Raw genomic sequence first — 45,949 nt, 5'->3', positions numbered from 1 at the left:
TAAATTAAACATGCGCCCACGCAAAAGGCTTGGGTATAGAATGCCAATGGAGTATATTCATGCCCACCTGTAGAAAGTGTCGCACTTCAAACTTGATACTAAGTAAAATAATAATAAAAATAAAAGCTTAAGTGTTAGCTAAGATGTAACATCATATTTCATCCATTATAAGTCTATGAGCTTATGAGGAAAATAAAAGAGAGGCACTTAGCATGCCTCCCTTAAGTTTTACCGCCTGCAACAGGTTTAGTGGTGCAATATTTGACTTAAGAAATTTTGAGTTCGATCAGACTGAGGATTTTCGAAGAAATCGACAGGGTTATTTTCTTCAATAATTTCTCCGGCATCCATGAATATTACTCGATCTGCCACCTCTTTCGCGAAACCCATTTCGTGAGTAACACAGAGCATTGTCATACCTTCATCTGCTAGTTCAACCATAACATCCAATACTTCACGAACCATTTCAGGGTCGAGTGCAGAGGTAGGTTCATCAAAAAGCATAACTTGAGGGCTCATACAGAGAGAACGAGCAATAGCCACACGTTGTTGCTGACCACCAGAAAGTTGTCCTGGGAACTTGTCGGCTTGATCTGGGATCTTTACACGCTCTAAATACTTCATTGCAATTGCTTCTGCTTCCTTTTTAGGCATTTTCTTAACCCAAATAGGCGCAAGAGTGCAATTTTCAAGTACTGTTAAGTGTGGGAATAAATTGAAGTGCTGGAAGCACATCCCAACTTCTTTTCGTACGGCTTCGATATTTTTTAAATCTTCGGTTAATTCATTACCTGATACAAAAATATGCCCTTTTTGATGCTCTTCAAGTCGGTTAATACAACGAATCATCGTTGATTTACCAGAGCCAGAAGGGCCACAGATAACGATTTTTTCGCCTTTACGAACTTCAAGATTAATATTCTTTAGTACGTGAAATTCGCCATACCACTTGTTCATATCCTTGAGTTCAATCATCAACTCTTGACTATCATTTGTATTCGATTGTTGCTGCGTCATAATACGTCCTTGATCTTTTTAATTATCGTTTGTGGCCGGTGTGAAGTTTGTTTTCAAGCCATATCGAATATCTCGACATGCTAAAACAGAACACCCAGAACACTAACGCGACAAATACATAACTTTCGGTGGAAAACCCTAACCATTCAGGGTCAGTGTTTGCGGCTTGACCAATACCAAGTACATCAAACATACCGATGATGAGTACGAGACTGGTATCTTTAAACAAGCCAATAAAGGTATTAACAATAGATGGAATCGTGATTTTAAGCGCCTGAGGGAGAATGATTAATCCCGTTTTTTTCCAGTAGCTTAAACCTAATGCATCTGCAGCTTCATATTGGCCTTTTGGAATGGCTTGTAGACCACCACGAATTACTTCCGCCATATAGGCTGCACTAAATAGAACTACCCCGATTAATGCTCGAATCAACTTATCTGTTTCAGAACCTTCAGACAAAAATAGTGGCAGCATTACTGAAGCCATAAAGAGCACTGTAATTAACGGAACGCCACGCCACACCTCGATATAGATGGTACACATGCTTCGTATAATTGGCATCTCAGAACGACGGCCCAGTGCCAAAGCGACACCGATAGGCAAGGAAACCACGATGCCCACTAAAGCAATGATAAGTGTAACCAGTAAGCCACCCCATTTATGGGTTTCAACGACTTCAAGGCCAAACACGCCACCATAAAGTAGACCAGCAACAACAAATGGGTATATGTTAACGAAAACTAGCCAGATCCAAAGTCGTTTTGGCGTTTTCTCGTAGGCGAGTAGGCCAACGAAAATAGCTAACGTTGCATAGAAAAGTTGAGGTCGCCACAGTTCAGCTTCTGGGTAGAAACCGAACATAAATTGATCCCAACGAACGCTGATAAACACCCAACATGCGCCATCACTGGTACAGGCATCTCTTGTGCTTCCAAGCCAATCGGCATTGAGAATTGCCCAGTCAAATATTGCCCAAAATAAAGAGAATCCTAAATAGGCTAAAACAATAGTCACTACTGAGTTAACAGGGCTATTAAAAAGATTTTTTCGAAGCCAACCTACCGCACCGACAGTGTTTGCAGGTGGTGGAAGGCTTGGTTGAAATTCATGTATGCTCATCTTATCTCTCCACCAACGCAACTTTGCGGTTATAGATATTCATCAAGGCAGATGTCAAAATACTCAATGTGAGATAAACACCCATTGTCATTGCAATGATTTCAATCGCTTGCCCAGTTTGGTTGAGGGTTGTCCCTGCAAAAACCGAAACTAAATCTGGATAACCAATCGCCATCGCTAGGGATGAGTTTTTGGTTAAATTCAAATATTGACTGGTCAATGGTGGAATGATGATCCTCAGAGCTTGCGGAATAACAACTAACTTTAAGGTTCGAGAACGAGGTAAACCTAATGACATGGCAGCTTCAGTTTGCCCATGGCTAACAGCGTTAATCCCTGATCGTACAATTTCGGCAATAAACGAAGCGGTATAGATACTTAGTGCGAGCATTAAGGCCGCAAGTTCAGGAATAATGCTGATACCACCACGGAAATTGAACCCTTTTAATTCAGGATATTCAGCCGTGATAGGTTGTCCCATAACAAAAAATATGATCGTCGGAATGACAATACATAAACCAAAAGCGATCCGTAATAACGGCGTTTGTTGACCCGTTAGTTTTTGCTTGTTTTTGGCCCAAATGCTAATGAATAATGTCGCAATGATGCCGGCGATAAAAGCAGCGATTACAAAAGCACTACCTTGTTCAAAAACAGGAGCGGGGAAATATAACCCACGAACATTAAGGAATATTGCTTCACCTAAACTCATACTTTGACGAGCAGATGGTAGCGCTTGAAGTACAGCAAAGTACCAAAAGAATATTTGCAATAAAAGTGGAATATTACGGAAAATTTCAATGTAAATTGCTGCGAAACGGCTAACCAACCAGTTATTCGATAACCGAGCAATCCCGACAGAAAAACCAATGGCCGTCGCTAGGATAATACCAAGAACTGAAACTAAAGCCGTGTTCAGGAGGCCGATAACAAATGTTCTTCCATAAGAAAATGTTTCATCGTACTCAACAAGTGTTAAGCCAATACCAAATCCAGCTTCTTCAGATAAGAAACCAAAGCCAGTCGCGATACCTCTAGCATCAAGATTGGTTAAAGCATTATTTACAATGGTGTATCCGAAAAAAAGCAGTGCAGCAACCGCAAGTATTTGGAAGATGACTGAGCGAAAGGTGGGGTTATAAAATAGGTTTGCACTCTTAGCAGTTGGTTTTGCCTGCATACTTGGTACATTATTATTAGGTTTCATACAACATTAACCTCAAATCCATTTAGGAAAGGGCGGCATTCCACCGCCCTTCAATAACATATCCAAACTGAATTAGCGGATAGGTGGAGCGTACATGAAGCCACCAGCATTCCATAGGGCGTTTACGCCACGTGAAATAGCTAGAGGAGAACCTGTACCAACGGTGCGTTCAAAGCTTTCACCATAGTTACCCACTTGTTTGATTACTTGGTAGCCCCAATCATCACGAATGCCAAGACCTTTACCTTTAGGACCATCAACACCAAGAATACGTTTGATGTTTGGATCTTTAGATTTCAGCATTTGATCTGCGTTTTTAGACGAAATACCATACTCTTCGGCATTAATCATTGCAGAGAGTGTCCATTTTGCCACGTTAAACCATTTGTCATCATCTTGACGAACAACCGGTCCAAGAGGCTCTTTAGAGATGATTTCAGGTAAAACTTGCGCTGAACTTGGATCTTTAAGGTTCAAGCGAAGGGCGTAAAGACCTGATTGGTCTGTCGTAAGTACATCACAACGACCGGCATCAAAACCTTTAGATGTTTGCGCGGCCGTATCAAATACAACCGGTTTGTATGACATTCCGCTGTTACGGAAATAATCGGCTAGGTTAAGTTCTGTAGTGGTACCAGATTGAACACATACAGAAGCACCATCCAGTTCTTTAGCACTGGTTAAGCCAAGATCTTTTTTGACCATGAAACCTTGACCATCGTAGTAGTTTACGCCAACGAAGTTTAAACCAAGAGCTGTATCACGGTGAAGAGTCCATGTGGTGTTACGCGACAATACATCGATTTCACCAGACTGGAGAGCGGTGAAGCGTTCTTTTGCCGTTAAAGGAACATACTTAACTTTTGTTTTATCGCCAAGAACAGCAGCTGCCAGTGCTTGACAATATTCAACATCGATTCCTTCCCATTCACCTTTTGAGTTTGGGTTAGAGAACCCTGGAAGACCAGTACTTACACCACAAGTTAGATAACCTTGTGATTTAACTTTTTCCAGAGTGCTATCTGCTGCTGATGCTGATGTTGCCATCATGGCAGAAGAAGCAGCGACGACTGTAGCAAGAAGAGTGAGTTTATTTGTCATTTGTATCCATCCTGTATGATCCATGTTAAACCAGGTAATACCTGATACAACTTACTTATCATGATTACGTTATATCCTTTACGATTGATTTCGGCTTTTTGAGCACGATTGAAAATCAATCACTTATAAGCGTAGGTAAGGAATTATGTTTTCTCAAACATTTAATTTAAAAAGATTTTTGAGAGAAATCACAAAACCGAACAGATGTTAGGATGACTAAATGTTAACTGAATGTAAATAGTGCAACTGAGCACATCATTAGTGCATTAGAATAATTGTACTCATATTGAATGTTTAAATGGTGTTACAGGTTATTTGACAGTCGTATACTAGTGAGACAATCTAAGAACTAATGAAAATTTAGTCTTAAATAGTTTATTAAGAGACAATGGGCTGCTCAGAATGCACTGTTTTTGGTAGCATAAGTGAATAGTTATTTAGAAAGCTTAGGAGTAGCAATGCGATATTTTCCACTATTTTTGGATGTAGTTAACAAACCTGTTTTGGTTGTGGGTGGGGGAGAGGTTGCATGCAGAAAAGTCGATTCACTTTTAAGGGCAGGAGCATCGGTTACTGTCGTATCACCCAAGTTAGAGCCTTACTTGAGGTCCCTTGTGGATGCAGAGCGTTGTTCATGGATTCAAAATTTTTATTCCAGTGAAATTATGACCAAGCAGTATATACAAGTATGGGCAACAACCGATAATCCATCCTTAAATCATCAGGTTCATAAAGATGCAAAAAAAATGGGTATTCTTGTAAACGTGGTTGACGATTTACCCTTCTGCGATTTCATTACTCCGTCTATGGTGAACCGTGGGCGAATCCAAATTGCGATATCGAGTGGTGGCGCTTCTCCAATTTTAGTGAGAAACATTCGTGAAAAATTAGAATCAGTACTGCCACAGAATTTATCTCTACTCGCAGAGTTTGGCGCATCAAAACGTAATTCTATTAAGAAAGAGTTTCCTAGTGTGACAGAAAGACGAAAATTCTGGGAAGCGTTTTTATCTGACTCTCGCGTTGAATCATCAGTGAGCAGAGAACAGCTAGAATCACTATACCAAATCGCTATTAAGCAAGAATTAGACAGAGCAGGTAGCAGCACATGGATAGAGTTTGGTGATGATGTAGAGCTTTTGACGATAAAAGCGTTGCGACTAATGCAACAAGCGGAACTGATTCTATACCCTAAAGCGTGTCCCTATGATTTTATTGATTTATCACGGAGAGATGCTGAACGCGAGCAATATGCAACTGCTGCTGATTTGTCCGAGAGAATAGCCAAAGCGAAACAAGACAACTTGCGAATCTGCGTTTTTGTACCGAAGAAGAACGAGTGTTCATTGCTAATTGGAAGTGATAGCTTGCTCTCTTTGGGCCGATGTTGACCGTAAACCAGTTTTGAAGTCACTTTTACTTAAGTGTTGCTCACGTGGAATAGAAAAACAAAGAAGGAGGCACAATCGAGTGTCTCCCTCTTTAATTATAACCAGTACCAAGCTCTTTTTCTAAAGGCTAGGTGCCAACTTATTGCAAACCACCATTACAAAAGTAATTAGTCGCGGAAGTTGTCAAATTGGAACGGTTGGCCGAAATCACCACCGCGAACCAGAGCCATAACTTCTTGTAGATCGTCACGTTTTTTACCTGTTACGCGCATCTTCTCGCCCTGAATAGCAACTTGAACTTTGATTTTTGCATCTTTTACGGCTTTGATTATTTTCTTAGCAATATCAGTTTCAACACCTTGTTTGAAAATGACATCTTGGTGCCAATTTCTACCCGTTTGGTCCGCTTTTTTTGCTTCCATCGCTTTAGCATCCACACCGCGCTTGGTTAGGTTGCTGCGTAGAATGTCGCGCATCTGCTTAAGTTGGAAGTCATCTTGCGAAGAAAGGGTAACAACGTCGCTCTTATATTCGAATGACGCCTCAACATTTCTAAAATCAAAACGAGTAGCAAGTTCACGGTTAGCGTTATCAACAGCATTACGAAGTTCTGTGCTTTCAACTTCAGAAATAATATCAAAAGAAGGCATAAAAATTATCCTCAGTTTTATTTACGGGTTTTAATTGCAGTAGAGAGCATATCAAGCATTTGAACAGTGTCATTCCAACCAATACAAGGGTCGGTAATTGATTTGCCATATTCAAGATTGTTGATATCGGTCATTGGTTGATTGCCTTCTTCAATAAAGCTTTCAGCCATGATCCCTGCAACAAAAGTGCTTCCAGATGTGATTTGATCACAAATATCTTGCGTGACTTCGAGCTGTTTACGGTGCTGTTTTTCACAGTTTGCGTGGCTAAAGTCAACAATTAGACGCGCAGGTAAATCAAACTCTGCAAGCTTGTTGCATGCGGCTTCAACCGATTGAGCATCGAAATTCGGCCCAGTGTCACCACCGCGAAGAATAATGTGCCCATACGGGTTACCACTGGTGCGATAAACCGTCATACGACCATTCTTATCTGGAGAGTAGAAGTAGTGAGATGCATGCGACGCGCGAATAGCGTCAATGGCAATTTTTACGTTGCCGTTGGTACCATTTTTAAAACCAACAGGACAAGATAGCGCAGATGCCATCTCACGGTGGATTTGCGATTCAGTTGTGCGTGCACCAATAGCACCCCAAGTAATTAAATCAGCAATGTATTGACCAGTGATCATGTCAAGGAATTCAGTCGCTGTCGCAAGCCCCAGCGTATTAATATCGAGCAAGAGTTTACGTGCTTTGTGCAGCCCAGCTTCAAGTGCATAAGAACCATCTAGGTTTGGATCAGTAATCAGACCTTTCCAACCTACCACTGTGCGTGGTTTTTCAAAGTAGGTTCTCATGACGATAAAGAGCTCTTTTGAATATTGTTCTTGGATAGAACTTAGACGCTGAGCGTAGTCTAGAGCGGCATCGGTATCGTGAACAGAGCATGGTCCAACGATAACCAAAAGTCGATTATCTCGACCTGTAAGAATATCTTCAATTTGTCTGCGAGACTGAGCAATACGTTCAGCAACATCGTCAGTGATAGGGTAAGCACTTCCAAGCTCGGCTGGAGTCGGCATAGGCCCAAGTGCTTGGGTTCTCAATTCATCAGTTTTTAATGGCATGTGATTGCTTGTCTTTTATTGCGAAGCGGTAAAGATAACGGAATTATTCTTAGGAATAAACTCTTTAGAGGTAATCTTATTGGTCATTCGTGGATTAATCGGTGCTTTATTGTTGAGTTAGAGCTAAATCATGGTGTTTTGCTTGAATTCACTTGGCGCTATCGGTATTTTCCTTCAGGTAATAAATCAAATATCGGAGCCATAATGAAGCAAGTCGATCAAGGTACTATTCACCCAGACTTTAAACTTGGGGATGTGTTGCCTTCATATGCAGACAGCCAAAATTCGGATTATTTATATGTCTCTCTATCAGAGCTAATGATGGAGAAAGTTTTTTATCACCCATCAATCACTCAGGTTAAAGGTGATTTAACGGATATAGAAGTTGGTGCTCTTGAAGCGATTTTGTTTGGCATGAGTGTTGACGAGCATTTTGTGGAGACCTTGTCATCTGAGATCCTAATGGCTAAAACGGACAAACATGATGTAGTGAAAGTCTGTTTAAGCAGCAATGATAGCTACGCATTTCGAACACTACTTGGTGGGCAAGTGGAAGAAGATGAAATCAACCCTTCACTTGGCCTAAGAGGTGTGTCTCGGTTTGTCTCTGATGCGTATTCACATGCATTTTCATTAGAGTGCAACGTGATTAAATCTCTCGTTGAGAAAGGGGTGAATGTTGATGCTGTCATTCCATTTGTTCGCACTCTTGATGAAGCGCAACAGATCATAGAACAGCTGAAAAGCTTAGATATTTCGAGTCAGAACGAGGCAATAAACCTCTGTTTTTCGTGCGATGTTCCGTCTTCGGTAATGCTTGCTCCTCGGTTATTAGAGCTATTTGATAGTGTTATAGTGAATGTTGAACATTTGACTCAATTTACCTTGGGTGTAGATAAAGCCAATGAGACTAATGAACATCTGTTTGATCCACAGAATGATGCGGTGTTAGATATGTTGTCATTGGTAATTGAGGCGGCCCAAAAGGTTGGCAAACCAGTGCAAGTTGTAACGCAAGCATTATCAGAGTATCCCGAACTTCAAAGGCATCTACTCAAATATCAAGGCTTGAATGTAGTGGTGACAATGTAACGGTTTTGGCTAATGCCTAGTTCGTCATGATAGTTTATAAACTCTTTGATTGATGAATAAATGGGCTATCACTACCATCAAGTTTAAAAAGAGAAGGAGATATGAACTGCTGTTTATATCTCCTTTTTTTAACATTTCTTTGACAATATCGTTTTTCTTCGCTTAACTGGTCTGACAACTTATTCTAATAGTGAGTCGATATGTTATCCCCGTTGCAAAAAGCGAATATGTACTTAAATCTCTTTGGTTTCTTTAAGGTGCCAATGATTTGGTTGTGCCACCCGAAACTATTGGTTCTGAATGAACGCAGTGTCGAAGTAAGGATCCCATTAAAGCGACGGACTAAAAATCATCTTAGTAGTATGTATTTTGGTGTGTTGGCCGTTGGTGCTGACGTAGCTGGCGGGTTCCTCGCAATGGAGAAAGCCCAGCAGCGAGGAGAAAAAATCTCTCTTGCTTTCAAAGGGGTTGAAGCGAAATTTTTAAAGCGCCCAGAAGCTGATGTTCACTTTTATTGTGAGGATGGCGATTTGATTGACCAAATGCTAGATGAAACCATAGGTAGCGGAGAGAGGGTAAACCAAGATGTAAAAATCACTGCCACTTGTCCAAGTTTGCATGGTGATGAACCCATGGCAGAATTTTTATTGACCCTCTCTTTGAAGAAAGTGTCCAGTTAACTCAAAACTAGCGAGCTAAGAAAATAACAAGCTCAAAGAAAGCGCTTAGTTTACAAAGCACAAAGCATTTAGTTTACAAAGCACAAAGCATTTAGTTTACAAAGTACTTAGTTTACAAAGCACTTAGCTTACTTTGACTTGTTCAATATCGACGATTTTTGAGCGATTCATGATGATTTTCCAGCGATAATAATTCGGTTCACCATCATGGTTGTTCTCTTTAATGATTAAGTTGAGCAAGTGTCTTTTTTCGACGGACTCTTTACTGACTTGACCTTCATTGAGTTGATAGATTTTGTTTGAACCCTTATCCATGAGTCGAGTTAACTCTCTAAGACTGACTTGGATCGTTTCGCGTGTTTCTTCGTAACCACTCATAAATCTTGATGTCGACATCTCTGTCTGTGAACGATAGTGCAATATCTGCTCTTCACGTTGGACGACACGTTTTCTTCTGATCTGCTGGATACGGTCTGCCAATTTTGAAAAGCTGGTGTAATCAAGCCATTCTAGCTTCTGTCCTACCGCTTTGTTTGTTGTCGGGTCGTAGTATCGGCGTTTCCATTTAGGTTTTCCCTTACGCATCCAGCGCCAAAGAATATCACGCAAATCATCTTTGAATATTTCACGTAACGCATAGATAAACGACATCGCAACGATGAACGATGCGGTGATTTCACCGAGGAAGTCTCGCGCAACGATGGCGATGGTGGTAACAAAAACCATCACCAAACCTGTCGCCACACCTTTCACCGCACGTTTAACATTCTTACCCATAGAGATGGTTTTTTCTTTTAAGATGATTGGGTGTTCTATCAACCTGCGCAATAGACGCATCTTATTACTTAATCGCGTCACATCTTCACGAACTTTTTTCGAGTTGTAATCGTTTAATTTACGGTGAACGGTCTCTTTTTCGCATAGAACAATGAGACGTTCCTTGATAGTTGAGTACTCATTACCCCTAGGCATATGAGCGACTAAGGAGAGAAAGCGTTGTTCTGTATACCAAGAAAGGTAGTTATCGACATTGGCATAATAACGTTTCAAATTCTCTTCAAATGGAATACCACGGCGTAAACGTTTTAATATGTCTAAAGCAAGTTCGATTACTTCATCTACTTCTTCAGCCGAGACATCTTCTCGTTCGGTTTTGTTTAAGCTATTTACCGCCTTATCGAGGGCAATCACATATTGATAAGCGAATAAGCTCAAGCTGACACGGTACTGTGTGGTAGATAAGCGCCCACGTTTTGCAAGTCGGCTATGAACAAGCGGCAACAGCGTTTTATCACTATAGTAGGCGCGTTTCTGAGTCATGGCATTGAAGTAAAAGCCACTCTCAGACAGAACTTCAGGAGTTAAACCCAATTCACCAGGGACAAAAAGATACATATCCATGTCTAATTTTTTAGTTTTAGCCATCGCATGGTTAATTTTGAGAGTAATAGCGTCATGTTTGTCGACGGTGATCAACGATAACTCCTTACAGATATGAAATTTATGAGTGAAACTAGCGAAAGGATACCAGAGATCACGTATAATCACCGCAAATTTGAAAAGAGACAATTTTGATGATTAATGTTGGTCAAATAAACAGCTTAAAAGTGGTAAAACTGGCAGATTTTGGGATTTTCCTGGATGCTGACGATTACGGAACGGTATTACTGCCTAAAAAGTTTGCTCCTGAAAATGCTGAAATTGGTCACATGCTTGACGTATTTCTGTTCATTGATTCTGATAGCCAGTTGGCTGCGACTACAGAAACACCTATCGCGCAGGTTGGTCAATGGGGATTAATGACGGTCGAAGGTGTAAACAGCACGGGCGCATTTGTTAGTTGGGGTGTGAAAAGTAAAGATCTTCTGATCCCATTCAGTGAGCAGCGTGGGCCGTTACGCGAAGGCCAAACCATTTTGGTTTATGTGTATATTGATAAAGCATCAAGCCGTATTGTTGGTACAACAAAGTTTAACAAGTGGTTGGATAATACGCCTGCTAGCTATGAACGTAATCAGCAAGTTGATTTATTAGTCGCTGAGCGCAGTGAGCTTGGCTACAAGATGATTATTAATGGCGAACACTGGGGAATGATCTTCCCTTCAGAAGTGATCGGTAAGCTGTTTATTGGTAAAAAACTGAAAGGCTACATCAAAGATGTGCGTGAAGATGGCAAGATCGATCTTTCTTTGCAGAAAATTGGTGTTGCTAAGATGGACGACTTGAGCTTAAAAGTTATAGATTTACTAGCGAAACGCGATGGGTTTTTACCATTGAATGATAAATCATCACCAGATGCGATTTTCTCTGCGTTTAGAACAAGTAAAGGTACGTTTAAAAAGACAATTGGCGGTCTTTACAAGCAGGGTAAAATTACCATTGATAAAGACGGTATTAGACTCGTAGATAACGAAGAGTAGTGGTAAGCCACTATAACTTCTGCTTTTGATGTTCAATTAACGCAGCTGATGAACTTGTTTTCTCGGTTATAAAAAAAGACCCAAAACTGATCCCGTTTTGGGTCTAGGGGAAGCAGCTCATGTTGATCGAGCCTGCGTTAATTATGTCTTTAAAGCATGTTACTTGTGACAATTTACTTTTAAAATATCTGTATCTGTATCTGTATCTGTATCTGTATCTGTATCTGTGAGCCTAACTTACGACTCTGTGAAACATTGTTGCTTTGTTGCTGTACTATTGAGAGAAATGAGAGTCATACGGTTACTTAAAACTAACTATCATTTCGGTGAATACAATAAGTGTAGTACAGCTTAGCGAATTTGCTAGTATTTTGAGAAAATCAGGCTAAAGGTCGAGTTTAGACCGTAATTAAAATAGATTTTTATCACGTACAAGTTCACGTGGTAAGCCATTTTTCACTCGATTGCCCACCCATTTACCGAGTCCAATGACATCGCTTTCTAGCATAACAATCACTTCGCCTTGACCACTTTGATCAAGGGGTCTCACATCTCTACCCATATACCATTCACGAGCATCATCAACTGAAAGATGCACAGTTTTTGCTTCATTACCGGTGGCTAGGGTCGTCGCTACTTGATGCTGCCAGCGGAATCCTTTCTTATGCGTTTCAGCAATTTTAATTCCCATGCGTGAGAATCGAAGTTCACCAATCATTGGTTCAAGTGCATTTGGGAAAAGCCACACATCCTTATCACGCAACCATACTGAAGAGTCGGAAGGAAGATCAATATCCAGTGTTTTTGCTAGCTGATCACGGACATCCGATTGAATTTTCGCTGTCGCTTTTTCAAAAGGAAACTTACCCATTCTTTTTTTAACTTCCGGAGGAGTGACGCTGGATACTTTACGAATGCGAGCAACAAAGAAACCTTCGCTATCATAAATTTGTGGGAAAATGTGCAAGAAACCTTCTTCCGTTAATGCTGCTTCTGCATCATCAAAAAGGTTCGCCAATGATACAAACTCAACGGCATCACCAAAGGTTTGTTTTAAATGGTGACAAACATGTTGGTTCTCTTCCAAGCTCAAGGTACAGGTTGAATACACCATAATTCCACCTGTTTTTAAGGCGTGAAAGGCACTTTCAATTAAGTCTCTTTGGGTGTCACCAATCGCAATTACAGAATCACGACTCCAGTTCTTCATTGCATCAGGATCTTTTCGAATGGTACCTTCACCTGAACAAGGTGCATCAAGAAGAACCGCATCGAATTGCTCTGGTAGCCAACCGCCGAATACTCGACCATCAAAATTACTTAATGCGGCATTTCTAACACCACAACGTTCAATATTGGCGTGCAAGACTTTGACTCGGCTTGCTGAATATTCGTTGGCAACAAGTACGCCTTGATTCTTCATTAATGCGGCTACCTGAGTGGTTTTCGAACCCGGAGCCGCTGCCATGTCCAAGATCGCATTAAACTCGTCATCTTCTGCGTTAAACATTGCAGACGGTGGCATCATGGAACTTGCTTCTTGGATGTAAAAGAGTCCCGCCATGTGCTCTGCGGTATTTCCCAGTGGTACCGAAGTTTCATCAGCATCGATCCAAAATCCGGTATCGCACCAAGGAACTGGAGATAGGGTCCACTCTTTTTGACGTGCTCGCTCAATGAAATCTTCGACAGAAATTTTTAAAGTGTTAACACGAATACTTTTGCGGAGCGGTTTCTTACACGCAGAGATGAAATCTTCCATATTTAAATGGGACGGCATGATCGCTTCGATTTCACGAAGAAAATCGTCAGGCAGCTTTATATTTGGATGCAATTGAGTGTCTCTGAGTCTTTAACGGAATAGGGGATTTTAATTCAATTTTAGGTAGGACTAAACAAAAATGCAGCCGTTAAGCTGCATTTTCTGTTCATTTGTTCTAAGGCTTAGGGATAGCGGTTCGCCAGTTCGACCATTCTTCGTCAGCCTGTGGGTATAAGTAGAATGATTGACCCTCTTTTGCAATGGGTTGAAGCTGTTTCTGTTCCGGGGTAGAGAACGTAATCCCACCACGAACTAAACTGTCAACTGTGCCTGTTTTGATGTTAGCTCCGGATAAACCAATAGAAACATCAATCCCAGAGACATTCCAAAAGACGCTGTTGCTCCGAACTAAGTAGGCGTAATCCTTATCTATTTCGACTTCAGAGATAACACGATCGGCAAACTGGCCAAGCTGAACAGACGTTACTTTTCCAATGGGTATCTCTCGGTACAAAATAGGGGTACCAACTTTCACTGACCCACGGGTTTCACTTTGTAAGCTGAATGAAACTCCTGAATTTTCTGGTGGAGCAGAGCTTAACTCGAAGGAGTAGGCTGGCTTGCCATGACCTGGTTCTACTTTGATGTATTTCGTCACAAGAGACGATATATTCTTAATTCCGTCTAAACCAATTTCCGGTTCTGCGACCCAAAAGTGGGAACCTGCTAGGGTAATATTGTTGACAAATTCAGGTAAAATACGAGCTGTCACTTCGACCTTACTCTTTTTGAATAGAGGGACAACTAAGGTCACTTCCCCTACGGTAACACCTTGGAATTTAATTGGCGTTCCTTTGGTTATTTCTTGCTGCCCGTTGGTCATTAATGTAATGACTCGGCCAAATTTTCTCGCATGTTTATAGCTGTTGTATAACTTCCAATTATCGCTGATCTTATTGTCGATACCGGGAAGTGAGTCAAATGCAATGCCACCTTGAATTAAACTTCTTAATGGTGCAGCTTTGATACTGATTCCTGACAAAGAGGCATCGACTTCAACGCCAGAACGGTTCCAAAATACAGTTTGATTAGTGATAAGGTGTTTATATTTGTTTTCAATTGTCGCCTTAATTTTTACACCACCATCTACGAGATAAAAATCCGACACACTGCCGACTTGAAGGTTGCGATATAGTAATGGACTGTCTTTAGAAATAGAGGGCAGTTCAGTTGAAAACAGAGTAATACTTTGAGACCCCGATTGGTTGTATTTAGCCAATTCAGAGAGTGATTGGCTTTGATAAAGGGTATACGATTCTTGCTGTGTATCCGAGCCTTCACTGATAAAACTGATTGATCCACTCAGTAACTGTTTAGCTGGTGGAACGGTGATACTTAAACCCGATCCGGTTAGCTCAGCAGTTGCACTTCCAGTAATAAAGAATCGGTTTCTTGATTTGATTAAATGAGCATAATGGTTGTCGATGAGCGCGTCCATTGAGACATTTTTGTCGTTTAATCTTACGTCTATCACTGAACCGACGGCGATCCCTTTGTAAAGAATTCGTGTGCCAACTTCTAAGCCAAAAGAGCTATCCGCGGTGAGTTTTACCGAGATTGATTTTTCTTGTTGTTGGCTAAATTGAGTTTTTCTAATCGCCGTAAATTGACGAACTTGATCTCCCGCCCCAGGCACTATAGTTAGAAAGTTTCCTCGTACTAGGTTCGCGATGTTTTCAACGCCAGTGAGGGAAACTTTCGCCTCTTCTAAGATGAATTTACTGCCAGCCGTTAGCATGTCGCTGAAAGCGGGTTCTATCGCTGCATTGGCAATAATTTGCTCGCGTTCATTGCTTAGTGAGAGGTTCGTAATCTGCCCAATCTCAATACCTCTGTACACAATAGGAGCACCAGTGGCACTGACTTTGTTTTCATCGGGTAGGGTGATTTGGATTGGGATACCACGGCCTGCGGTTTTTAGGTCTGGATACAGTTTGAATTGAGTATGCATGGTGACAGTTTCACCAGCATCTGGCGAGTCTACCGCTATAGAACCACCGAGTACGGCACTAAGGCTTTCTAATCGGACATCTATCCCATTAAAGCCAATGCTTGTTCCAATCCCACTCACATTCCAAAAGCGACTTTTAGTGGTAATGATATGACTAAACTCATCTTGAATAGAGGCTTGAATTAAGACGGATTCGGATTTTTCATCAAGCTTGTAACTAAACACTTCACCAATAGGAATTTTCTTATAAACAATTTTTGAACCAATGGAGATACCGCCAAGATCTTTTGATTTAAGCGTAACGTTTAATCCTTTTGCCGCTATCAGATCTGAGGGGGCAGATTCTAATGCCGTAAATACAGTCTCTTCTTTTGCATGAGAATCACTAGGTTGTATCGCGATATAGTTTCCAGAAACGAGCGCGTCTAAACCAGAAATACCTGAAAGCGAGGCAGTCGGTTTGACTAGCCAAAAACGAGTATCAGCATTGAGTAACTTTGTCGCTTCAGGATATATGTCAGCATCGACATAAATCCGACTAAGATCTTCTGAAAGGGATATGTCTCGTATCATGCCGACTTCAAGGCCTTGATAGCGAATCGTTGTCCTCCCTGCAACAAGACCTTGAGCGTTAGAGAAGTAAATCTGAATGCGTTGCCCAGCATCGTGAACCGCTTTAACGACTAACCAACCAGCAAGAAGCATAGTGATAATCGGTAGGATCCAAAGAGGGGATATCCCTTTACTCCTTTTTATATCAGGAGCATGTGACGTTTGGGATGTAGGTTGTTTATTCATTCACTGACTCATCTTTTGACGGGCGATTATAATTATCCCAGATTAATCTTGGGTCAATGCTCTCTGCGGCAAGCATAGTTAAGATAACGACTATACCAAAAGCGACAGCGCCATAACCGGGTGTAAAGTTAAGAATTTGGTCTCTATCAACTAATGTCATCATTATTGAAATTACAAATAAATCCATGACCGACCATTTACCGATCCATTTGACTGCAAAATAGATAATCATTCGTTGGCGGTGGTAAACGGAGCGTTTAAATTGTATACATAACAATATATAAGCGAGCCCAAGAATTTTTATCACAGGCACTATGATACTTGCCACAAAAATGATGATCGCAATCCCATACATTTCATTCCGTACTAAGCCCGCGACCCCAGAGAAAATAGTATCTTCTAATCTACGACCATTGGTTATTAGAATTGATATTGGAATTAAGTTCGCCGGAAAAATGGCTATCGAAGCAGCGATGACATAAGCCCACGTTTTTTGCAGCGAGTTCGGTTTTCTGTGGTGAATCTTTTCGTGACAACGTTTGCACCTTTTTGCTGTAGGTTGCGAAAGATGGCAAGAGTGACAATGTATATCTTTATGCTTAAATTTATAATGGGTCTCTGACTGCCATACGTCCCAGTAGCGTTGTGTGCTGACCCGGCTGACAAGCAAAACGCTAAATAGTTGAAGAAACAGAAGACCAACTAATCCTGAACCAATATAAATGTCCGAATAATCTTGTAATTTAAAGCATGAGATTGCAATGCTGACTAAAAAAACATCTAACATCATCCAGTGCTTTAGTTTTTGAATACACAAAAGTGAATAACGTAAAACTCTAAACCAACGTAGTTTTAAACCTAGATGCGCGGTTAACACTGAAGAGCACACTAGGAAAGGAGCAATGGAGCTACAGAACAAAATGAGCAATGCAAGAGAAACAAATCCCTCTTTCATTAGAGTAATCATTCCAGAAGGTAATGTAGCCGGGATCATTACGCCGACAAGTCTAATGCTGATGAAGTCAAAAAAATGTGAAGGAATAAAAAGCAGTAAACAGGTAATAGCGATGGCGAGATCACCAGATAATGAAGGAGCCTCTCCGCTGTAGAGTAAAGTGCCGCATTGCGGGCAATAGGCACTTTTCCCTTTCTTAATCTCAACGATCTCGACAGGAAGCTCACACCCATGGCAGAGCTTCAGTTTAGTCGGAAGGGTAGATTGGTAAACTAGAGTACTCATGAATAAAAGCAACTCAATAAGCAATTGTTGAGCTGTTTAAGCGTGAGACTGCACGCTTCCATATAGCGTTTGATACAAACCTTGCTGTCCAACCAATTCACCATGCGTCCCCGTCTGAGATACTTGACCATCTTCTAGTACGTAAATAATGTCGGCTTGTTTAACGGCTGACAGTCGATGAGCGACAATTAATGTCGTTCTATCTTTCAAGAAATCATTGAGTGCTTTATGCAAAGCCGCTTCTGTTGCGGTATCTAATGCCGATGTCGCTTCATCAAGAATAACAAATTGTGGATTACTTAAAACCATTCTTGCTATTGCGAGTCGCTGCCGTTGGCCGCCAGAAAGTCGAACGCCATTACGGCCAATTTGAGTATCTAAACCGTGGCTCAGTTGGCTAATTACATCATGCATTTGTGCTATCTCTAAAGCTCGCCATAAAGAGATCTCATCGTACTCAGCACCAAGAGTCAGATTATGCCTTAAGCTGTCGTTAAATAGTATAGGTTGTTGTAATACAACGGCGATTTGGTCACGAATTATATTAAAGCCTATGTCTTCTGTTGACTCTCCGTTATAGCGAATTGTGCCTGAATTTGCGCTATATACACCAATTAAGAGCTGAATGAGTGTCGATTTTCCACCACCACTAGCACCGACTAGGGCGACTTTTTTTCCTGCGGGAATGGTTAAGTTTAAGTCGTTGAGTACTTTCAATTCGTCATTGTAAGAGAAGTTAATCATCTCAATGTCGATACTGACTTCACGATCATCTGTAAAAGGATTGACCTTAGATATTGGTCTTGCTTCTTCTTCGAGCTCTAAAAGAATGTTGATGCGATTAAGTGCCGCTTTTGCGCTATACCAAGAAAATTGAATGCCTAGCAGCTCTTGAACAGGCGAGAGCATAAACCATAAATAACCAAAAACAGCAAAAATTTGGCCTATGGTCAGGTCACTAAAGAGAACCATTAGCATTGCTACTGCGCGGAATAGTTCAAATCCAAGTAAAAAAAGTAGAAACGACACTCGTCCTGCTGCTTCCGATTGCCATGCATACTTGTCAGCATCGATTCGCACTTGATTCGCTTGCTGTTTTAACTGTTCTAAAAACTCCTTTTCGCGATTGGCTGCACGAAGCTGATAGATGCCGTCTAAGGTTTCGACAAGCCGATTTTGAAAAGTTTCAAAAGATTGGTTCTCTTTTTTCTTGAGGTGCTTGACCATGCCTCCCAATTTACGAGAAAAATAGATAACGATAGGGTTCACTAATAAAATAAACAGCCCAAGACGCCACTCAAGCCATAACAAAACGCCTGCAGTGCCAATGACAGTCAATAAACTAATAACAAATTTGCTTAAGGTAGAACCAATAAATTTATCAATAGTCTCAATATCAGTAATAAGATGGGCGTTGATACCGCCACTTCCTTTGGTTTCGTACTGTCTAATGCTAATTCTACCTAACTTATCGATCATCTTAGTTCGCATGTGATAAGTAATGGTTTTAGACACTAAGGTGAACTGCCTACTTTGCAGTATGTTGAATGCTTGGCTGAACCCTCGCATCAAAATGACAAGCAACAAGGTAAGAGCGATATAACCTGTAGGAGTTTGCATGGAAATGGGCAAGACGAGGTTCATGTACTCTAGTCCACTTGCTGGGTTGTTTAGCAATACTTCATCAACCATGAGAGGCATCAGCAAAGGGATAGGGACACTAATAAGTGTTGCCAATAGAGCAATTGCGTTGGCAAACAGAAGCTTGGACTTGTGTTTTTTTACTTGAGTTATTAACCAAGAGCGGCTAATAGTATCATTTGAGTTGTTCATCTTGATGAGAATGAGTCCTATTAAGTTGTTGCGTGGCATTCTACGTAGATCTGACAATAATGGAAGTGTGGGATTTTTAATAAAAGGATAGTAAAGAGTACTATATGAAAATAGAACATTATGAACGCTTAACCAAACAAGCAGTCGCGTTAATAGAGTCAGAAAGTGATTTAATCGCTAGTTTAGCGAACGTCAGCGCTCTTTTGAATATGGAGCTCGATGATCTTAATTGGGTAGGCTTTTACCTAATGAAACAAGATGAGTTGGTTTTGGGTCCATTTCAAGGATTACCCGCTTGTGTTCGTATTCCGGTTGGGCGAGGAGTGTGCGGAACCGCAGCGGCAACGAATACTGTTCAACGTATTTATGATGTCCACGAATTTGAAGGACATATTGCTTGTGATGCGGCAAGTAACTCAGAAATTGTTATTCCATTTTCAATTAATGGTAAAGTAGCCGGCGTTTTAGATATTGACAGTCCAAATATTGGTCGATTTAGTGAAGTTGATGAAGCTGGATTGACAAAATTGATGTCAGAAGTGGAAAACCTGCTCAATTCGCAGGCGAACAATGCATAAATTATTCTTTGACTGTGGTGTTTCGCTTGTAGGTCTCTATAATACGTAAAATATTTATCAGATTGCTCGCGGAATGACCGCAAATAACCAGGAACCCACATGGAAAACACTGAAAAGTTAAAAAACAGCAAAGAAGTTATCGCATATGTTGCTGAATGTTTCCCTAAATGCTTTACTCTAGAAGGTGAAGCAAAACCACTTAAAATTGGTATTTTTCAAGATCTTGCTGAACGTTTAGCTGAAGATGAAAAAGTAAGTAAAACTCAGCTTCGTGCTGCTTTAAGACAGTACACGTCATCATGGCGTTACCTTCACGGCGTAAAAGCTGGCGCAATTCGTGTCGATCTTGACGGAAACGCATGTGGTGAACTTGAACAAGAACACGTTGATCATGCAAAAGAAGCGTTAGCAGAAAGCAAAGCTAAAGTGCAAGCTCGTCGTAAAGAGCAAGCTCAGAAAGCTCGTGAAGAAGGTAAAGCGAAACAGAAAGCGAAGAAAGCTCAACAGCCTCGTCGCCCTGCCGCGCCAAAAGCACCAAAAGTAGAAAAACCTGTTGAAACACGCACGTTAAATGCTGATGAGTTCATCACCGGCAAAGAAGTGAATGTGAACATGGGTAAAGGAAACATGGCTGCGACCATTGTTGAAATCAATAAGGAAGATGTGCGTGTTCAACTTGCAAATGGCCTTCAAATGGTTGTGAAAGCGGAGCACTTGCGCGCATAAAGGAGATACTCCTACGCATGAAATGCCGTTCAAAATTGACACTGATTGCTGCTAGCTTATGGTTAGCAGCTTCAGCTCAGGCTCTTGAAGCCAAACTAGACCAAGATGACTTGCCTCTATTAGCTCCAGAAGTTCAACATGAAACTGCGAGCAAACGAGTAACTTCTCGTTTTACCCGTTCCCATTACAAACACTTCAATCTCAACGACGATTTTTCTCAAGCCATTTTTGATCGTTATGTAGAAATGCTCGATTACAATCGAAATATTTTTACTCAAGCAGATATGGACTCATTTACTGATTGGTCAAAACAACTGGATGATCAGCTAAAGTCAGGAAACAATCAAATCGCATTCGATGTCTATAACCTTTCTATGCAAAAGCGTTTTGAACGTTTTAAATTTGCATTGTCAGTGCTTGATAACGAAATAAAATTTGATACTGATGACTCTATTGAACTTGACCGTTCTGACGCTACTTGGCCGAAAGATCAAGCCGAAGTCGATGAGTTATGGCGAAAACGAGTAAAGTATGATGCGTTGAATCTTAAGCTAACGGGTAAAGAGTGGCCTGAGATTCAAGAAATGCTAGGTAAACGCTACAACAATGCAATGAAGCGTCTTACTCAATCTCATAATGAAGATGCATTTCAGCTTTATATGAATGCTTTCGCGCGTGAAGTTGACCCTCATACAAGTTACTTATCTCCTCGCAACGCAGAACAATTCCAATCTGAGATGAACTTATCTCTAGAAGGGATCGGTGCTGTTTTACAAATGACAGATGATTATACTGTTATTCGTTCTTTGGTGGCTGGTGGTCCAGCATCGAGTAGTAAACAACTCGGTGAAGGGGATCGCATCGTTGGCGTTGGACAAGATGGCGAAGAGATCGTAGATGTGATTGGGTGGCGTTTAGATGACGTTGTCCAATTAATCAAAGGGCCAAAAGGTACAAAAGTTAATTTGCAGATTTTACCCGAAGGTAAAGATGCAAAAAGTAACGTTGTAACAATTGTCCGAGATAAGATTCGTTTAGAAGATAGAGCCGTAAAATCAGAGCTTATTGAGAAAGATGGTAAGAAAATTGGAGTGTTAGAAGTACCAAGTTTTTATGTTGGTCTTTCAAACGATACTGACAAACTTATTGTTGATCTTAAAAAGCAAAATGTAGATGGCATCATTGTTGACTTACGAAACAATGGTGGTGGTGCATTAACTGAAGCGACTGCTCTTTCTGGCTTGTTTATTGAAAGTGGACCTGCGGTTCAAGTTCGAGATAGCTACGGCCGTATCAATGTCAATAGTGATACCGATGGCAAGATTAGCTATCAAGGTCCTTTGACTGTGTTAGTGAATCGATACAGTGCTTCTGCTTCAGAAATCTTTGCTGCTGCAATGCAAGATTACGGACGAGCAATTATCTTGGGTGAAAACTCATTTGGTAAGGGTACCGTTCAACAACACCGTTCGTTGAATCATATTTATGATTTATTTGATAAAGAGTTGGGGTATGTTCAGTACACGATTCAAAAATTCTATCGAATCAACGGTGGCAGCACCCAAAACAAAGGTGTGATTCCGGATATTGCATACCCAACAGCGATCGAAGCCTCGGAAACGGGTGAGAGTGTAGAAGATAATGCGCTGCCTTGGGATAGTATCCCACCAGCAAAATACGATGTGTTACAGGGTAACACTGAGTTGATTTCAACACTGACTACGCAACATCAACAACGTATCGAAAAGGATATGGAGTTCAACTTTATCGCTCAAGATATTGCTAAGTATAAAGCTGAAAAAGACGATAATACTTTGTCTTTGAATGAAAAAGTACGAGTGGCAGAGAGTGATAAAGCGGATAAAATTCGTTTGGAAAGAATTAACTTACGTCAGAAAAGTGATAAGCAAGAAGCATACAAATCACTTGATGATGTTCCAAAAGATTATGAATCTCCAGATGTGTACCTAGACGAGTCCGTTGCGATTATGGTCGATATGCTAAAATTAGAGAGCACTGATTAAGTTCTAATTTATAGTCGTATACTTATCGATATCCAATAAAAAGCGAGCCTTGAGCTCGCTTTTTTCATAAATTCGCTGAAAGAAATAACGTGATTTAGATCAAATTTTTAGATTTATCGTATATCTCAACCTAAACTTAAAAGAAAAGTGAGGGATTGATTATGCGCTGGTTTTTAATGTTGCTTGTTTGCGTTGGTGCCAACTTTAGTATGGCCAATGACGTGTCAGAGAAAAATAAAGATTTAACTCAATTTGATATGCCTTTGCTACTTGGAGATTGGTATTTGATCAATCCAGATTCAAATAAATCGTCTGAAAACTTTTTAGCAATAAAGTTAACTTTAGAGTCAAATTATTCATTCCAGATTGATATCCAGAAAAAAGATTACACCGTTGATCATTGGGAAGGGTTATTTGCCGCAAATGATGACACCATCATTCTTGGTTTGAACACTTCCGAACCTCAAGTTTATAATTATTCAAGCAACCATCATATGCTAAATTTGAACGGTGTCATGTTTACTAAAGCATTACCTAACGCTCTCGCTGGGATGTGGTCGAGTGAGCATTTAAGTGGCGATGATTTATTAGCAAGTAATGTTAATAAAATGGATTTACTACTACAGCCTGATTTTGTATTCCAATTCAAAGTATCTTCAGATGAAGGAAGTGAGGCCATTCATCGAGGTGTTTACTACACTGAAGGTGATAACTTAGTGTTGCTATATAAGAACGGTGAGCAGAACACAACATACCGACTTGATAGCGATAAACTGACATTAGAAAACGAAAACGGCGACATGTACGCAGTGCTCAATCGCGTCAAATAGGCTAAAAATAATTCTATTACTAATATTAATATTTTTAGCCTTTAATATTAATCCTGGATGTAAATTCAGCAGCTAAACGGGGTATTTCCGCTAAATACCTCGTTTTTTTATTGCTAGGCTTGTTTTATGCCTCAACAAGTCGTAGAACTACTCTGTTAAAGATTCCCTTAAAAGTATTACGTACAAGGATTAAGACATGGCACACACCCCACAAGCCAAATATCGTAAAGATTATCAATCTCCATCTCACACAATTTCAGACCTTGATCTGACTTTCGACTTACATGATAAAGCCACTTTAGTCACCGCTGTATCTCAAGTAAAACAGCAACTAGATAGCACAACGCTGAATCTAGAGGGTGACAATGTAGAGCTTAAATCTATCAGTGTTAACGGAGAAGAGTGGAGTGACTACACGATTCATCCTGCTTCGTTAGAGATTGCAAACTTACCGAGTGAGTTTGAGTTGGTGATTGTTACCTTGATTGATCCTGAAGCAAACAGTGCATTAGAAGGTTTGTATAAATCTGGCGGTGCGTTCTGCACCCAGTGTGAAGCTGAAGGCTTCCGTCGTATAACTTACTACATGGATCGCCCAGACGTATTAGCCAAATTTACGACAACAGTTATTGCTGATAAAGCGCAGTACCCATTGTTATTGAGCAATGGTAATCGAGTTGATGAAGGCGAAGTCGAAGGTGGCCGTCACTGGGTTAAATGGCAAGATCCACATCCTAAACCTGCCTACTTATTTGCGCTTGTCGCTGGCGACTTTGATGTACTCCGCGATAAGTACACCACGAAATCAGGTCGTGATGTTGCACTAGAAATCTTTGTAGATAAAGGCAATCTAGATCGTGCTAGCCATGCAATGGTATCGTTGATTAACTCAATGAAATGGGATGAAGAGCGCTTCGACCTTGAATACGATCTTGATATTTACATGATCGTTGCTGTCGATTTTTTCAATATGGGCGCAATGGAGAACAAAGGATTAAATATCTTTAACTCTAAGTTTGTTCTAGCAAATAACCAAACTGCAACCGATGCCGATTACTTAGGTATTGAAGCCGTTATAGGTCATGAGTATTTCCACAACTGGACAGGAAACCGCGTTACCTGCCGTGATTGGTTCCAGCTCAGTTTGAAGGAAGGCTTAACCGTCTTTAGAGATCAAGAGTTCTCATCGGATCTTGGTTCTCGTGCTGTAAATCGAATCGGAAATGTTCGTACTATTCGTGGCCCTCAATTTGCTGAAGATGCGAGCCCAATGTCTCACCCAATTCGTCCAGAAAAAGTCATTGAGATGAATAACTTCTACACATTGACTGTGTACGAAAAGGGCAGCGAAGTCATCCGCATGATGCATACTTTGCTTGGTGAAGTAGGTTTCCAAAAAGGGATGAAGTTATACTTTGAACGCCATGATGGCACCGCAGCAACATGTGAAGATTTCGTTGCTGCAATGGAGCAAGCAAGTGGTGTCGATTTAACTCAGTTCCGTTTGTGGTACAGCCAATCAGGTACGCCGACTCTTCGTGTTGAAAGTGACTATGATGCAGAAAACAAAACCTATTCATTAACGGTTGAGCAATCTACAGAAGCGACACATGAACAGAAAGAGAAACAAGCACTTCATATTCCATTCGATATTGAACTATATAGTGCAAGTGGCGAACCGATTACGCTACAGTGTAACGGTGAAAAAGTTCACAATGTGCTGGATGTTAAGCAAGATAAACAGATTTTCGTTTTTGAAAATGTAACAGAACAGCCGATTCCATCTCTATTAAGAGAATTTTCTGCGCCTGTTAAATTAGAATACGATTACTCTGATGATGAACTGATCTTCTTAATGGTTAACGCACGCAATGAGTTTGCTCGTTGGGATGCAAGCCAAATGCTACTGGGTAAATACATTCGTACCAATATCGACAATGTCCAGCAAGGTAAGGATGTTGAACTGCCAGAGTCCGTCATCGATGCATTCCGCGGCGTATTGCTGAATGAAGAACTAGAACCTGCCTTTATTTCAGAAGTATTAAGCTTACCAAATCACAACGAAGTCTCTGGTTGGTTTAAACAAGTGGATGTGGATGCGATTGCTACTGTCTTGAAAGAGATGAAAGTAACGCTAGCTCAAAACTTGAATGATGAATTGTCAGCAACTTACCATAGCCTAAAACAAGATGAGTACACGATAGAACATGCTGCGATTGGCAAACGTTCATTACGTAATACATGTTTGGCTTTCCTAGCAAATAATGAGAATGGTGATGCGTTAGTAGTAGAGCAGTACAGCTCGGCTAACAACATGACTGACACGATTGCGGCAATGTCTGCAGCGAATGCAGCACAGTTACCTTGTCGTGAAACCTTGATGCAAGATTACAGTGACAAGTGGAAACATGATGGACTTGTCATGGACAAATGGTTTGCGCTTCAAGGGATGAATCCTGCACCTAATGCTTTAGATAATATTAAAGTGTCAATGGAACATTCAGCATTTAGCTTGAAAAACCCTAACCGTACTCGTAATTTGATTGGTTCGTTCTTGAATTTCAATGCGGTTCAATTTCATGCGAAATCAGGTGAAGGTTATCAATTTGCAGGAGAGATCCTACGCGAGTTAAATAGCAGCAATCCACAAGTTGCTTCGCGCCTTATTGATCCATTACTTAAGTACCGCCGCTATGATCAACAGCGCCAAGATTTGATCAAAGTGGAGCTTGAGAAATTAAAAGCAATGGATAATCTAGCAAAAGATTTGTTTGAAAAAGTAACGAAAGCACTAGAAGCTTAATTTGTTATTTTGATAAAGTGGTGGTGCACATTCAGTGTGCCACCTTTTTCATTTATAACGATTTAAAAATATCATGAACTATTACCATTTTTCACTAAACATCAGCTACCAAGCTTTTTTCTCTCACTACTCAGGCGCAGCAAGCACCGTGCAAGTTGTTACAGAAAATGGGTTGCGTTTGCAATTGCCAGCATCACGATTTCGCCCGTTTATTAGCCAAATTGGCCTTAAAGGACGCTTTAGACTAACAACTGACCAAAATAACAGGTTTATAAAGTTAGAAGCTCTGTGACCTTCAAGATTTTCAGAGAGTTAAATAGAATCTTAATCACATTATCAAACATTTCACCTCCTACCAGCCCCAAAACAATTAACTATTTATCAATAAAACTTTTACAATAAGATTAAGCATTACCTAAGCTAGATATGCAAATCTGGCGATCCCCTATAATAAAGATAAATCTAATTGTGGAGTATGAATATGACCGCGCGTGAAATTGTAGTGCCGGTTCTGCTTGAAAAAGTGTACCAACTTATTCAAGACAAACTCGAGCTTGCTCATCAGCCTTTAGTTACACATCTCGCTAAACATATGTTTAGTAATATTTCACAGGATGATTTAGTCCAAAGGAATGAATCTGATCTTTATGGTGCAATAATCAGCCTATGGCATCATATCTCAGAAAAGAAAGCGGAAGACATTTCGGTACGGGTTTTCAATCCAACAGTAAGCCGCCAAGGTTGGCAATCGACACATACTATTGTCGAAATTGTCGTTCCAGATAGTCCATTTCTTGTCGATTCTGTAAAGATGGCTCTCAACCGTCTTGATCTCTCTTCTCACCTGATGCTTCATGGTCCAACTCAACTTGATCGTACAAAGGATGGCGCAATTGTCGATGTGAATAATGGCAAAGGTGCTTTCCAATCTCTTTTTCATGTAGAAGTGGATAGATTGAGCAGCAAAGAAGAGATGACTCACCTTAAAAATGAGTTAATAGAAATTCTCAATGATACAGGTTTGGTGGTCAATGATTGGTTACTAATGGTTGAACGCCTTGAAGAAGTGACCAATCAAGTTGAAGCAAATAAATCGATTATTCCAATTGAGAGCGACCGTTTTGATGAAACAACCGCATTTATCCGTTGGTTAGGTGATCACAACTTTACCTTTATGGGGTACAAAGAGTACGACCTTGTTTCTGAAAATGGGGATACTCTTCTTAGACCAACAAAGGATAAAGGCTTAGGGCTATTTGCTAATCCAGATCGCGTAAGAAGTGTGAAGTTATCTGAATTCTCAGATTCTGCGCGTTTAGAAGCAAAGAAACCATTTTTGCTGATACTGACAAAAGGCAACACAGCTTCTCGTATACATCGTCCAGCTTATACCGATTATATTGGTATCAAAAAGTTTGATGAAAATGGCAAAGTGACAGGTGAACACCGCTTTACTGGGTTGTATACATCAGCTGTTTATAACCAAGGTGTCGCAAGCATTCCATTGGTTCGTGAGAAAGTAAAACGTATCCTAGATGCGAGTCAATATCGTGATGGTTCGTACTCCTATAAAGCGCTTCACAATATTTTAGAAAACTATCCTCGTGATGAGCTTATCCAAGCAAAAGAAGAAGAGCTTCTTGAAGTCGGGATGGGCGTGGTTCAAATGCAAGATAGAGATATGTTGCGTTTGTTCGTACGTAAAGACCCGTTTGGTCGTTTCTTTAGTTGCATGGTTTACGTTACCAAAGACCGTTACAACACGGAACTTCGCCGCCAGACTCAACGCATTTTGAAGCAGTACTTTGGCTGTGAACAAGAAGTAGAATTTACGACTTATTTTTCAGAGAGCCCACTAGCGAGAACGCATTACATTGTTCGTGCAAACGAAAGCAATATCAATGTTGACGCAAAAACGATCGAGCAAAATCTAATGGAAGTATCTTCATCTTGGGACGATCGTTTATCCGATTCTATTGTTGCAAACTTTGGTGAAAGCAAAGGTTTACCGCTGTCCAAAGAGTACATGCGAGCTTTCCCACGTTCATACAAAGATGACATGATGCCAGGCTCTGCGGTTGCTGATATTGAAAGACTTGAAGCATTAAGTGAAGAGAATAAGCTGGGGATGCTGTTTTATCGTCCACAAGAAGAAACTGCAGACTCAAAAGCGGTGCGCTTGAAGCTGTTTTATCACAGTGATGAGCCAATCCACCTTTCAGACGTAATGCCAATGCTTGAAAACCTTGGTTTACGTGTTATCGGTGAGTCTCCATACGAAGTTAGAAAATCCAATGGTCGTACGTACTGGATCCTTGATTTCTCCATGCTTCATAAAAGTGAAGCAACCGTCGATCTTAGAGAAGCAAGAGATCGTTTCCAACAAGCATTTGCGGCAATTTGGTCTGGTGAGTTAGAGAGTGATGGATTTAACCGTTTGGTTCTTGGAGCGGGTCTAACTGGGCGTGAAATTTCAATTTTACGTGCTTATGCTCGCTATATGCGTCAAGTCGGCTTCCCATTCAGTCAGCAGTACATTGAAGAAACACTGTCTCATTATCCTAATCTAGCAAAAGGGTTAGTCGATCTTTTTGTTAAGCGTTTTGATCCAAAAGCGAAAGGCCGAATCAAAGGTCAAACCGATTTGATCGCGAAGATCACTGAACAGCTTGATCACGTAGAAAGTCTCGATGATGACCGAATTATTCGTCGTTATATGGAGATGATTTCTGCCACGCTGCGTACCAACTACTACCAGTTGGATGAGAATAAACAGTCTAAACCTTGGCTCGCTTTAAAAATGAAGCCGAAAGATATCCCAGAAATTCCGGCACCTGTGCCAGAGTTTGAGATATTTGTGTACGCACCAGATATTGAAGGTGTGCACCTACGTGGAGGCAAGGTCGCACGTGGTGGTTTACGTTGGTCAGATCGCCAAGAAGATTTCCGTACTGAGATTCTAGGTTTAGTAAAAGCTCAACAAGTAAAAAATACCGTAATCGTACCCGTGGGTGCAAAAGGTGGCTTCGTTTGTAAACGTCAGCATAACTTCACTACTCGTGATGCGATTTTTGCAGAAGGTCAGCGCTGTTATAAACGATTCATTCGCGCACTTCTGGATGTTTCAGATAATATCATTGAAGGTGAGGTAAGCCCTCCGAAGAACGTGGTTCGTCATGATGAAGATGACCCGTATTTGGTTGTAGCCGCAGATAAAGGTACTGCTACATTCTCTGATTTAGCGAACTCAGTGTCAGAAGAGTACAATTTCTGGCTAGGTGATGCCTTTGCTTCTGGTGGATCTAATGGTTACGACCATAAAGCAATGGGTATTACTGCGAAAGGGGGTTGGGAGTCGGTTAAACGTCATTTCCGTGAAATGGGTATTGATTGCCAACAAACGGATTTCACCGCAATTGGCGTCGGTGATATGGCTGGGGACGTGTTTGGTAATGGCATGTTGCTATCGAAACATATTCGCATGCAAGCCGCGTTTAACCACATGCATATTTTCATTGACCCGAATCCCGAGTCGGCACCAAGTTGGGAAGAGCGAAACCGTCTGTTCAACCTGCCAAGATCAAGTTGGGAAGATTACAATACGGATCTCATCTCTAAAGGTGGTGGTATTTTCTCTCGTCGAGCTAAGTCTATCTCTCTGACACCTGAGATCCAGAAGATGCTTGGTACGAAGAAAGGATCCGTAACGCCAAATGATTTGATCAAAATGATCTTGAAAATGAACGTTGATCTACTTTGGAATGGGGGGATTGGTACTTATGTTAAGGCCTCTACTGAAACCCATACGAATGTCGGTGACCGCGCAAATGATTCGCTCCGTATTGATGGTAAAGATCTTAAAGCTAAGATTGTCGGAGAAGGCGGCAACTTGGGTATGACTCAGTTAGGTCGTATTGAATACGCTCTTACTGGCGGTCGTGTGAATACAGACTTTGTCGATAACGTTGGGGGCGTAGACTGCTCTGATAATGAAGTTAACATTAAGATTTTCTTGAATGGTTTAGTCTCAAATGGCGATATGACGGTTAAGCAGCGTAATCAAGTGCTTGAGTCAATGGAAGATGAAGTGGGTGAGATCGTTCTGGATGATGCTTACTGCCAGGCTGAATCAATCTCTGTGACGGAACATCAAGGGGTATCATTGGTGAAAGAGCAGATACGCTTTATTCACGCAATGGAGAAAGGTGGCTACCTAGATCGTGCTCTTGAGTACATCCCTGATGATGAGACACTACTAGAAAGAGAGAAATTGGGTAAAGCGCTCACTCGACCAGAACTTTCGGTTCTGATTGCTTATGGCAAAATGGTGCTTAAAGAAGATCTTGTTTGTGATGAAATTGCAAAAGATGAGTTCCATTCACAGCAATTAACACAATACTTCCCGACAGCGTTACGTCGTAACTATTTATCACATATGGATAACCATCCGTTACGTGCAGAAATTATAGCAACAGGTCTCGCCAACCAAATGGTTAATGAGATGGGCTGCAATTTTGTCACTCGTTTGCAAGAGGAGACAGGGGCGACTATTGCCGACATTGCGAATTCTTATGCCGCTGCGCGTGAAATATTTGGTTTGGGTGAGGTTCTTAAGAACTTACGACAGTTAGATAACCAAGCGGAATCAACGGCACAATATGATTTAATGTTTTATGTTCGTCGTACACTTCGCCGTTTATCTCGTTGGTTACTACGAAATAGAACAGGTAAGTTATCAGTTAAAGAACTCATTGCTCTTTATCAAAATGATGTCGATACCATTGTTGATAAGCTTGATGACCTACTGGTTCCTGATGAAGTTGCAGAACATAATGAGTTAGCGAAGTCATGGATTGATCGCGGCATTGATACTGAACTTGCTAATTATGTTGCAAGGTTGTCTAGTTTATACTCAGCACTGGATATATCCACAGTATCCCGTGAAAAAGGTAAAACAGTCGTTCAAGCGGCTAAGTTGTACTTTAACTTGGGTGACAGACTTTCACTTCACTGGTTCTTGAAGCAAATTAACGGTCAAGGCGTAGATAATAACTGGCAAGCACTTGCAAGAGCTGCATTCCGAGAAGACTTAGATTGGCAACAACGCCAATTAACGGGACAAGTTCTGAGTTGTGGTTGCGCGCCAGAAGATCTTGATGTGATGAAGGCGCTTGATGAGTGGATTGACGCGAATTCAATTTCTCTTCATCGCTGGGAGAGCATCTTAAATGAGTTCAAAGTTGGTTCTGTTCATGAATTTGCTAAATTTTCCGTCGCTTTACGGGAATTGATGTTATTAAATTTGAATTGTTCGGCAAATGAGTAAATAATACAGCCCCGTTTATACGGGGCTTTTTATTATCGGAGGCACAATGCTCTACCGTCTTGCCAGAAGTGGCTTTTTCCAACTTGATGCCGAAAAGGCACATGATCTTGCAATCCAAAATCTTCAACGCTTTACCGGCACACCTATTGATCTTTTTTATCGTCAACAACTACCTCAACGTTCAGTTGAATGCATGGGACTTACTTTTAAGAACCCTGTAGGGCTAGCGGCTGGCTTAGATAAAAATGGCGAATGTATCGATGCTTTCGGTGCAATGGGCTTTGGTTTCATTGAAGTCGGCACGGTTACTCCTCTTCCTCAACCGGGCAATGATAAACCACGTATGTTCCGCCTTGTTGAAGCGGAAGGTATCATCAATCGTATGGGCTTTAATAATCTTGGCGTAGATGTACTCGTCGAGAATGTTAAGCGTTCAAATTACGATGGCGTACTTGGGATTAACATTGGTAAAAACAAAGATACACCAATCGAAAAGGGTAGCGATGATTACCTAATTTGTATGGAAAAAGTGTATCAGTACGCAGGCTATATTGCGGTAAACATCTCTTCACCAAATACTCCTGGTCTTCGTTCTCTTCAATATGGAGAGGCTCTTGATGAATTGCTTTCAGATCTAAAAGTGAAACAATCAGAGTTAGAACAGAAACATGGTAAGTATGTACCTCTTGCATTGAAAATTGCACCAGATTTGAGTGATGATGAAATTAGTCAGATTTGCCAATCTCTGATCAACAATAAGATCGATGGTGTTATCGCAACCAACACCACTCTTGATCGCTCAATCGTTGAAGGAATGAAGTTTTCAAATGAAGCGGGCGGTTTAAGTGGACGTCCTGTTCAATCACGCAGTACTGAAGTCGTTCGTAAGCTTCATGAAGAACTTGGTGATAAACTCCCGATTATAGGAGTGGGTGGTATCGACTCTTATGTTGCAGCAAAAGAGAAGATGATGGCTGGCGCTAAACTCGTACAGGTTTACTCAGGCTTCATCTATAAAGGTCCAGGTTTAGTACGAGATATCGTTAAAAATCTATAAATTTATTAAATTGCAATAAGTTACTGGGTCGTTTTAAATGTAGAAGGGGAAATGATTTCCCCTTTTTTTTTTCGCTTTGCTTTGTAGAATTGTATTTATTGAAGAAATAGCAGTGGTGCTTTTTTTTAATTCCTACGTTTATCTTGAAGATATGAGACAAAGTAATGTTGAAACCGAGCGATACATGGAAGTGGTATTTTGAAGACGAGAGCTCTAGCTTAATGCTAGATCTCGGTCAAAATATGCTGTTTCAAACAAACTTGGTTCGTAAACTATTGGTTGACTGTGCAATTGGAAATAATGAATTCACAGTTGATGATGCCTCTGCTTTTCAAACATACAAAGAACAAATCCAATATTTAGGCTTAAGCGAACCTCGCCAAGCCGAACTTACCTTATATTGCGTAGCGGCTAAACGTTTCCATAAACCAGTACAACCTAAGAGCTGGTTCTTCGATTATCAAGGCGAAGGCTATCAGCCTTGTGAAGGTGATATTATTAGCTTGGTCAATGAGAACGGGCAAGGACACTTCATCGTTCTAGAGGTAGGGGATAACGCTAGCCTGTGTATATCGGTAGAGCGTGACTCATTTATGCTTACTTCATCCAAAATGCTCAATTTTGGTGATTCTATTAAAGTGATGCATGACCGCATGGCATGTGCAAATCATATCCTAGCATCTAATCACATTGCATTAGTCGGCTAACAATCCCTTAATGCCCAGCACCTTGATGTCCAACACAGTTTAATTCCCACTACATAGCTAGTTATCAGCCTCCTTCTGCTATAACTCAATTATTCACGTCACCATTCCGTTAAATACTCCTTCCTTGAATAACTCCATTAAATTCGCCCGTAAATTCTTGTAAAAAATAGGCTTAATGGGTGGGGGAGATTAACAGATATTCTCTGTATTAATGAGAATGTCAATAAATAAGCCATATAGCCTATATATCTTAGATGTAATATAAGGTGTCACTAGCCCCCAAATTGCCTATTAATCAATCAATATATCTACCCTGTATGTGTCTTACTAATGATACGTATACAGAAAATGAAAATATTTTTCTCTCGTTGTGACACTTTCAAGCACTGCATATCCTCCTTAATGCCAATATTATTCCCTGTTTATGAAGATTTGTAGCTAAATTTCACCTTAAAAACCAATCTGGTATAGTCCAAAATTAGCGCGAATAAGTATTCACTATCAATAAACCCCTTTGTTTATGGTGCTGATTCAAGAGTGCTGAGTTTTCGAATGAAAATGTCGATAGAGAAGCTAAGCTGGTGGTTTGATGAGCATTTGAGCGGTTTTAGAAAGAAAAGAATCAGTTAGTTTGATGAATCCTCTGCAATCTCAGGTATAATCAAGCTCATTTTTTTATTAATAAAAGAACACTATGAATCAATATCTAGCGGTTACCTCAAACGGCCTTGAGAACCTATTAGTTGAAGAACTAAAGCAATTAGGGATCTCTGACCCAAAACCGGTTCAAGCCGGTGTGAAATTTAAAGCAACGAATGAACAGATCTACCGTTGCTGTTTGTGGAGTCGTTTAGCATCTAGATTTGTACGTGTTTTGTCTGAATTCACTTGCCAAGATGATATGGACTTGTACTTGTCATCAACATCAGTGAACTGGGTAAATCACTTCCACAGTTCAAAGCGATTTGTTGTTGATTTCAACGGTACAAATAATGAGATACGTAATAGTCAATATGGCGCAATGAAAGTAAAAGATGCGGTTGTTGATTGTTTCGAAAAGAAAGGTTTACCTCGTCCTTCGATCAGTAAAGATCAGCCGGATCTTCGTATTCACGTACGTTTACACCGTGATAAAGCTTTGATTGGTATTGATATGGTGGGGAGTGGTCTTCATCAGCGTGGTTACCGCCCAGAGTCTGGCCGAGCGCCTTTACGTGAAACGCTTGCAGCTGCCGTTATTCTACGTAGTGGCTGGGATGCAACGAAACCTTTCTTAGACCCTATGTGTGGTTCTGGTACGTTGGTCATTGAAGCTGCGATGATGGCAGCGAATATGGCACCAGGTGTTAAGCGCCAATCTTGGGGCTTCCAAGCTCTAGAAGATTTTGAGCCAGAAACATGGGCAGAAGTAAAATCTGAAGCAAGCGTACAAGCTCGCCGTGGTGTTAAGAAGGTAGAATGCAAATTCTATGGCGTAGATAACGATCCGCGCGTTTTACAAACTGCGCGTGATAATGCTCGTCGTGCTGGTGTAGAGAGCCTTATCGAATTTACGTTGGGTGATGCGGCTCAACTCAAGAAACCTGCTGAATTTAACAATGGTGTGATTGTCTCAAACCCACCATATGGTGAACGTTTGGGTACAGCTCCTGGCCTTATTGCGCTTTACACTGCGTTTGGTGCGCAACTGAAATCAGAGTTTGGTGGTTGCCAAGCATCAATTTTCTCAAGTAATGATGAGCTGCTTAGTTGCTTACGCATGCGAGCTGAAAAACAGTATAAATTGAATAACGGTGCGTTACCGTGTCACCAAAAGAACTATTCAATCTCAGATCGCCCGATGTCAGAACGTCCGGAAGCTGATCAACAGACCGTTGTCGCTCCTGACTTTGCTAACCGCTTAAAGAAAAACATTGGTAAAATAGGCAAGTGGGCACGTAAAGAGAAACTGGATTGCTACCGAATCTATGATGCAGATTTACCTGAGTACAATGTTGCTATTGACGTATACCCAGGTTACCTTGTGATCCAAGAGTATGCGGCGCCGAAAGATGTACCTGAAGAGAAAGCAAAACGCCGTTTAACCGACATCATTCGAGCAAGCATTCAAGTGACAGGTGTGGATGCAAATAACGTTGTACTTAAAGTTCGTGAAAAACAGAAAGGACGTTCGCAATACCAAAAATTGGCTCAGCAGTCGTCTAAGATGGAAGTCAACGAATACGGCGTTAAGCTTATCGTTAATCTAACAGACTATCTTGATACAGGCCTGTTCCTTGATCATAAGTTGACTCGTCGTAAGCTAGGTGAGTTAGCAGCGGGTAAAGATTTCCTAAACTTGTTCGCGTACACAGGCTCTGCAACAGTTCATGCTGCGTGTGGTGGTGCTAAATCAACGACGACGGTTGATATGTCGAACACTTATTTAGATTGGGCGAAAGAGAACCTTGCGCTGAACGGTCAATCAGGTAAGCAACATAAGTTTGAGCAAGCAGACTGCCTACAGTGGTTAGCGAAGGCGACAGATAAATTCGATCTTATTTTTATCGATCCGCCAACGTTCTCTAACTCAAAGCGTATGGAGCAATCTTTCGATATTCAGCGTGATCATATTATGCTGATGGAGAACTTAAAACGTATCTTGAATGAGCAGGGGACGATTGTTTTCTCTAATAACAAACGTCACTTCAAAATGGATTTAGATGCGTTGAAAGAGTTAGGCTTGTCTGCTCGTAATATTTCACACCAAACCTTACCACTAGATTTCTCACGTAATAAGCACATTCACAATTGCTGGGTGATTACGCACAGTGATGCTGCTCAAGGTTAATTAAAGTGCTGACATTATACAGTACAGAAGGGTGCCATCTATGTGAGATGGCATTCGAACTACTTCAAAGCTTGAATTTGACAGACCAAGTTGAAGTAGTGGATATCGCTTTTGATGATGAGTTGTTTTCACGTTACGGGGTCACAATACCTGTGCTCAAATATCAAAATTCAGAAATTAATTGGCCTTTCGGCCTGCAAGAATTACAAGACTGGTTAAATAACAATGGCATTACTTACCATACATAACGCACAACTGGCTTTTGGTGACCACCCATTACTTGATCATGCAGATTTTGCTCTGCAAGAAAACGAGCGGGTTTGTCTCGTGGGTCGTAATGGTGCGGGTAAATCAACACTGATGAAGATTCTAGCAGGCGATGTTTTGCTAGATGATGGAAAAATTCAGATCACGCAAGATGTTGTTGTTTCTCGATTAGAACAAGATCCACCACGTAACGAAGAAGGTACGGTTTATCAATACGTGTCTGGTGGTTTGGCTGAAGTTGGTGAGCAACTTAAGATCTACCATGATCTTCTTGATCTTATTGCTATCGACCCATCAGAGAAGAATATTAACCGTTTATCTCGTGTACAAGAACAGCTTGATCACTCAAATGCTTGGCGTTTCGAAGATCGTGTAACGAATGTATTAGCTGCTCTTAAATTAGATGCTGAAACCAAACTGACGGAATTATCTGGTGGTTGGCAGCGCAAAGCGGCACTTGCTCGTGCATTAGTGTGTGATCCGGATGTATTACTCCTTGATGAACCAACTAACCACCTTGATGTTACGACAATTGAATGGCTAGAGGGGTTCTTAAAGGATTTTCGTGGGTCAATAATCTTCATTTCTCACGATCGCGCATTCATCAAATCGATGTCGACACGTATTGTTGATTTGGATCGCGGTAAATTGTGCTCTTACCCTGGCGATTACGAAAATTACCTAATAGAGAAAGAAGAAGCGCTGCGTGTTGAAGAGATGCAAAATGCTGAGTTTGATAAAAAGCTTGCTCAAGAGGAAGTTTGGATCAGACAAGGTATCAAAGCCCGTCGTACTCGTAATGAAGGTCGTGTAAGAGCACTTAAGAAACTACGTGAAGAACGTTCTAACCGACGTGAAGTGCAAGGTAAGGCTAATATGCAAATCGATACCTCGGCTCGCTCAGGTAAGATTGTATTTGAAGCTGAAAACCTATCTTTTGCGTTTGAAGGCAAGCAGATTGTTTCTGATTTCAGCTTCAATATTATGCGTGGTGACCGTATCGCACTTATCGGGCCTAATGGCTGTGGTAAGAGTACAGTTCTCAAGTTGTTATTAGACAAATTGCAGCCTGATTCTGGTCGTTTGCATTGTGGTACTAAGTTAGAAGTGGCGTATTTCGATCAATATCGCGAAATTTTAGATCCAGAAAAATCTGTAATTGATAACCTTGCTGAAGGGAAGCAAGAAGTGACTGTCGGCGGCAGAGAGCGTCATGCACTTAGCTACCTTCAAGATTTCTTATTCTCGCCAAAGCGTGCTCGTACGCCAGTTAAAGCACTGTCTGGTGGTGAGAAAAATAGACTGTTATTGGCTCGGATCTTCCTTAAATCGAATAATTTATTGATTCTTGATGAACCAACCAATGATTTAGATATCGAAACATTGGAACTTTTAGAAGATTTGCTTGCCAACTATCAGGGTACTTTACTTCTTGTAAGCCACGATCGTCAGTTTGTAGATAATACGGTAATGACGAGCTGGATATTTGAAGGTAATGGTCAAGTTGAAGAGTTTGTGGGTGGTTATCACGATGCTCAGCAACAAAGGCTGCAAGCTCAGCAGTATCGAGTGGTTGAAAAGTCACCAAAGAAACAGAAAGTGGTTGAGGAAACTCCCAAAACCGCACCAGTAAAAGCTAAAGCGAAGAAGTTATCGTATAAGCTACAGCGAGAGTTAGAACTTTTACCTTCTCGTTTAGAAGAGTTAGAAACACAAATTGAAGCACTGCAGTCTCAAGTGAACGATCCCAATTTCTTTGTTCAGCTAGCAGAGCAAACACAACCCATTTTAGACAAGTTGTCTGCCACCGAGCAGGAGCTTGAAGTTGCTTTTGAGCGTTGGGAAGAGCTTGAAGCAATGCAACAGGAAAGTTAATTGTTAATGAGTCGTATGAATTTAAAGTTAGCTACATTTAAGCTAACCACTGTCGCCGCTACTATTTTAGCTGCGACTTCAGCAAATGCAGCCCTCTACAAGATCGTTGAAGTTGCCCCTACGGGGGTTTCAGCTGATCAATATGTAGAAGTGTATGGTGAAACTATTCAACCTGTTGTTGCTAACTATGATGCAGGAGCCAGTCAATTAGGCTGTTTTGAATCTTCAGCTGATAGCACTGCCTGTGAAGCTTATAAGTTGGCAGGTGATACCCGTAATTGGGCAGAAGGTATCAGTTACCGTGAAGAAGCGCCTTTTGGGATGGACAATTCCTTCAGCTATGTTCAAGAAGCCGGTGATTTTGAAGATTACTGTGATGCTTATTTACAATATAACACCTGCAAAACTTGGGCGAGTGTTGAGTGGGAAGGTTACAGTAAAGAACTGAACAAAGAACAAAATGCATTAGCTTTTGTTGAAGGCGACGCAAGTGCTTGGATAAACAGTAATTTTAATAATGTGATTAATGCTCTTACTTCTGATGGGAAACCTGTAGGCAACCAGAGTATTATTGATGGTACAAGAAACCAAGCGGTTGCGCCGAATGCGTTAACTCTTACTGATGTACCATATCAATCACGAGCATGGTTTAGTGATGGTACATATAGTGCTGGTAGCGTTTCGACAGCAGTAACCAATGATAATGGTGCTTACTACGCATCAAAAGCGGCTATTTGGAACGGTTCTAAAACAGTTGAACTAGATTGGGCGGCTGGTGGTGTAGAGAAAGATGAAGATGCGCTAGCACAAGCAAGTCTTCGTTCATTTTATGTCGATGCAGATAAGATCATTGCGGTTGGCTTTAATAATTACGACGATCAGTACATGAATGCCACCGTGTTCGAAAGTACTTCTAAAGACTTAGCAGCTGCAACTTGGACTCAGAAGCCTATTAGTGGTGTGCAAAGAACTGCCAGCGACAGTGTTTATCTTCACTCTACTGCAGTCGACATTAATAAAAACCATCTTATTCTTGGACAAGCGAAGCACTACAATAGTGGTAATGCCGATAGCGGTGCGTATCCAGATAAAATTTTTGTTTCAACTTATGATGACTCTACGGATGGAACTACTACCACGATGCTAAATGGCACTGAATCTATTTTCTTTACTGGCGCTGGTGGAAAAGCGGGTGCGATCAATAATTTCAATGAAATTGTTGGCCAAATTGACGCTGAAACCAACCGTGAAGATGGCGGTCGTGCTCGTAAACACCGTGGGTTTATTTATCCTTATGGGACGCAAGCGCAAGGTTCTGTTTCTGATCGCCAAGCTATTTTCGATAATAAAGCATGGTGGTTGGATGATCTAACCAATGGTGAAACTGATGGTGATCTCACTATTTCAGAGGCTAATAATGCTTTCCGTGTCATCGATGCAACAGATATCAACGATGCTGGCGTAATTTCAGCGACGGCAATTAAGTGCTCAGTTGCTGGTGGATACGATACAACGTCACATAATTCATACTGCGGTGGCGGTGACACTCAAGAACAAATCGTTGCGGTGAAGCTGATTCCTATCTCAGACGCAACAAAAGATGATATTCACGTCCGAAGTAATGACCAAACAGCGGTTGAGCGCCAAGGTGCAGGTTTAGGCTGGCTCGTTTTGACAATGCTTGGTTTATTTAGTTTCCGTAGAAAATAAATAAGTTTCGACTTTAAAGCACAAGTTCACATTTTTGAATTTGTGCTTTTTTTTAACTTGAGAAAGTACGTTTTTTGAGCAATTCTTAATTGTGGTGTTAAAAAATACCCGTTGTATGTAAGAAAATAGAATCATCGTAAGAGGACTGCATAATGAAGAGACAAAAACGTGATCGCCTAGATCGAGCGCAATCTCAAGGATATAAAGCAGGTTTAAATGGGAAATCTCAAGAAGCTTGCCCGTATCAACAGATGGACTCTCGTTCGTATTGGCTAGGTGGATGGCGTGATGCCAGAGACGATAAGCAATCGGGACTCTATAAGTAAAATACCTTTCATACAATTATAGGATTTGAAAAGACTCATTTATGGGTCTTTTCTGCGTTAGAGATTAGAGATAGAGACAATTAAATCCTGACGCTGAAGTGCGCATATAAAAAAGCAGCTCAATTGAGCTGCTAATAAAACTTATGAGATTCTCATTTGAACTAGAAGTTAGAGGTATCTTGGAAAAGACCCACTTTTAGATCTTTCGCGACGTAGATTTCTTTTCCATCAACTAACACACGACCATCTGCTAGTCCCATAACTAATCGACGGTTCACAACACGCTTCATATTGATTTCGTAAGTTACTTTCTTAGCCGTAGGTAAGATTTGGCCTGTGAATTTAACTTCACCAACACCTAATGCGCGACCTTTACCTTCGCCACCAACCCAGCCAAGGAAAAATCCAACAAGTTGCCACATTGCATCTAGGCCAAGACAGCCTGGCATTACAGGGTCACCTGGGAAATGGCAGTCAAAAAACCATAGATCAGGAGTAATGTCTAGCTCAGCTAGTATCAAGCCTTTACCAAATTCACCTTCAGTTTCAGACATTTTTGTAATACGGTCCATCATCAACATGTTTGGTGCTGGTAGTTGAGGACGTCCTGGGCCAAAAAGTTCTCCTTGGCTTGACGCTAAAAGATCTTCGCGAGTGTAAGAATCACGTTTATTTTGCATTATCAATTACTCCAATTTTTGATACGTGCATTTTAGTGAACACGTGTACGCTAAACAAGTCCGATCAGTACTAAGCAAACCAGTTCTTGATGCGATCCACAATTCCATGGGGATGCTCGTGTCTTTCGAAATTTTCTATACGTTCTGCAATCTTATTGATCACACTGTCTTCTTGATCTCCACGGAAAGGTTTATCCATGATGATCGGAATGGCTTCATCAACATTCGATACGGACCAAATGTGAAATTCATTATTCTTAATGCTATTTACGACATCTTTGTGTAAAGCAAGATGCTTAAGGTTACTCTTCGGCAATACAACGCCTTGTTTACCAGTGAAGCCTTGGTGTTCGCATACTCGGTAGAAACCTTCAATCTTTTCGTTTAAACCACCAACGGCTTGGACGCGACCAAATTGATCCACAGCACCAGTCACCGCAATCTGTTGATTGATTGGGTACTCTGACAGGGCACTGACAAGCGAACATAACTCAGCAAGTGAAGCGCTGTCGCCATCAACTTCGCAGTATGATTGCTCGAACACGACAGAAGCTGCGTACGGAAGTGGTTCATCGAGGTTTAAAGCGCTGCTGACAAAGGCCTGCATTATCATCATCCCTTTGGCGTGTAAATTGCCACCAAGTTCAGCTTTACGCTCAACGTCAGAGATATCACCATCTCCAAAGTGAATTACACAAGAAATACGAGCGGGTTCACCATAACTAATCGGATGCCCAGGAACGTCAATAACCGTTAAGCCATTCACCTGACCAACTTGCTCACCTTCAGTTTCAATGATGACTTGTCCGTCAAGAATGTCATCGATAGCTCGGTTCGGGAGATAATTTTCCCGGAAAGCTTTATGATCGATCGCTTGATCGATGTGCTCAAAGGCGATGGTTTCATGGTTTGATTCAATCGCAGATTCAGTCAGAATGGTGTTGTGCCAAATTACGCAAACAGGTAGGTATTCTTGATCTTCCGTTTCACGAGCGCCTGCGGTAAGTAATCGAGGTAGGGCATCGATACTTAATTGAGGTAGTTGGTATCGAAAAGTTAACCACTTCAAATATCCCAAATAGAGCTCTAGAGATTGAGGTGTTTCAACCTTCATCTCCATCTCAATTTCACCAAATAAACAAAAACCGGATTGAATGTCTTCATCTAAATAGTCAAGATCGGCTAATTGACCACGATCACCGACAACAATTAACTTGATATCAAATGTTCGTTCCACGACGCTTTGTGTGATCTGTTTTGGAGCACTGTTAATCGCTTGAACACGTTGTCCTAATAGTGCTGATTTTAATTTAATCCACAAAGACGGATTTGCTAAAATCAAATTAGCTGAAATGACAAGGTAGCCGCCATCAGCTTGAGAGAGCAGGCCAGGGACAAGTAAAGAAACTTCCGAGTTGGAAACTGAATAATGATCAAACAGACTCTCTATATCTAGCGTTTCAGCGCATATGACTGGTGACGAGCTAGGAACTAGCGAATGTTCTCGAATACTAGAGATCAGTAGTTCGCGATATACAGCATTATCAGGGGAATTAACAAGTAGCACTCTTGATAGATTAGAAAGTTGATCGAATCTTTGAATTGCACTTCTTAACCTTGGTTGTAGATCTAGGAAGCTCTGTGACTTGATAGATAAAAACTGCTCAAATAGTGGCTGAAACTGCTCATACTGGGGAGTGGCTAAACGCCAATCTTCTTGATTCATCGAGATTACTGTTTAATAAAAAGGATCGAAAGTATATAGAAAAAAGTGAGTAGGTAATAGCAGTATCTAATTCACGATCTGAATCCCTTTTTGACATTGATTATATTGTTTTGATTAAGACCTTGGGTTACGCTGTCACCCTAGCTAACAACGGGATCTTTACACATGAAATATCAGCAACTTGAAAACTTAGAATGTGGCTGGAAATGGCAATATTTAGTTAAAAAATGGAAAGATGGCGCCTCAATAACTAGACACATAGATTCAAGCGAAGCTGACCATGCTGTAGCACAACTAAAACAACTAGAGCACGAGCCAACGCTTGTACTTGAATGGATTGAAAACCATATGGCGTTGGAGTTGGACAACAAGCTTAAACAAGCGATTAGAGCTAAGCGTAAACGTCACTTTAATGCAGAACAAATCCATACAAAGAAGAAGTCCATTGATTTGGATTACCGTGTGTGGGAAAAATTATCGCAACGCGCTGGTGAGCTAGGTTGTACATTATCAGACGCTATAGAATACTTATTGAGTGAAGCTTCCCGTAGTGAAAAGGCAAGTAAAACAGTTACAAATTTAAAAGAAGATCTTAGTAAATTATTATCTGAATAATTGAGGTTACTAATATGATGTATGTAATATTGATTGCAGCCATTTTGGTCCTATGGCTAGTTGCAGTAGATCGCCCAGTATTAAAAATTTCATTTAAAAATGGCATAATTTTAAAGACAAAAGGGCACTTGCCTCCATCATTTAAACACAATCTTGTTGAAATTGGTGACAAAGCCTCTTTTGATGGCGATCTAAAAGTATATAGTCAAAGAACCGGGATGAAATTGGTGTTTTCCAAATCTGTTCCAAAGAAAGTACAGCAGCGAATCAAAAACGTGTTTCCGCACCAAGGTTTCAAATCAAGCGGTAAGAAGAAGAGCAAATAAATGGCTCAATGGCTCCATCGATTAATGGTAACTAGGTTTCATTGTTACACCATCTTGATATCACACTCTCAAGTTTTGCATTTTTGAACGCTGAATAAATACAAATCCGTATACTGCTTACATTCGTAATTCATAGGATCGGAGAGTGTGGCCATGTATTGGAGAGTATGTGTTTTAGCAAGTTTAATGTTTATTAGTAGCCTCTCATTGGCCGATGACTCAGAGAGAAACCCGCTAGCGAAACAGATAAAATCAAAACTTATAAAACATGTAAGAAAGCATACAGATGGTTACGTTGGCTATTGTAATGTCATGATTGAAATGAGGTATGATTCGCGCCGGGCTTCGATTCGATCGGTAAAGACGAGTGGTGATAGCAAAGTATGTAAACTGAGTAAAAAATATCTTCAGAAAGGGACTAAATTTAAATACACCTACCTTGAGAAGTACCTGAATCTTCATATCTCCCCATAAATTTCTGCTGTAATTCAACATAATGACTATATTGATGAAAACTCTTAATGTTAGCTCTGGTAATTAGCTAAAATATGATTATTATTCTGAACCAAGATCTCTTATTACATAATTATCATTTAGCATCATATTCGAGCTAAACTCATAAGATAGTTTTTGCAAAAGGACAGGCAATATTGCTCCTAACAAATAAACGCTATACACCACAGGCTCGAGAGATGGCAAATCGAGTGACAACTGAAGTGTCAGAACGATATGCAAAGTGGCTGATTAACCCTAAATACATTGTTGACCAAAATGATGTAGATAAGCGATTGAGCTTGCAAGACCGTTTCTGTGATGATGTGATTTTTGATGAAAATGACCGGATAACTCGCAATCAACGTATTTTACTTGAATGTGAGCAATCAAGAATAAAAGAGAAAGATGAGAAGCTAGCGACGAAGCAAAAAACATTAAAAAGTGCTATCGATAAAGTTTCAATGATTGCCGAACGAATGATGTGTGAAAAACTGGCATCAGATGAGATGAATCGCTTATTCGGACGTGTACCGGATTTTGGTGAATTAGCATCTTTTGCCTACTCACCGTCACTGAGTTTTCGTAAACTAGGGGAACTTCTGGACAACAGCCATCAGCTTAGTTCGTCTGTTCTTGATTTTGTTAATACGTCAGGTTCAGAACGCTCATCAAATAGTTCTAAAGGGATCGTTGATGCTAAAACAGCATTGGGACTTATTGGAATCGACAATTGTCGTCTTCTGTTCCCGGTCTTAATGGCTCGTCCATTACTTCGCTGGTCAGACAAAAATACGAATCATATGGCACCCAAAATGTGGCAACATTTAGTTGTTACTTCAAATGTAACTCGTATGCGATTACAAGAAACGGATGTTAAATGTCCCGAAGTTGGGGTTCTGTTAGGTACATTGCGGACAATGAGTATGTTTGTGATGAGTAACCTTTGTAGCCAGGTTTTTGAGGATGCTTTGGTTTATGTCATGACTAAATATCGAGAAGTAGGTCTAAAAGATGAATACTATGCTTGTGCTGATATTCAACCATCACTGATCTTTTTGCCTAGTGTTATCCGTAAAATGGATAAGAGTTTAACAGAACGCTTGTTGAATGAAATTGAGTGGAAGCCGGCAACGATTCATCTTAAAAATGCAATTATCGAAGATCTGGAAAATATTGAGATTGAAGAGCGAAGTGCTTATGGTGCTGCGCTAGGTCAGGCTCATAAATTTTCGATTTATGATGCGATGCAAAGAAGTGAAGCTTTTCAAGATAAACACAAACCATATTGGTTTTCTACAGTGCAGATGCCAGGGGCGGCGCTTACCAATATTAAAACGCGCTCGCCAGGAAAGTTAACTTACGCATTGTAGAGGTTGCTTGTAAATCACCAGTGATTAAAGCCAAACATAATAGTGTTTGGCTTTTTTTGGTTGAAAATACATTACAGCGTCACTTAATTTCTCGTTGCGAATCAATTGAAACAATAGTACTAAGTTTAGCAGCGTTTGAGGCCGAATCTTCTCCGCTATCTCGGTGCGTATTATTTGCACCGATTTATGTTGAGTGGTTTGCTTTGCTTAACTGAATCAAAACGTGGGCGAGGGATATGCTCATTCTGGGAGTCAGCTTGCTGGCTCTTTAGATGCTCATCGTGAG

Annotated in this window: 34 protein-coding genes; 21 read left to right on the top strand and 13 right to left on the bottom strand. The window is 40.8% G+C overall.

Annotated elements, in window-relative coordinates; translation table 11 throughout:
• Positions 1 to 246 precede the first annotated feature (246 nt).
• The 4 genes from F0249_RS17990 to F0249_RS17975 form a co-directional block, all read right to left on the bottom strand.
• The gene (locus F0249_RS17990) at positions 247 to 1,017 is read right to left on the bottom strand and encodes an amino acid ABC transporter ATP-binding protein (RefSeq protein ID WP_113796625.1); all 771 of its coding nucleotides are present in this window, start codon (positions 1,015 to 1,017) and stop codon (positions 247 to 249) included.
• 22 nt (positions 1,018 to 1,039) lie between these two features.
• Positions 1,040 to 2,137 carry an amino acid ABC transporter permease gene (locus tag F0249_RS17985; RefSeq protein WP_171757389.1) on the bottom strand — a complete coding sequence of 366 codons (1,098 nt, stop codon included), beginning with the start codon at positions 2,135 to 2,137 and terminating at the stop codon, positions 1,040 to 1,042.
• A gap of 1 nt (position 2,138) precedes the next feature.
• Complete coding sequence (locus tag F0249_RS17980) at positions 2,139 to 3,344, bottom strand: amino acid ABC transporter permease (RefSeq protein WP_113796629.1); 1,206 nt, start codon at positions 3,342 to 3,344, stop codon at positions 2,139 to 2,141.
• A 72-nt stretch (positions 3,345 to 3,416) separates the two neighbouring features.
• Positions 3,417 to 4,445, bottom strand: coding sequence for an amino acid ABC transporter substrate-binding protein (locus tag F0249_RS17975; RefSeq protein WP_017053330.1), 1,029 nt, complete (start codon positions 4,443 to 4,445; stop codon positions 3,417 to 3,419).
• A gap of 458 nt (positions 4,446 to 4,903) precedes the next feature.
• Here F0249_RS17975 and F0249_RS17970 point away from each other — a divergent pair, with 458 nt between their 5' ends.
• Positions 4,904 to 5,836, top strand: coding sequence for a bifunctional precorrin-2 dehydrogenase/sirohydrochlorin ferrochelatase (locus F0249_RS17970; RefSeq protein ID WP_171757388.1), 933 nt, complete (start codon positions 4,904 to 4,906; stop codon positions 5,834 to 5,836).
• A gap of 167 nt (positions 5,837 to 6,003) precedes the next feature.
• Here F0249_RS17970 and F0249_RS17965 read toward each other — a convergent pair whose 3' ends face one another.
• Both F0249_RS17965 and F0249_RS17960 read right to left on the bottom strand, forming a co-directional pair.
• The gene (locus F0249_RS17965) at positions 6,004 to 6,486 is read right to left on the bottom strand and encodes a YajQ family cyclic di-GMP-binding protein (RefSeq protein WP_171757387.1); all 483 of its coding nucleotides are present in this window, start codon (positions 6,484 to 6,486) and stop codon (positions 6,004 to 6,006) included.
• A gap of 17 nt (positions 6,487 to 6,503) precedes the next feature.
• Positions 6,504 to 7,556 (bottom strand): 3-deoxy-7-phosphoheptulonate synthase, encoded by a 1,053-nt coding sequence (locus tag F0249_RS17960; RefSeq protein ID WP_113796633.1) that lies wholly within the window; start codon positions 7,554 to 7,556, stop codon positions 6,504 to 6,506.
• A gap of 204 nt (positions 7,557 to 7,760) precedes the next feature.
• Between F0249_RS17960 and F0249_RS17955 the strand changes: the two genes are divergently transcribed.
• Together F0249_RS17955 and F0249_RS17950 are read left to right on the top strand one after the other, a co-directional pair.
• The gene (locus F0249_RS17955; RefSeq protein WP_171757386.1) at positions 7,761 to 8,648 is read left to right on the top strand and encodes a putative PEP-binding protein; all 888 of its coding nucleotides are present in this window, start codon (positions 7,761 to 7,763) and stop codon (positions 8,646 to 8,648) included.
• A 200-nt stretch (positions 8,649 to 8,848) separates the two neighbouring features.
• Entirely contained in the window at positions 8,849 to 9,328 is a 480-nt protein-coding gene (locus F0249_RS17950; protein ID WP_113796637.1) for a PaaI family thioesterase, read from the top strand.
• 123 nt (positions 9,329 to 9,451) lie between these two features.
• Here the strand turns inward: F0249_RS17950 and F0249_RS17945 are convergent, their stop codons facing one another.
• On the bottom strand, positions 9,452 to 10,804 hold the full coding sequence (locus tag F0249_RS17945; RefSeq protein WP_017053336.1) for a hypothetical protein: 1,353 nt from the start codon (positions 10,802 to 10,804) through the stop codon (positions 9,452 to 9,454).
• Between the two features lie 98 nt (positions 10,805 to 10,902).
• Between F0249_RS17945 and F0249_RS17940 the strand changes: the two genes are divergently transcribed.
• Positions 10,903 to 11,748 (top strand): S1 RNA-binding domain-containing protein, encoded by an 846-nt coding sequence (locus tag F0249_RS17940; RefSeq protein ID WP_113796639.1) that lies wholly within the window; start codon positions 10,903 to 10,905, stop codon positions 11,746 to 11,748.
• A gap of 409 nt (positions 11,749 to 12,157) precedes the next feature.
• Here F0249_RS17940 and rsmF read toward each other — a convergent pair whose 3' ends face one another.
• From rsmF to F0249_RS17920, 4 genes are all read right to left on the bottom strand, one after another.
• Complete coding sequence (gene rsmF / locus F0249_RS17935; RefSeq protein ID WP_171757385.1) at positions 12,158 to 13,582, bottom strand: 16S rRNA (cytosine(1407)-C(5))-methyltransferase RsmF; 1,425 nt, start codon at positions 13,580 to 13,582, stop codon at positions 12,158 to 12,160.
• A 103-nt stretch (positions 13,583 to 13,685) separates the two neighbouring features.
• Positions 13,686 to 16,319, bottom strand: coding sequence for a PqiB family protein (locus F0249_RS17930; RefSeq protein ID WP_171757384.1), 2,634 nt, complete (start codon positions 16,317 to 16,319; stop codon positions 13,686 to 13,688).
• A complete protein-coding gene (locus F0249_RS17925) occupies positions 16,312 to 17,559 on the bottom strand; it encodes a paraquat-inducible protein A (RefSeq protein ID WP_171757383.1) in 1,248 nt (415 codons plus the stop codon). Before F0249_RS17925 ends, F0249_RS17930 begins: the two co-directional genes overlap by 8 nt.
• A gap of 36 nt (positions 17,560 to 17,595) precedes the next feature.
• Complete coding sequence (locus F0249_RS17920) at positions 17,596 to 19,392, bottom strand: ABC transporter ATP-binding protein (protein ID WP_171757382.1); 1,797 nt, start codon at positions 19,390 to 19,392, stop codon at positions 17,596 to 17,598.
• 104 nt (positions 19,393 to 19,496) lie between these two features.
• On the opposite strand from F0249_RS17920, the gene F0249_RS17915 reads away from it, so the two are divergent.
• The 14 genes from F0249_RS17915 to rmf all read left to right on the top strand — a co-directional run bounded on the left by F0249_RS17915 (position 19,497) and on the right by rmf (position 40,451).
• The gene (locus F0249_RS17915) at positions 19,497 to 19,970 is read left to right on the top strand and encodes a GAF domain-containing protein (protein WP_171757381.1); all 474 of its coding nucleotides are present in this window, start codon (positions 19,497 to 19,499) and stop codon (positions 19,968 to 19,970) included.
• A 99-nt stretch (positions 19,971 to 20,069) separates the two neighbouring features.
• Complete coding sequence (gene proQ / locus F0249_RS17910; RefSeq protein ID WP_113796646.1) at positions 20,070 to 20,696, top strand: RNA chaperone ProQ; 627 nt, start codon at positions 20,070 to 20,072, stop codon at positions 20,694 to 20,696.
• 17 nt (positions 20,697 to 20,713) lie between these two features.
• Positions 20,714 to 22,720, top strand: coding sequence for a carboxy terminal-processing peptidase (prc, locus tag F0249_RS17905; RefSeq protein WP_171757380.1), 2,007 nt, complete (start codon positions 20,714 to 20,716; stop codon positions 22,718 to 22,720).
• A 161-nt stretch (positions 22,721 to 22,881) separates the two neighbouring features.
• Entirely contained in the window at positions 22,882 to 23,550 is a 669-nt protein-coding gene (locus tag F0249_RS17900; protein WP_171757379.1) for a hypothetical protein, read from the top strand.
• 196 nt (positions 23,551 to 23,746) lie between these two features.
• Positions 23,747 to 26,353, top strand: a complete 2,607-nt coding sequence (gene pepN / locus F0249_RS17895; protein WP_171757378.1) for an aminopeptidase N — start codon at positions 23,747 to 23,749, stop codon at positions 26,351 to 26,353.
• A gap of 73 nt (positions 26,354 to 26,426) precedes the next feature.
• A complete protein-coding gene (locus F0249_RS17890) occupies positions 26,427 to 26,645 on the top strand; it encodes a DUF2835 domain-containing protein (RefSeq protein ID WP_136995443.1) in 219 nt (72 codons plus the stop codon).
• Positions 26,646 to 26,834: 189 nt separating this feature from the next.
• Positions 26,835 to 31,679, top strand: coding sequence for an NAD-glutamate dehydrogenase (locus F0249_RS17885; protein ID WP_171757377.1), 4,845 nt, complete (start codon positions 26,835 to 26,837; stop codon positions 31,677 to 31,679).
• Positions 31,680 to 31,725: 46 nt separating this feature from the next.
• Positions 31,726 to 32,736: a quinone-dependent dihydroorotate dehydrogenase gene (gene pyrD / locus F0249_RS17880; protein WP_113796658.1), complete on the top strand. Its 1,011-nt coding sequence runs from the start codon at positions 31,726 to 31,728 to the stop codon at positions 32,734 to 32,736.
• Positions 32,737 to 32,900: 164 nt separating this feature from the next.
• Complete coding sequence (locus F0249_RS17875; RefSeq protein WP_017053644.1) at positions 32,901 to 33,443, top strand: cell division protein ZapC; 543 nt, start codon at positions 32,901 to 32,903, stop codon at positions 33,441 to 33,443.
• 694 nt (positions 33,444 to 34,137) lie between these two features.
• On the top strand, positions 34,138 to 36,273 hold the full coding sequence (gene rlmKL, locus F0249_RS17870; RefSeq protein ID WP_017053645.1) for a bifunctional 23S rRNA (guanine(2069)-N(7))-methyltransferase RlmK/23S rRNA (guanine(2445)-N(2))-methyltransferase RlmL: 2,136 nt from the start codon (positions 34,138 to 34,140) through the stop codon (positions 36,271 to 36,273).
• Positions 36,274 to 36,278: 5 nt separating this feature from the next.
• The gene (locus tag F0249_RS17865) at positions 36,279 to 36,521 is read left to right on the top strand and encodes a glutaredoxin family protein (protein ID WP_084654797.1); all 243 of its coding nucleotides are present in this window, start codon (positions 36,279 to 36,281) and stop codon (positions 36,519 to 36,521) included.
• Positions 36,499 to 38,415, top strand: coding sequence for an ABC transporter ATP-binding protein (locus F0249_RS17860; protein WP_017053647.1), 1,917 nt, complete (start codon positions 36,499 to 36,501; stop codon positions 38,413 to 38,415). The genes F0249_RS17865 and F0249_RS17860 overlap by 23 nt, the downstream gene beginning before the upstream one ends.
• Positions 38,416 to 38,430: 15 nt before the next feature.
• Positions 38,431 to 40,125: a DUF3466 family protein gene (locus F0249_RS17855; RefSeq protein ID WP_171757376.1), complete on the top strand. Its 1,695-nt coding sequence runs from the start codon at positions 38,431 to 38,433 to the stop codon at positions 40,123 to 40,125.
• Between the two features lie 152 nt (positions 40,126 to 40,277).
• Positions 40,278 to 40,451: a ribosome modulation factor gene (gene rmf, locus F0249_RS17850; RefSeq protein WP_017053649.1), complete on the top strand. Its 174-nt coding sequence runs from the start codon at positions 40,278 to 40,280 to the stop codon at positions 40,449 to 40,451.
• Positions 40,452 to 40,612: 161 nt separating this feature from the next.
• On the opposite strand, the gene fabA is transcribed toward rmf, so the two are convergent.
• Entirely contained in the window at positions 40,613 to 41,131 is a 519-nt protein-coding gene (fabA, locus tag F0249_RS17845) for a bifunctional 3-hydroxydecanoyl-ACP dehydratase/trans-2-decenoyl-ACP isomerase (RefSeq protein WP_017053650.1), read from the bottom strand.
• Between the two features lie 70 nt (positions 41,132 to 41,201).
• Complete coding sequence (locus F0249_RS17840; RefSeq protein ID WP_171757375.1) at positions 41,202 to 42,857, bottom strand: Lon protease family protein; 1,656 nt, start codon at positions 42,855 to 42,857, stop codon at positions 41,202 to 41,204.
• Positions 42,858 to 43,022: 165 nt separating this feature from the next.
• On the opposite strand from F0249_RS17840, the gene matP reads away from it, so the two are divergent.
• From matP to F0249_RS17825, 3 genes are all read left to right on the top strand, one after another.
• Positions 43,023 to 43,472, top strand: a complete 450-nt coding sequence (gene matP, locus F0249_RS17835) for a macrodomain Ter protein MatP (RefSeq protein ID WP_136995449.1) — start codon at positions 43,023 to 43,025, stop codon at positions 43,470 to 43,472.
• A gap of 14 nt (positions 43,473 to 43,486) precedes the next feature.
• Positions 43,487 to 43,798 carry a DUF3634 family protein gene (locus F0249_RS17830; RefSeq protein ID WP_171757374.1) on the top strand — a complete coding sequence of 104 codons (312 nt, stop codon included), beginning with the start codon at positions 43,487 to 43,489 and terminating at the stop codon, positions 43,796 to 43,798.
• 650 nt (positions 43,799 to 44,448) lie between these two features.
• Positions 44,449 to 45,663: an HDOD domain-containing protein gene (locus tag F0249_RS17825; RefSeq protein WP_171757373.1), complete on the top strand. Its 1,215-nt coding sequence runs from the start codon at positions 44,449 to 44,451 to the stop codon at positions 45,661 to 45,663.
• Positions 45,664 to 45,949 lie beyond the last annotated feature (286 nt).

Origin of the sequence: Vibrio sp. 03-59-1, from assembly GCF_013114135.1 — a bacterium.
GTDB classification, from domain to species: domain Bacteria; phylum Pseudomonadota; class Gammaproteobacteria; order Enterobacterales; family Vibrionaceae; genus Vibrio; species Vibrio cortegadensis.
Note: the sequence above shows the minus strand (reverse complement) of the source record. Positions and strands in the feature narration are given on the sequence as shown.

Coding starts and splice junctions, on each gene's coding strand:
- F0249_RS17990 (WP_113796625.1), bottom strand. CDS start 1,017: ATGACGCAGCAACAATCGAATACAAATGATAGTCAAGAGTTGATGATT.
- F0249_RS17985 (WP_171757389.1), bottom strand. CDS start 2,137: ATGAGCATACATGAATTTCAACCAAGCCTTCCACCACCTGCAAACACT.
- F0249_RS17980 (WP_113796629.1), bottom strand. CDS start 3,344: ATGAAACCTAATAATAATGTACCAAGTATGCAGGCAAAACCAACTGCT.
- F0249_RS17975 (WP_017053330.1), bottom strand. CDS start 4,445: ATGACAAATAAACTCACTCTTCTTGCTACAGTCGTCGCTGCTTCTTCT.
- F0249_RS17970 (WP_171757388.1), top strand. CDS start 4,904: ATGCGATATTTTCCACTATTTTTGGATGTAGTTAACAAACCTGTTTTG.
- F0249_RS17965 (WP_171757387.1), bottom strand. CDS start 6,486: ATGCCTTCTTTTGATATTATTTCTGAAGTTGAAAGCACAGAACTTCGT.
- F0249_RS17960 (WP_113796633.1), bottom strand. CDS start 7,556: ATGCCATTAAAAACTGATGAATTGAGAACCCAAGCACTTGGGCCTATG.
- F0249_RS17955 (WP_171757386.1), top strand. CDS start 7,761: ATGAAGCAAGTCGATCAAGGTACTATTCACCCAGACTTTAAACTTGGG.
- F0249_RS17950 (WP_113796637.1), top strand. CDS start 8,849: ATGTTATCCCCGTTGCAAAAAGCGAATATGTACTTAAATCTCTTTGGT.
- F0249_RS17940 (WP_113796639.1), top strand. CDS start 10,903: ATGATTAATGTTGGTCAAATAAACAGCTTAAAAGTGGTAAAACTGGCA.
- F0249_RS17930 (WP_171757384.1), bottom strand. CDS start 16,319: ATGAATAAACAACCTACATCCCAAACGTCACATGCTCCTGATATAAAA.
- F0249_RS17925 (WP_171757383.1), bottom strand. CDS start 17,559: ATGAGTACTCTAGTTTACCAATCTACCCTTCCGACTAAACTGAAGCTC.
- F0249_RS17920 (WP_171757382.1), bottom strand. CDS start 19,392: ATGAACAACTCAAATGATACTATTAGCCGCTCTTGGTTAATAACTCAA.
- F0249_RS17915 (WP_171757381.1), top strand. CDS start 19,497: ATGAAAATAGAACATTATGAACGCTTAACCAAACAAGCAGTCGCGTTA.
- proQ (WP_113796646.1), top strand. CDS start 20,070: ATGGAAAACACTGAAAAGTTAAAAAACAGCAAAGAAGTTATCGCATAT.
- prc (WP_171757380.1), top strand. CDS start 20,714: ATGAAATGCCGTTCAAAATTGACACTGATTGCTGCTAGCTTATGGTTA.
- F0249_RS17900 (WP_171757379.1), top strand. CDS start 22,882: ATGCGCTGGTTTTTAATGTTGCTTGTTTGCGTTGGTGCCAACTTTAGT.
- pepN (WP_171757378.1), top strand. CDS start 23,747: ATGGCACACACCCCACAAGCCAAATATCGTAAAGATTATCAATCTCCA.
- F0249_RS17890 (WP_136995443.1), top strand. CDS start 26,427: ATGAACTATTACCATTTTTCACTAAACATCAGCTACCAAGCTTTTTTC.
- F0249_RS17885 (WP_171757377.1), top strand. CDS start 26,835: ATGACCGCGCGTGAAATTGTAGTGCCGGTTCTGCTTGAAAAAGTGTAC.
- pyrD (WP_113796658.1), top strand. CDS start 31,726: ATGCTCTACCGTCTTGCCAGAAGTGGCTTTTTCCAACTTGATGCCGAA.
- F0249_RS17875 (WP_017053644.1), top strand. CDS start 32,901: ATGTTGAAACCGAGCGATACATGGAAGTGGTATTTTGAAGACGAGAGC.
- rlmKL (WP_017053645.1), top strand. CDS start 34,138: ATGAATCAATATCTAGCGGTTACCTCAAACGGCCTTGAGAACCTATTA.
- F0249_RS17860 (WP_017053647.1), top strand. CDS start 36,499: ATGGCATTACTTACCATACATAACGCACAACTGGCTTTTGGTGACCAC.
- F0249_RS17855 (WP_171757376.1), top strand. CDS start 38,431: ATGAATTTAAAGTTAGCTACATTTAAGCTAACCACTGTCGCCGCTACT.
- rmf (WP_017053649.1), top strand. CDS start 40,278: ATGAAGAGACAAAAACGTGATCGCCTAGATCGAGCGCAATCTCAAGGA.
- fabA (WP_017053650.1), bottom strand. CDS start 41,131: ATGCAAAATAAACGTGATTCTTACACTCGCGAAGATCTTTTAGCGTCA.
- F0249_RS17840 (WP_171757375.1), bottom strand. CDS start 42,857: ATGAATCAAGAAGATTGGCGTTTAGCCACTCCCCAGTATGAGCAGTTT.
- matP (WP_136995449.1), top strand. CDS start 43,023: ATGAAATATCAGCAACTTGAAAACTTAGAATGTGGCTGGAAATGGCAA.
- F0249_RS17830 (WP_171757374.1), top strand. CDS start 43,487: ATGATGTATGTAATATTGATTGCAGCCATTTTGGTCCTATGGCTAGTT.